The organism is Rhodanobacteraceae bacterium (assembly GCA_016713135.1).
In the GTDB taxonomy this organism is placed as follows: Bacteria; Pseudomonadota; Gammaproteobacteria; order Xanthomonadales; family SZUA-5; genus JADKFD01.
Genome location: JADJPR010000006.1, coordinates 1 through 57671, shown reverse-complemented (window position 1 = coordinate 57671; position 57671 = coordinate 1). Strand labels below are relative to the sequence as shown.

Sequence of the window (57671 nt, the reverse complement as noted above, 5' to 3'; positions counted from 1 at the left end):
CGGTGCATGTGCAGGATCATGTCCTTGCGCCGGCACCACTTCGCCAGACTCTGGATCGCCGGCCAACCGACGATCAGGTCCACCATCACGACCAGGCTGCCGAGCTCTTTCGCCAGTTCGGCGCGTTCGTAGATGTCTTCCATGGTTGCGCCGGTGACGTTGAGGTAGCTGCCCTTGACCTCGCCGGTTGCCGCGGACGCGCGGTTGACGCCTTCCATCACCCACAGGAAGCGGTCGCGCCAGTGCATGAAGGGCTGCGAGTTGATGTTCTCGTCGTCCTTCATGAAATCGAGGCCGCCTTTCAGCCCCTCGTAGATCACGCGGCCGTAGTTGCGCCCGGACAGGCCGAGCTTGGGCTTGGTGGTGGCGCCGAGCAGCGGGCGACCGAACTTGTCCAGGCGCTCGCGCTCGACCACCAGGCCGGTCGGCGGCCCCTGGAAAGTCTTCACATAGGCGACCGGGATGCGGATGTCCTCCAGCCGCGCCGCCTTCAGCGGCTTGAAGCTGAACACGTTGCCGATCAGGCTCGCGGTCATGTTCGCGATCGAACCCTCTTCGAACAGGATCAGGTCGTAGGCCACCCAGGCGAAGTACTGCCCGGGGTTGTTCGGCACCGGTTCGACGCGATAGGCCTTGGCGCGGTAGCTGTCGCAGGCGGTCAGTCGGTCGGTCCACACCACGGTCCAGGTCGCAGTCGAAGACTCGCCGGCGACCGCAGCCGCGGCCTCGACCGGATCGACGCCTTCCTGCGGCGTGATGCGGAACAGGCACAGCACGTCGCTCTCCTTCGGCTGATAGTCCGGCTCCCAGTAGCCCATCTGACGGTACTTGAGCACGCCGGCGCTGTAGCGCTGGCGGGCGTCGGTCATCCGCGTGTCCGCGGTGGCGAGCGGGGTCTCGGCGGGCTGGTCCACTGGCGTGCTCCCTGGCGACTAGGCGTGGAACACTGTATGAGCGATTTCTGATAAATTGATACTCATATTTTGTTGGCGTTCAATTCAGGATTTACTGAATGAAGAATCTGACCTTTCGTCAGCTTCGCGTGTTTGTCGAAGTGGCGCGAAACCTGTCCTTTGCGCGGGCGGCCGAGTCACTGCACCTGACGCCGCCCGCCGTGACCATGCAGGTCAAGGAACTTGAGGCGCACGTTGGGCTTTCGCTGTTCGCGCGCGAGGGACGCAAGATCACGTTGACCCCCGCTGGGGAATACTTCCTGGTGTACGCGCGACGGATGCTCGCCACCCTGAAGGACGCCGGCGACGCAATGGCCCGCTTCAAGCGGGTCGAGGGTGGCACCCTGTCGGTAGGCTTGGTGAGCACGGCCAAGTACTTCGTCCCGCAGCTCCTGGCGCGGTTCCGCGAGGAGCATCCCGGCGTGGAAGTGAAACTGGCGGTATGCCAGAACCGCGAGCAACTGGTGGCGCTGTTGCAGGCGGGCGAAGTGGATCTCGCGGTGATGGGCCGCCCTCCCAAGGAACTGGCTACCCGCGCGGAACCGTTCGCTGCGCACCCTCAGGTATTCGTCGCACCACCCGGCCACCCTCTGGCGGGCTCCGGCCACCTTCCGGTCACTGCACTCGCGCCATTCCCGCTGATCGTGCGCGAACGCGGCTCCGGAACGCGCGCAGTGCTCGACAGCTACCTGCGCGAGCAGCACTTCGAGCCGCGCACCGCCATGGAGATGCCAAGCAACGAGACCATCAAGCAGGCCGTGATCGCCGGCATGGGGCCGGCCTTCCTGTCCCTGCATACGGTCGGCCTGGAACTGCGCGCAGGCGCTCTGGTGTTACTCGATATCGAAGGCACGCCGGTAGTGCGAACGTGGAATCTGGTACACCTGCTCGCGAAGGTGCTGTCGCCGGCAGCAGAAGCGTTTCGTTACTTCATTCTTGAGCGCGGCGAAACTTTCCTGGCTGCCCATGACGCCCCCCTGCTGGCCATGCTCGGGCGCGCTCCGGGTTAGCGGCGCTGCCGGCTTGCCTCGACCCGGCAAATCCGGCGATAGCCGCGGCGGCGACGAAATGCTGATCCGTGACAAGCTGCCTGGACCTCGTCCCTCCACTGCCAGTAGCGATCACGAATGGCTGCGTGGCGCCCGCGGCGGCGACCACGCGGGCGTCCCGATGGCCAGGACGGCATCGAGGCCTTCATCGCCGGCCATTCCGCGCGCAGCTGTCGCGAGTGAATCGCCGGCGTTTGCGCTGGATCAGACTGCAGCCGCCGGCTGATCGCAGATACTCCCTGAAGGCGTGCATGGGTGACAGGGAGCAAGGATGGAAATCAAGCCGGTGTCATCGAGCGTAGTCGCTGAGGTGCCCGCATACCTCCAGCAGACGTACTGGTGGGCATATGTACACCCGAAGGCGGTGTACGTTTTCGAGCGCCAGTGGCTGGTCAACCTGATCCTGTGGGGCAATTTCGCGCGGCTGCGCGACGAAGCGCTGGATGCGCTGGGCCAGCAGCTCGATGGCCGCACGCTGCAGATCGCCTGCGTCTACGGCAACCTGAGTGCCCGCCTGCGCGAGCGCCTGGCACCGGAGGGCAAGCTGGATGTGGTCGACATCCTGCCGGTGCAACTTCAGAACCTGGCGCGCAAGCTGCCGGTCGATCCGCGCATCGCGCTGCACCAGGGCGACAGCTCGGCGCTGCCGATGGCCAGCGAGACCTATGACCGCGCGCTGCTGTTCTTCCTGCTGCACGAGCAACCCGAGGACGTCCGGCGCAAGACCCTGGCCGAAGCCCTGCGCGTGCTCAAGCCCGGCGGCAAGCTGGTGATCGTCGACTACCACCGGCCGAGCAGCCTGTCGCCGCTGTACTGGCCGATGCAGGGCATCCTGCGCACCCTCGAACCGTATGCAATGGACCTGTGGCGCCAGCCGATCGACGACTGGCTGCCCGCAGGATTCAAGCCCAGCCGGATCGAGCGTCGCACCTCGTTCGGCGGCCTCTACCAGCTGATCGAACTCACCATCTGAGTCTTGCGGGCGGCACGCGGCGTCCCGGCTGCGTGCGCTCCAATCCAGGCTGGCGTTTCTCCCGGTGCACTCCACAGTCACCGGGGAAACACCGTGAATCTCAGTCGAACGACCACGCTGGCGCTGATCGTCGGTGGTCTGGCATGCGCCGACGCCGCGCACGCGACGATGTATTGCATCAGCACCGTTTCGGGCCTGAATGCATCGATGAGCGCCGCCAATGCGGCCAACGAAGGCACCCAGCACGAACTGCGCCTGCGTCCTGGCACCTACAACGTGCCGGCTGGCCTGGAGTTCGATCCCGCCGGCGACAAGGACTCGAAGAACTTCTCGCTCACCGGCGGCTGGAACAGCGACTGCTCGGCACGCACGATCAATGCGTCGGCGACCGTGCTGAACGCCGAGAATGGCGCCGCCGACGGCGATTTCCGCTTCTTCGGCAACAACACGCACTATGTCATCGAGGGCATCCGTTTCACCAATTTCAACGACTTCGTGGTCGACGACGCGAACTGCAACCTGGATTGCCCGGATACCCAGCTGATCCGCATCCGCTACAACGAGCTGCGCAATGGCACCGACGTCTCCATCCGCGGCAAGGACGCCGCCACCCTGACGGTGAGCAACAACCTGTTCGCCAACCTCAACCCGGGCGCCGGCACCGGGGTGGGCATCTCCTACGTCAACAACGAAAGTGCCCCGACCATTGCCTTCAACACGGTCGCGCGGGTGTTCTGCAGCAGTAGCGCGGGCGAAGCGTTGTATGTCTTTACCCAGCGCAGCGGGGTCACCCTGCACCACAACATCGTGCAGAGCGTCGGCTGTGGCGGCGACATCACGGTCCCCACCGGCAGCGGCAGCCAGCAGATTGCCCTGCGCCACAACCTCTACAGCACGCTGTCGGGGCTGGCGCCGTCGCTGCTTTCCGGCAACGTCATCTCGTCGGACCCGGGCTTCATCGATTTTGCGGGCGGCAATTTCCGGCTGAAGGAAACCGCCCCGGTCTCGGCCGCGATCAACGCCGGCATGACGCCAACCCAGGCTCAGACCCTGGGACTCAACGCGAGCATTCCGTCGCAGGACCTGGACGGGCCCGCGGGTGCGCGCCTGATCGGCAACCAGTACGACCTCGGCGCCTATGAGTCCTCGATCAACAATGCCAGCGTGCTGACGGTGACCAACACCAATGACAGCGGCGCGGGCTCGCTGCGCGCGCAGATCACGGCCGCAAACGCATCGCCCGGCTTGCAGAAGATCGAGTTCAACATCCCCGGCAGTTGCACCAGCACGCCGCATCTGATCGTGCTGCAAAGCGTGCTGCCGGACATCACGGACAGCCTGGAGATTGACGGTTACAGCGAGCCGGAGACCGCCGCGAACACCCTGGACACCGGCAGCGATGCCGTGCTGTGCATCGTCCTCGCCTCGCAGTCCGCGGTGCTGCCGCAGGCGCTGCAGGTGCCGCAGGGTGCGGCGGCCGGCACCAGCCTGACGGTCAAGGGCATCGCCTTCGCCGGCAGCACCGGGTTCAACGGCAACTTCACCGTGGCGATCCGCCTGCGCGGGGGCAGCGACCACGTGATCCAGGGCAACGCCTTCGCCGGCACCGGCCCGGGAGCGATCGGCCCGCTCGGCACGCTGTTCTTCGGCGTGCAGATCCGCAACGAGGCGCAGAACGTGCTGGTCGGCGGCGCCGACCCCGAGCACCGCAACAGCTTCGGCGCGATGGACTCGAGCGCGATCGTGCTGAACGATGCCACCAGCGGCGGCCACCGCATCCAGAACAACTACATCGGGCTCACGGCCAGCGGCATCACCTCATCGCCGATCGGCCTCAACGGCATCTTCGCCAGCAACAGCCCCAACATCGAAATCCTCGACAACGTGATCGCATCGGTGTCCACCGCTGCCGCGATCGCAATTCAGGGCGAGACCGCGACCGGCTACCGCATCGCTGGCAACCGCATCGGCACCAGCGCGTTCGGAATCCCCAGTGCGGCACTGCGCAACCAGGTCGGCATCCAGTTCGCAGACGGCACCGGCAACCATGCTGTCGGCAGCCTGCTGGGTCTCACCGCGTCCAACATCATCAGCAATTCGGACGATGCCGGTGTGTGGATCACCCCGTCGGCCGGCAACGGCATCACCGTGCGCCCCAACCAGATCTTCGGCAACGGCATCAGCGGCCTCGGCCTGGGCGTGGACATCGGGCCGCTGGGTCCGTCGACCAACGACACCAACGATCCCGACGGCGGCGCCAATCGCGGCCAGAACCACCCTGCGGTAACCGCCTCCTTACCCAACGCCGATGGCTCGCGCCAGGTGGGATACGCACTCGACAGTACCCCGAACACGACCTTCCGCATCGACATCTACCGTGCGCCGAGCTGCCCGGGCGGCAACCGCGGCGGCGACATGTTCAACCGCGTCGGCACCGTCACCGGCAGCACCAACGCCCAGGGCGATTTCGTCGGCGACTTCGCAGTCAGCGGCGCCGGCGCGCCGGGAATTCTGGTCGCGCAGGCCACCAGCGTGGCCACCGGTGACAGCAGCGAGCCGGGACCGTGCTTCGTCGAGCCAGTCGCCACCACCACCACGATTACGAACGACACGCCCGATCCTTCGCAGCTCGGCCAGCCGTACACGGTCGTCGCGGTGGTGACTGCCGCGTCCGGCAGTCCCAGCGGTAGCGTGACCGTCGACGACGGCAACGGCAACCAGTGCAGCGACAACAGCATCATCAGCGGCATCGCCTCCTGCCAGCTGCTCTCCACCAGCCTCGGCAACAAGACCCTGACCGCGAGCTATTCCGGATCCGTCGTCCACGCGCCGAGCAGCGACACCGAAGCCCATAGCGTGGTCCAGGCGAGCACCATCACCACCATCGTCAGCGACAGCCCGGATCCCTCGCAGGTGGGCCAGCCCTACACCGTGTCGGTGCAGGTGCGCACCCCGGCGGGCAACCTGGCGATTCCGGGCGGCCAGGTCAGCGTCAGCGACGGCACCGGCCAGACCTGCCAGATCGCGTCGCTGAGCAATGGCGACGGCAGTTGCCAGCTGACCTCGGTGTCCGTGGGCAACAAGACCCTGAGCGCGAGCTACGCCGGCGCGGTGAACTTTGCCGCGAGCAGCGACACCGAGGCGCACACGGTGACAGCCGCGGTCACTACCACGACCATCACCAGCGATGCCCCGGATCCCTCGCTGCCGGGCCAGGCCTACACCGTCAATGTCAGCGTCAGCACGCTCCCGGGTGCCGGCACGCCCAGCGGCACGGTGGCGGTCAACGATGGCGCGGGCGCCAGCTGCAACATCACCCTGGCCGGCGGCAGCGGCAGTTGCCAGCTCGCCTCCGCCGCCGTGGGCAACAAGACCCTGACGGCCAGCTACACCCCTGCCAGCCAGGCCTTTGCGGCCAGCAGCGACACCGAGAGTCACACGGTGGCGCTGGGCGCGACCACCACCACGATCACCAGCGATGCGCCGGATCCGTCCAGCGTCGGCGAGCCCTACCTGGTGCAGGTCAGCGTGACCAGCAACGCGGGCACTCCGACTGGTGCCGTGACCATCGGCGATGGCAGCGGCGCCAGCTGCAACGCCAACCTCAGCAACGGCGTGGCCTTGTGCCAGCTGGTGTCCACCAGCGGCGGCGCGAAAACGCTCAGCGCCAACTACGCCGGCGATGCGAACTTCGCGCCGAGCAGCGATACCGAGGCGCACCAGGTGGCGCCGATCGCGACCGTCACCACGATCACCAGCGACCAGCCCGATCCGTCGCCCGCCGGCAGCGCCTACACCGTCGCCGTCACGGTGACCGCCACCTCGGGCATCGTCGGTGGCACCGTGACGGTTACCGATGGCACCGGCGGTGCCTGCCAGGTCACCCTGAGCCAGGGTGGCGGCAACTGCCAGCTCACCTCGGCCAGCGCCGGCCAGAAGACCCTGGTCGCCAACTACAACGGCAATGCCAGCTACAACCCGAGCAACGACACCGAGGCGCACACGGTCAGCCCGGTCCAGGCGGCGGCCACGCTGACCACGATCACCGCCGACACGCCCGAACCGACCGTTCCGGGCCAGCCGTACACCGTCAGCGTCACCGTCACCAGCCAGGGCGGCATCCCGGCAGGCACGGTCAACGTCAACGACGGCGCGGGTGCCGGCAGCGGCAACTGCCAGATCACTCTGGAGAACGGCAGCGGCTCGTGCCAGATGAGCAGCAACTTCGCCGGCGACCACCTGCTGACCGCCTGCTTCGTCGCCACCCCGGCCTTCAGCGGCAGCTGCGACAACGAAGTGCACCAGACGATCAAGGCCGACACCGAGCTCAGTTTCAATGGCTTCGCCCCGAACCCGCCGGTGGAGGACGCGCCCACCCAGGTGTCGATCGCCCTCGCCGTCAGCGCACCGGGCAGCGGCACGCCCACCGGCACCGTGATGGTCAGCGCCAGCGCCAGCGAAAGTTGTGTCATCAACCTGCCGGCCACCAGCTGCCCGCTGACCATGACCACCGCCGGCATGCGCACCATCACGCTGAGCTATAGCGGCGATGCCAACTTCAACCCGAGCAACCGCCAGACGCAGCAGAATGTGCTCGTCGACAGTCTGCTCGCCAATGGCTTCGAGTAGTCCTGGCGACAGCAGCGGCGACCGGCGCAGCGACGCGCCGGTCGCCTGGCCCCTGGCAGCGCGATGGGTGGAGCCATGTATTCGCCGGAAGACCAGGCCGAGGCACGCACGACGGCCGAGCTGCATGCGCGGATTGCGGTCATCGCCGCGCAACCCACCCGCACCCAACCCGGCCAGTGCCGGTTGCGGGCGGCGTTGATCGAGGTCTGGCGCGCTCCGCCCGGGCTTGCCGCCGGTGGCGTGATCGAGGTCTGGGTCGACAGCTGCTGGCGCGGCCAGCGCTCGCCGCCGGGCGAGGATGTCCGCCTGTGCATCGAGGACCTGGTCGCAGGACGCCAGATCGAGCTGCACGCGCGCGCCCTGCCCTCGGATCCCGCGGGCCAGGCGTGCTTTGCGGTGACACTTGGGCTGGCCGAACTGCGTTGAGCGCGTGCGCTCGCCCTGAGCGCCGCGTTTTCCTCGATCGACTCTCCGCCTGCGCCGCCGGCGGGGATGATTCCAGCCTGTCCACTCACAACCGGGGACACCGATGATCGCCGCCCGCTGGATCTGCGCCTGTCTGCTGCTGGGAGCCGCGCCCGCGATGGCGAGCGTGGGCTGCCCGGCGCTGCTGGTCGCGGTCCGCGCCGGACTCGAGGGCGCGGCCGCAGGGCTGGCGAAGGGCGACTGCGTCCACGCCTGGCGTCGCGGCGACGAGGTTTTCGAACTGCGCGATCCGCTGGACCTGGAGCAGATCGACCTCGACCAGTTGCCGCGCGGCGGCGTCGAGCTGGAGATTTCCAACCCGCGGGGAAGGCGCTGGGTGGCGGTCGGTACCGGCGCCCTCGGCGTCCAGACCCTGCCCGAGCTGCCCGAGGACCAACGCCAGGCGCTGCTAGCCTGGGGCGAAGCACCAGGCGTTCCGCCACCCAGGACCACCGGGACCGCGCGTGCCGCAGTTGCCGTCGCCAGCTAGCAATCATCGCAGTTGCTGGGATCGGCGCCGGCGGCGGCCGAAACGCTGCTGCAACAGACGCTGGCGGCCACGCCCGCCGGCACGGATCCGCAGGCGCACGCGCTGCTGCAGTACGCGCGTTGCAACCAGGGCATGCTCGGCTGGAAGGTCGAACTGACCTTGCCGGCCTGCGTCGCGGCGATGGATGCGATGGAACAGGCCGGATTGTCGGTCGCGCGCCTGCATGCCTGGCGACACTACGCCTCGATCCTGCGCATCGCCGGTCGCCTGGACGACAGCGGGCGCGAACTCGAGAAACTGCTCGCCGCATTGGCGCAGCAGGTTCCGGACAGCACCCTGCACGCCCAGGCGCTGCTGGAACGGGCCATGTACCTGCGAACCCGCGAACGCCTGGACGAGGCCCTCGCGGCCGCGGGACGGGCGCGCGCAGCCTTCGACAAGGCGCGCTCGCCAGAGCAGTACCGCATGCTGCTCGACAGCAGCAGCGGCCTGATCCAGCGCGCCCGCGGCGAGCACGACGAGGCCGAGCGCCTGCTGCGACAGGCGGTGGCCACCGCCGAACGCCTGGCGCCGGACACCCTGGTGCTGGCGCGCCTGCTGAACAACCTGGCCCTGGTGCAATGGGACCGCATGGACATGGCCCACGCACAGGCCTCGCTGGAACGCTCGCTCGCGATCAAGCGCATGCGTGATGCAACGCCGCTGGATCTCGCTGCAACTCTTGGCAATCTCGCGCTGATCGCGTTCCCGCTGGGCCAGTTGGACGCGGTCGAGCGCTATGCCGGCGAGTCGCTGGCGATCCATCGCGCCCTGCCACCGGGAACCCACCTGGCCGGCATTCTGGTGACGATGGCGCGCGTGCACGAGGAGCGTGGCGACTACGCCGCCGCCCATCGCGCCTACGACGAGGCGCTCGAGCTGTATCGCGAGCATGCCCCAGGCAGCAGCCTGGAAGGTTGGGCCCACCATTTCCGCGCCGGGCTGCTGATCACGCAAGGCCGCCACGCCGAGGCGCTGCCGTCGGCACGCATCGCCGAGCGCCTCCAGCGCAGCATCAGCCCCGGTGGACGCGACCTCAGTTTCGCCCTCGAACGCCTCGGCGACATCGAACTCGCGCTCGGCGAACATGCGGCTGCCCTGACCCACTTCGACGAGTCGATCGGGCTCAGGCGCCGGCAGTCGCCAGACAGCCAGTCGCTGGCCAATGTGCTGCACGGCGCCGGTCTCGCGTCCGCGGCCCTCGGCCAGCCCGACAGCGCGCGCGAGCGTCATTGCGAGGCGGTCTCGGTGCTCGAGCGCCAGCGCCTGCACTGGACCCAGGATCGCGACGATCTGCAGCGCCTGGGCGCACGCAATGTCGAGATCTACCGTGCCTGCGCGCTGGCCTGGCTGCAGCAGGGGGATGCCACGGCGGCCTTCGACACCCTGGAGCAGGCGCGTGCCCGACTGCTGCTGGACAGCATGGCGCGCCACCGCAGCGAGTTGCAGGCCACCCTGCCCGCGGACCTCGCAGCCGACTGGCGCGCGCTGCAGCGCGCCGAGCCGGCGGCGCTGGCGCCGGGGCTCGACGCGTTCGTGCGCCGCGCCGCCCGCGAGGCACCCGCGCAGTCGGCGCTGCTGCTGACCCGGCCGCGCACCTGGGCCGAGCTGCGCAAGCAGTTGGCAGGCGACAGCGCGATCCTCGCCCACCTGGTCGATCGCGAGCGGCTCTACATCGTGGTGGCCCGCCCGCGCGACGAAGTGCCGCACTTCGTCGCCGTCAACGTCGACCGCAGCGCGTTGCTGGACCATGTCCAGCGCCTTGCCGCGTTGGCGCGCAAGCCGGACAGCCGGCTCGAGACCCTGCGTCGCGAGGCCCGCTGGCTGCACGCGCGCCTGATCGAACCCGCCCTGTCGCTGCTCGCCGACAGTCCACGCCTGTTGTGGGTTCCGGATGCCGATCTCAGCCTGCTGCCGCTGGCCGTGCTCGTCGATGCGCAGGGGCGCTACCTGATCGAATCCCACGCGCTGCGGCAGTCCACCTCGCTGACGGCAGCGATGCTCGCGCGTCGCCACCCGGGTTCCCCGGTCGCCAGCGAGTTGCTCGCGGTGGCCGATCCATTGCTCGCCGCGCATCAGGATGCGCCGGCAGCGTCCTGGCGCGGCGCCAGCATCGAAGGGCTGGCGCCGTTGCCGGGTGCGGTGGCCGAGGCCCGCAGCATCGCCCGACTGTATCCCGGCACCTCCACCCTGCTGCGCGGCACCGAGGCCACCGAGAAGCGCGTCCGCACACTCGCGCCGGGCGCCAGGCGGCTGCATTTCGCGGTGCACGGCCTGGTCGATCCACTGCGCCCGCTGGACTCGGCACTGGTGCTGGCCGCAGGCGACGGCAGCGACCGGGACGATGGCTTGTTGCGCGCCGTCGATCTGCTGACCGGCCCGCCGCTGGTGGCAGACCTGGTCGCGGTGGCTGCCTGTGACCTCGGCAGCGGCCGGGTGGATGCGGCTGAGGGCCTGATCGGCCTGCGCCACGCGCTGCGCGCGGCTGGCGCACGCGAGGTGGTTTCCTCGTTGTGGCCGGTCGGCGACCGCTCGGGCGCGCGCCTGATGACCGACTTCCACGCGCAGCTGCGCCAGGACGCCGCCAGCGACCGCGCATTGCAGCAGGCTCAACTGTCCATGCTGCGCACCGGAACCGGCGGCGGCGATGCGGTCCGCGGTGTCGGCGGCGTGGCGCCACAGCGTGGGCGTGCCGGTCCTGTCCATCCTTTTCACTGGGCCGGATTCGTGCTCGACGGGACACTCGAATGATGCCGCCGCCGAAAGACCCAGCCGCCGATCTCCGCCTGCATCCGATTGCGTAATCGATGACCATGGACGACACCCTGCTGACCCGCCTGCGCCAGTGGCTGACCCCCGAACGGCCGATGCCGGTGCTGCAACTCGCCACGCCGGTACTGCGCAGCAGCTTCCGCCTGTACGTACTCGGCATCGATGGCCTCAGCCGCGCGCTGCTGGACGCCGCCACCCGTGCCGAGGCATGGCAGCGGCTGCGTGACCGCCTGTTCCCGCACCTGCTGCTGCGCCTGGATGCGGGCGATGTCGACGAGGCAATGCACGATGGCCAGGAGCTGTGGCTGTCCCAACCAGCCAGCGAGCGCTGGCTGCAGGCGGCCAGGCGCACGCCGCAGAACGTCGATTTCAGCTTCCTCTACTCGCCCTTCGCGCTGGCGCTCGACGGCGACTGCCTGAGCGCGGGCTGGGTAGTGCCACCGAACAGCAGCTCGCCGTTCCCCTATCCGCGCCTGCACGCCAGTTTCGGCGTGCGCCGGGTGGCGCTGCGCCTGCTGCCGGGCCCCGGCAATCCGGAAGACCCGGCGGACGCGGTGCGCCGCGCCCGCGTCTGAGCAGGGACCCCGCTGGTCGTGGTGCTGATCTCGTCCGCGCAATTCCGGAAGTCCCGGTGACCGCCCATCGCGGGCGGAATCGACGGAGCGGAAAGACGCGCATCGCAAGACGAATCCGCGCGCAGTGCTGCGCGGCTGACTGCGCGCGCGTGTCCGGACCGGGCCCGATTTGCCGTTGATCGCAGGTCGCGGCGGCTGCGCGTGCACAACTGCGGCAGCCGGCGTTTACCCCTGACGCATCCACCACCCGGAGTCCACCCACGTGCGCACCACCGCTGCCCTGCTGCTCGCCACCCTGACCCTCGCCGCCTGCTCCGAGCAGGCCGCCCCGCCGGCCGCGACCAACACGCCCGCCCCGGCTGCTGCGCCGGCCACGCCGCCCGCCGCCGCGCCGGCAGCACAACCCGCTGCCGCGCCCGCCGCCACGATCACCGGCATCGCCGAGTGCGACGAATTCCTCGCTGCCTACGAGCAGTGCCTGAGCGACAAGATGCCGGCCGAGGCGCGTGCCCAGATGCAGGTCGGCTTCGACCAGTGGAAGAAGTCCTGGGCGGAGATGGCCGCGAACGAGGCCACCAAGGCCTCGCTGCCGATGGTCTGCCAGCAATCCCGCGATGCCAGCAAGCCGGCGCTGCAGGCCTACGGCTGCAGCCTCTGAGATTGTCAGGGCAAGGGACGCGGAGCGATTTCGCGCCCGGATCCATCCGCGTCCCTTGCCGCCCGACCGCTTCCCCGCCCTGGCGCACCCTCCGCCCGTTGCCAGGCTTCGCGCCCTTGTGGGATGTTTGCGCACCGTTCGATCCGGCGCGCCGCCGAGCAGGCTCCCATGGGCACCCCGCTGCATGCCGGCAACGACCTCCGGCACCACCTGCACCAGCGCATCCAGGGCGTCCTGCGGGAGTGGCAGCAGGCACTGGACGAAGGTTGGAACGTGGACCGCTGGATGCGCCTGGTCAGTGCCCTGGGCGAACTCGGCGAGGCCGCGGGCCGTCAGCAGATGGAGGCGCCGGCGCTGGCCACGCGCGATGCCGCGGCCTACATCGGTTTCCTGCTGGACACCGCCGACTCGCCCAACATCGTCCAGCAGGGGCGAATCCGGCATTACCTGCAGCGGCTGCAGGAGACCGCCGCCGCGCTCGCCGAGCTGCTCCTGCGCGAGGAACTGGAGCACCCGGCGGTGCTGGTGCTGCATGGCCCGGACGGGCCCATCCTGGGGCTTGCCGATGCCTTCGCTGAGCTTGGCTGGAAGTGCTGCAGCTGCGCCGAGCCGGCGCCGGTGGCCGCCGCTGCCAAAGGGCGCCTGCTGGTCGGCGTGGTGATCGATTCGCACTGGCTCAGCCGCCTCGGCGAGGTGGTCGACGCGCTCGACCAGAACCGCCGTCCGGGCGCCACGCCGCCGCTGCTGGTGGTGACCCGCGGCGCGACCATCGCCGAACAACTGCTGGACATGACCGGCAGCGCGGATGCCTTCATCGCGGCCGCCGACGCCACCAGCGTGCTGCTCAAGCTGCGCCAGTTGCAGCACGATCTGTCCTCCGCCGAGCCCTTGCGCGTGCTGATCGTCGACGACGACCGCAGCCAGGTGGTGTTCTGCGACGCGGTGCTGCGCCGGCGCGGCCTGACCGTCCAGGTGGCCGCGTCGGCCGACGAGGCGCTGGCCCAGGTGGGCAGCTTCCGTCCGGACCTGATCCTGGTCGACCTGTACATGCCCGGTATCGATGGCATGGCGCTGACCGCGCGCATGCGCGAACTGCCCGCCACCCTGCTGGTCCCGATCGTGTTCATCAGCGGCGAGCAGGATGTCGGCAAGCGCGTGCGCGCGATCAACATCGGCGGCGATGATTTCCTGACCAAGCCGGTACGCCCGGCACACCTGATCGAGGTGGTCGTCGGCCGCGCCAAGCGCGCCCGCGCGCTGCGCCAGCAAGTGCTCGGCCTGCGCCCGGATGCAGCCGCGACGCCGCTCTCACGCGCCGCGCTCGGCCAGCGTCTGCGCAACCTGCGCGAGCGCCCGGCTGCGCTGATCTCGATCGGTATCGAGCAGGCCGAGCAGCTCAGCGGCAAACTGCCGGCGCTGCTGCGCTGCGAAGTGGAGCAGGCGATTGCCGGACGGATCGCCGCCCGCCTGCAGCCGGGCGATGCCTACGCGCCCTGGCACGACCTGCATTTCCTGCTGCTGGCGGCGCGCAGCGACAACGCCGGGTTGGCGCAGCTCTCCCAGAGCCTGCGCAATGCCATCGACGTACGCCCGGTGGCGATCTCGCGCGGCCAGCTCAAGGTCCGCGCGCGGGTCCAGCTGGTTCCCGCCGACGATGACCCGCAGCGCTGGCTGGACCGCGCACTGGCGGTGTGGAAGCGGGGGACAGTGGCGCCGGCACAGCCCGCAACGGCACGCACCGCGGGCGACGACGCGCCGCAGAACCATGGCGTGCTGCAGCCGGACGCTGCGTTGTGCACTGTCGAATACCAGCCACTGGTTCCCACCCGCGGCCTGCGCGCGGACCAGTGGCACCAGCGCCTGCGCGTGCGCACCTCGCTGAGCCAGGCGCAGGGCACGCTGCGCGAAGACGTGCTCGAACTCGCCCGCAGGGCCGGCACCCTGGCCCGGCTGGACCACATCGCGCTGCGGCTGGCCGCCGGTACCGCCACGGTGCAGGAGCAACTCGGCCGACCGAGCCGCCTGTTTGTCGAGGTCGACGCGGCGAGCCTGATCGATCCGGGTTTCATCGGATTCATCGAGCACGAGTGCCCGCGCCCGGCGCGCCCCGGAACGCTGGCGCTCGAGCTCGACACCGATACGGTCATCGAACGCCAGGCCCTGCTGCGCCCGGTGCTCGAGCGGTTGCGCCCGCTCGGGGTGCAGCTCTGCCTGCGCGATTTCGGCATGCAGAAGGAGGCTGCGCGGCTGTTGCAGCAGATCCAGGTGGACGCGATCAAGCTGGATACCGAGATCGCGCTGCAGCCGACCATGGCCTTCGCCACGATCCTGGCCCAGGTGCGCGAGGCGGGCGTGCCGCTGATGGTCGAAGCGGTCCCAGACCGCGAGGCCATCGCGCGCCTGTGGGAACTTGGCGTGGACTATATCCAGTGCGATTTGCTGGCCGGATATGCGGCCGGGCTGGAAAGCGTGGCCGAAAGCACCGCCTGAGCCGCCGTCGCCGGTGTGGCCGGCAGGGTGCGCCTACCAGTCCGTGCGCCCCGGCAGGAGCAGCTTCAGCTCCGCATCGCTGAGGTTGCGCCAGGTGCCGAGCTTGAGCGTGCCGAGCTTGATGTTGTCGATCCGCACGCGCCGCAACTGGGTGACGCGGTAGCCGAAGGCGGCGGCCATCAGGCGGATCTGGCGGTTCAATCCCTGCGTGAGCACGATGCGGAAGCCGAACTTGGCGATCCGCGCGGTGCGGCAAGGCAAGGTCATGCGCCCGTGGATGCGCACGCCCCCGGCCATGCCGGCGAGGAACTCGGGCGTCACCGGCTTGTTGACCGCCACCAGATATTCCTTCTCGTGGCGGTTTTCCGCGCGCAGGATGTCGTTGACGATGTCGCCATTGCTGGTCAGCAGGATCAGGCCCTCGGAATCCTTGTCCAACCGGCCGATCGGGAAGATGCGCTGCTCATGGCCGACGAACTCGACGATATTGCCGGACACCGAGTCCTCGGTGGTGCAGGTCACGCCGACCGGCTTGTTCAGCGCGATGTACACATGTCGCCGCCCGCGCTTCTTCGGGCGCGGCTTGAGCGTGGCGCCATCCACCCGCACCACATCACCGTCGGCGATTTCCTGGCCGAGTTCGGCGATCGCGTCGTTGACCGTCACCCGGCCCTGCTCGATCAGGTCATCCGCCTCGCGGCGCGAGCAGAATCCGGTTTCGCTGATGTGTTTGTTGAGGCGCATGCGGTCGCTGTCGGGCAAAGGGCGTCGGGATTGTAGGCTGCCTCGGGTTACTTGAGCTTTTCCCAGCCTTCCCAGCCGATCCGCCGCAGCGTCTCGATGTTGCGCTGGTAGATCGCGTCGGTGTCCTCCACCGCCTCCACTGCGCGCTCGATGCTCGCCTCGCGCAGCAGGTGCAGCGTGGGATAGGGCGAACGGTTGGTGCAGTTCTCGACCGCATCGGGCTCGGCGTCGCCGAACTGGTAATCGGGGTGGAAGCTCGCCACCTGCAGCTCGCCTTCCAGGCCCAGCGCCTGCACCGTGGCATCGGCGATGTCGAGGAGGTCCGCCACCAGTTCGTCCTCGTTGCGCGCCGGGCTGAGCACGAAGCGCACGCGGCCCTTGAGGTGCGGCGCCCGCGCGAACGGGCACAGGTTCAGTCCAATCACCACCTGCTCCAGCCAGCGGCGGGTGGCGGCGATTTCCGGTGCGTCCGGGGATGTTTCGAGAGCCACAGGGCAAGGTTCCTAGGAAGGTGCGCGATTGTGCCTGCGATCGGCCGGGTTGACAGCGCCAGCGCGCAGCCGTCGGCGAGGTGCAGGCGTAACATGGGGTCCCCTGCCCTGCTCCGCTCGCGCATGTCCACCACCGGCGGTTCGATTCAAGACGCCACCGAGCGCTTGACCGGCAAGCCCGATTCCAGCCCGGCGGGCGGATCGCCGGACAGCGACTTCGCTGGCTTCCGCATCCTCAGGCCGCTGGGCGCCGGCGGCATGGGCCAGGTGTTCCTCGCCGAGCAGAGCGTGCCGGTGGTGCGCCGCGTGGCCCTGAAGCTGATGCGCGCCGCGGTGGTCACGCCCGAGCTGGCGGCGCGCTTCGGCATCGAGCAGCAGGCGCTGGCGCGACTGGAGCATCCGAACATCGCGCGACTGTACGAGGCCGGCGCCACCCAGGGCGGCTTCCCGTGGTTCGCGATGGAGCTGGTCGAGGGCGTGCCGCTGACCGAGTACGCCGACAGCCATCGATTGACCATCGGGCAGCGGCTGACGCTGTTCCAGGCGGTCTGCGAGGGCGTGCGCCACGCACACCGGCGCGGCATCCTGCACCTGGACCTGAAGCCGGCCAACTTGCTGGTCACCGAGGTCGACGGCAAGCCGCACCCGAAGATCATCGACTTCGGCATCGCCAAGGCGCTCGATGCGCCGGTCGGCGGGGTCACGCTGACCGGCGCAGAAGTGATCGGCACGCCGGCCTACCTCGCGCCCGAGGCGCTGGAGGCCGCCGCCGGGGGCGCCGATCTCGACACGCGTGTCGATGTGTATGCGCTGGGCGTGATCCTCTACGAACTGCTGGTCGGCGCGCGGCCGCACACGCTGACCGGCAACTCGCTGCTGCAGATCATGCGCGAGGTGGCCGACCGCGACGCACCGCCGCCAGCGCTGCGCTTCCGCGCGCTGGAACCGGCCCAGCGTGCCGCAGCGGCCGCCGCCCGCGGGTTGCCCGAAGCGGCGCTGCAGCACCTGCTGGCCGGGGAGCTGGGCTGGATCGCCAGCCACGCCGTGGCACGCCAGCGCGAGGAGCGCTACGAGTCGGTCGAAGCACTGGTCGGGGACCTGGATCGGCATGCGCGCAACGAGCCGCTCAGCGTTGCCCCGCCGTCGGCCTGGTACCGGCTGAAAAAGCTGCTGCTGCGCCGGCGCGGGCCAGCTGCAGCCATCTTCGCCGTGTTCCTGAGCCTGGTCGGCGGGATCGTGGCCTTCAGCATCGCCGCCGACCGCGCCGACCGCGAGGCCCGGGCGGCGGTGCAGGCGCGCGCGCAGGCCGAGCGCGTCACCGCCTTCCTGATCGATCTGTTCGACCAGGCCGATCCCACCCGCAGCCGCGGGACCACGCTGACCGCACGCGAAATCCTGGACAGCGGTGCCGAGCGCATCCGCGGCGAATTGCGCGAAGACCCCGCATTGCGCGGCGAACTGCTGCTGACGCTCGGGCGGGTGTACATGTCGCTCGGACTGTACGCGCCGGCCGAGCCGTTGATCGGCGAAGCGCTGGCCCTCGCGGACACACCGCAACGACGTGCGCGCGCCCTGCTGCACCAAGGCCTGCTGCTGAACCTGCAGGGCCAGTACGATGCCTCCAGCAAGGTGCTCGGGCAGGCGCTGGCGCTGATCGACGCGGGCAGCGCCAGTCTGACACCCGGCGAACTGCGCGACCTGCTGAACCGTTACGGTGTCAGCGAGCGCCTGGCGCGACGCCTGGACCACTCGCGCGAACTGCATCTGCGCGAGCTGGTGGTCGCCATCGGCGAATCGGCGGCGGACAGCGTCAAGGCCAGTCCGGCCTACTACGCCCTGGGGTTCATCGCGCTGGTGCGCAGCGACTACCCTTCGGCCGAGTTGCTGTTCCGTCGCTGCATCGAGATCTACGAGCGGAATTTCGGTCCCGAGGACCGGCGCCTGGCCGGCCCGCTGCGGGCGCTCGCCGATGTGTATGACGAGCAAGGTCAGCACGAACTCGCCGAACCGCTGTACCTGCGCTCGCTCGCGATCACCGAACGGGTCTATGGCGCAGATCACCCGAATGTCGCGCTGCAGGCGAACAACCTCGGTGTGTCCTACTACCACCGCGATCGGCTCGACGACGCGCTGGCCCAGCTCACGCGCTCGCTTCAGATCAACCTGAAACGCCTGCCGGCCGACCACCCGGAGCTCGGCAACCAGTACCTCAACCTCGGGCTGGTGCATCTGAAGCGCAAGGAATACGCGCAGGCCGAATCCCGCTTCCGCCAGACCATGGACTTGTGGGAAGGCCGCTTCCCGAAGGAGGACCCCAACTGGGCCTGGGCCTGGTGGGGCCTGGGGCGCGTGCTGCTGGAGACCGGGCATCCCGCCGAAGCGCTCCCCTGGCTGCGCCGCGCCCACGAGCTGCGCGCGGCCAGCCTGCCGCCGGACCAGCGCGAAGCAGTCGAGGCACGCGAGTCGCTGGCGGAAGCCGAGCGGGCGGTCGCGGCGCAGACGCCCGAGTAGCCCTGATCCATTCGAGGAATCGCCCTTGCGCCACGTTCTGTCGCTGTTCGCCTGCCTGTGCCTGCTCGCCGCTGTCGCGGTCGATGCACGCCCCCTCGCCCGCGACGAGCAGGTCCTGGTCCTGCCCACGACCGCCCGCTGGCAGGGCGACCGCATCGAAGCGCGCATCGACATCTGGGTGTATGAGCTGGAAAGCCGACCGGCCTGTCCTCGCTGTTCGCGGGTTATCTCGACCTCGACCTGGACGCCCTGCCCTCCGCGGACCGCCAGCGTTTCCTCGAACGCACCCAGCTGTTCCGGGTGGATTCGGAGAGTTTCAAGGATGTCCACCTGCGCCTGGGCGGGCGCACGCACGCGCTGCCGGCAACCGGGTTCGACGGGCGCACGCGATCGAGTGTCGGCATTTCCAGTGCAGGCATTGCAGCCTCGCGTCGCTGGCTCGAGGCGAGCGTGTTGATGCCCCACGGGGACCCGCGCCAGTTCAAGGGCCGCGTGTTGCTGGTGCCGTCGCAGGGGCTGTCGGTGGTCTCGGATATCGACGACACGATCAAGGTCAGCCAGGTGCGCGAGCGCCGCGAGATGCTGCTCAACACCTTTGCGCGCGAGTTCGTCGCGGTGCCCGGCATGGCGGCGCGTTACCGCACGCTGGAAGCAGGCGAAGGAACGCGCTTCCACTACGTGTCCGGCAGTCCGGTCCAGCTGTATCCGCCGCTTGCCGTGTTCCTGCGCACCGAGGGCTTTCCCGCCGGCAGCGTGCATCTGCGCGAATCGACCTCGATCCGCAACGTCATCCCGGGCAGCGATGCGACGCGCACGCACAAGCTCGCGGCCATCGGTCAGCTGCTGGCCGACTTCCCTCAGCGCCGCTTCCTGCTGGTCGGCGATTCTGGCGAGGCGGACCCGGAGATCTACGCCGAGCTGGCGCGCGCGCACCCGGCGCAGGTCGCCGGCATCCGCATCCGCGATGTGACCGGCGAGGCCGCCGATGCGCCGCGTTATCGCGTCACCTTCGACGGCTTGCCCGCCGACCTGTGGCAGGTCTACAGCGACCCGCAAACCCTGCGCGAACCCTGACTCACCAAGGCAGGACTTCGCCCCGCGCATGCCAGAAGCTGCCGGAGCTGGCCAGGTCGAGCGCGGCAATCCGCTCGGCCAGCTGGCGCGCGGAGGTGGCGGCGTCGATATCGCCGGCGCCACCGGTCATTGGCGTGCGCACGAAACCCGGGTGCAACAGGGCCACGGCGATGCCACGTTCGCGCAGGTTGATCGCCAGCGACTTGCCGGTGGCGTTCAGCGCGGCCTTGCTCATGCGATAGCCGTAGTAGCCGCCGGAGCCGTTGTCGCCCATCGAGCCCATGCGGCTGGTGATCAGCGCCACCTTGCTGCCCGGATTCAGGTGCGGCAGCAGCGCGTCGGTCAGCAGCAGCGGCGCCAGCGCATTGACCTCGAACTGCGCGCGCAAGTCGTCCACCGCGGCGCGCAGGCCGCCGACGCTGTCGCGGCGCAGCAGGCCCGCGTTCTGAATGACCAGGTCCAGCGTACGCCCGCCGAGCGCGGCCACGACACCATCAATACCCTCGCCACGGGTCAGGTCGATGCCCGAAAGCACTTCGCAGCCGAGCTGCGGCAACTCCTCGCCAGGGTTCCGGCAGACGGCGATGACCTCGTGGCCAGCCGCAAGGTAATGCCGCACCAGTTCGCTGCCGATGCCGCCCGCGGCACCTGTGATCAGCACGCGCATGAATCGTTCTCCTTCTCGGACTTTTCGCGATGGTACCCTCGTGGCGGTGGCTGATGAGTGATCCGGACCGATGGGCATCGCACTGGCAAGCTGGTTGCTGGCAACCGCGCTGATGGCGCCGGGCGACATCTATCGCTGCAAGGACGCCAGCGGGGCGGTGAGCTTCCAGGACCAGCCGTGCACCGGCGGCGAGTCGGCACACCTGGCGCGCGCGGGAGACGATCCCGCGGACAGCGAACGTGCGCTGCGCCAGTGGCTGGATGCTTATCGCGGCCGCAACGGCGACCCCGCACCGGCGCCCGCTCCCGCCGCGGCGCGTCCCCCCGCGCTGGCAGGGCGGCGGCGCGATCAGCGAAGCCCAGCTGGCGATGTGCTCCGAGCGCTTCCTGCACTGCGCCAGTGGCGACGCCGCGGCGATGGATGCCTGCATTGCGCGGTTGCCGAACTGCGGCAGTGGCGCCGCCGGTGCCTGCTGCCCGCGTTCATGCGTGGCGCGTTACCAGGACCTGCGCGAGGCAGGACATGCCCTGGCGCCAGCCGTGCGCCTCGCGCTGCTCGATCCCGATGCCCCGGCCTGTGGTCAGGCGCCCGCACTGCGTTGAAAGTTCCGATTCCGCGCACGGACGTTCGTTTCCGACGCCAGATTGCGGCGCAATCCGCCAATCCACCGGTGATTTCGCGCACCAAGAGCTGGCACGGACATTGCGAGAGGGCGCTCCACTTCCCCCTGGTCGTCGGAGCATCACCATGTCCCCTGCCCTACCCCGCCTGACCCTGTCGTGCACGGCGCTGCTGTTCGCCGGCGCTGCGCTCGCCGCCGATGTCATCCCAGCCGCGGGCGAGAACATCGATACCAGCAGCAAGTCGGTACGCGTGCCGGCCGGCATCGCGGTGGGCGTGATCGACACCGCCAGTGGTGACGTCCTGCTTGAATCCGGGGCGATCTCGCGCAACATCGACACCGGCAGCGGCGGCGTGGAACTCGCCAGCGGCGCCAGCGCCGGGCGCATCGATACCGGCAGCGGTGGCGTGCGCCTGGGAGCGGATGCCCAGTGCGGCGTGATCGACACCGGCAGCGGCGGCGTCCACCTGGGCAATGGTGCGAAGACCGAAGCCATCGACACCGGCAGCGGTGGGGTGTACGGCGGCGAGCGTGTGGTCGTCGATGGCGACATTGACACCGGCAGCGGCTCGGTGCGCCTGGATGCGGGCTCGATCGTGCGCGGCAAGATCGACACCGGCAGCGGTGAGGTTGACCTGACGGGAGTCACTGTAGAGCGTGGCATCGATACCGGCAGCGGCCATGTCACGCTGGTCGACAGTCGCGTGGGCCGCGATGTGGTCAGCACCAACGGCGAGATCCGCCTGGAAGGCGTGAGCGCGGTGGCCGGCGACCTCGTGATCCGCAAGTCGCGCTGCTGGGGCTGGTGCTGGAGCGACGACAAGGCCACCCGGGTGGTGATCGGTGCCGGCGCCAGCGTCGGCGGTGAGATCCGCATCGAGCACGAAGCCGAGCTGTGGGTGCATGAGCAAGCCCGGATCGGCCGCGTGAGTGGCGCCGAGGTCAGGCGCTTCAGCGGCGAACGGCCTTGATCCTCAGCCGTGGCGCCAGCGGTCGCGGCCTTCGCGTTTGGCCGCGTACAGTGCCGCATCGGCGCGGTTGATCACTGACTCCAGGGTATCGCCGGCACCGAGCACGGCGATACCCACGCTCGCACTCAGCCGCAGCTCGGGCCTGACGCCGGGCACCGGTGCCTGACGCAAGGCCTGCAGCAGGCGCTCGGCGACTTCCGCCGCGTCGGTAGCGGCATGCGCGGGTAGCAACAACAGGAACTCCTCGCCGCCATAGCGTCCGAGCATTGCCCCCGCAGGCAACAACGCGCTCCACAGTCCCGCCAGATGGACCAGCGCCTGGTCGCCGACGCCATGCCCGTGGCCGTCGATGATCCGCTTGAAATGGTCGAGGTCGGCCACCGCCACTGCCACCGGTCCCGCGACGGATACCGCATCGACGGCGCGCTGGAGTTCGCCGAGCAGGGAGCGCCGGTTGGGCAGCCCGGTCAGCGGATCGCGCGTGCTCAACGCCGCCAGCTCGGCATTGACGCGTTCCAGTTCATCGCGTTGCGCCCGCAGCTCGCGGGTGCGCTCGCTCACCTGCGCCTGCAGCTCCCGGCGCTGCGCGCGCAGGTCGGCGATGCGCCAGCCGACCACGCTGCCGACGGTCAGCATGGCGCCGACCACCAGCAGTGTGCGGAACCAGAGGGTCTGCCACCAGGACGGGATCGACACCACCGTCAGGCTGCGGCTGCTCGCGCTGGGACGACCAAAACGACTGATCGCGGCGACCTCGAACTGGTACTCGCCCGGGGGCAGGTTGGTGTAGCTGGCGAAGCGGCGGTCGCGCGCATCCTGCCAGTCGCGATCGAACCCCGCCAGGCGGTAGCGGTAGCGGACTTCGCGCGGCTGGTCATAGGCGATCGCGCCGTAATGCAGCTCCAGCACGCTGTCGCCCGGCAGCACATCCACCCGATCCAGGACCGGCGCCGCCAATCCCAAGCGCCCCGCCCCGCCCGCCTGCTCCCGATTGTCGATGCGCACTCCGGCCAGCACGGGCACCGGGGAACCGTCGCCGAGTTCGACCCGCCGCGGGTCGATCCGGTTGAAGCCCGCGGGCCCGCCGAACAGGAGCCTCCCCTGCGCGTCCCGTGCGTGCGCGCCGAACAGGAACTCCATCTGCTGCAGATCGTCGTGGCGCCCGAAATTGACGACCTGCGCGGTGTCCGGATCGAAACGGATCAGGCCGCGGTTGCTGCTCAGCCAGAGGTGGCCGTGCAGGTCGGGTTCGATGCCGTAGATCACCCGGTTGGCGAATCCGTCGCGCTCGGTGTAGCGCCGCCAGCGACCATCCGGTGCCACGTGCACCAGGCCATCGCTGGTCCCGATCCACAGGCCGCCATCCTCGGCATCGGCGATGTCCCAGGTGACCCGCATGCCGGCATCCGGAGCCAGTTGCGCGCCGATCTGCAGGCGATCGGGGTCGAAGCGGTACACGCCCTGCCAGGTCCCGATGAAACAAGCGCCTGCTTGATCCTCATGGATGGCGAAGATGTTGGTATCAGCCAACACCGAGCTGCCCGCGCCGGCGACGCGGGTTGCGCCGCGCCGGTACTGCGCCGGGTCGACCCGGAACAGCCCCGGTTCGCCAGCCACCCACAGGCGCTGCGCGCGGTCGAGCAGCAGGGCGCGCACCGAGCGCACCGGTTCGCGACCCGTCCCGGCATCCTCGATGCGCTGCGCGCCATCCTGCGGCGTCCAACGCTGCAGGCCGCCGTCGCTGCCGATCCACAACGCGCCATCGGCATCGCGCGCCAGTGCCCAGATCAGGCTGTCGCCGACCGCCGTCGGCCGCAGCTCCGCCGGCTGCCAGTAGCGCAGCGTGCGCCCGTTGCCTGCATCAGCCGCAATCACCCCGGCGCCGTAGCTGCCAAGCCACAGTCGATCCGCGTCCGGCAGCAGCGCGCGCACCACCCGCGTGCTGGCGACGCTGCGCTCGGGCAGCCTGGGCGCGTAGCGCTCGATTGCCTGGCGCGTGGGATCGTACCGGTCCAGGCCATGGTTCCATGCCCCGAGCCACAGGCGGTCCCCGTCCGGGTGCAAGGCATAGACGATCTTGCGCGCCCCGGGATCCTCGTCTTCGTCGTCGATGCGCTCATCGCTGCAGCTGCAATCGCGCCGCAGGCGGTAGACGCCGACATCCGATCCTATCCACAGGTCACCGGCGGCCGCGGGCGCGAGTGCCGCCGAACGTGCCATCTCCGGCGGCAGGCGTGGATCGCCAAAAGCAATCGTGCGTCCGCGCGCGGTCGCCGGGTCGTACTCGTGCAGGCCCAGACGATCGACGCTCAGCCACAGGCGGCCGTCGGTGGTCACAGCCACCGCGGGGATGCTGGGTTCCGCAACGCCGAGGTCGATAAGCTGGCAGTGCTGCAGATCGGCATCCAGCAGGCAGGCCCCACCGTCGCCGGCCACCACGAAGCGCCCGTCCGCTAGCCGGTCCAGTGCGCGCACCGTGGTGCGCGGGCCGGCACTGGCGGCGGCGACCGCGGCAACGCGCGGCGCTCCGCCTGCGAGCGGCCAGTCGACCTGGAACAGCCCGGCACCGGTGCCGACCAGTGCCCGCGTGGCCGAAAGCGCGAGCAGCGCATGGGTGGTGTGCCGCGCCGGAACCGCGTCGGGCAGCCGTTCGCGCAGTCCCTCGATCACTTCGGTGGTCAGTTGCATGCGCGCCAGCCCACCACCGATGGTACCGATCCACAGGCTCTCGTCGATCCGGTCGAGGCGCTGGATGAACCCGTCCGGCAGGCCAACCTGACCGGACTCGCTGCGGAAGGGCCGGAATTCGTTTCCGTCGAAGCGATTGAGGCCGTCCTCGGTTGCGATCCAGAGGAAACCACGCGCGTCGCTTTCGATCGCCACCACCGAGTTCTGCGAGAGACCTTCGTCGACCCCGTAATGGTCGACGCCGGCCATCGCCCCACCCACCCAGCAAAGGGCCGCGAGGGCATGGGCCGCGGGAGCGGATGCGCGATTCATGGCCCAATGCTAGCCCGGTCTGCCCCTGCTTCCGCCGCGCCCGCCGGGTGATCGCACGCAAACCATATGGTTACATAAACACCGTTATGAATTACGATGATGCGATGAAGCCCACGTCGATCCTGCCGCTGCCCAACCCCTCCTTGATCCCCGCTGGCGGCGCCTGCCGGGCGGCCACGGAGGAGTTCTTGCTCGCACGACTCGCCAATCCGAACACGCGGCTCAGTTACGCCCGGGCATGTGCAGGATTCGCCGCGTGGTTGTCGCAACGCGGACTGAAGGTCGAGTCGGTACGTGCTCCGGATGTCGCGCTGTATGCGCGGGACCTGGAGCGCCGGCGGGCGCCGATGACGGTCGCGCAGCACCTGAGCGCGTTGCGCCGCTGGTACGACTGGCTGGTCGAACGCGGTGTCGTCGGCGTGAGCCCGGCGCGCAGCACGCGCACCCCGAGGCCGCGGGTCGAAGTCGGCTCGACGCCCGTGTTGACACCGGATGAGATCGCACGGCTGTACGCGGGATTCGGCGCTGGGGTGGTCGAAGCGCGCGACCGCGCGCTGGTCAGCCTGATGCTCTACGGGTTCCTTCGTGTGAGCGCGGCACTCGCCGTCCGTCGCGCCGACGTGGTCCTCGACCCTCCGCGCGCCGCGATCCGAGTGCGAGAAAAAGGTGGTACGCAGCGCTCGCTGCCACTGCACGCCCAGGCTGCTGCGGACCTGAGGGCTTACCTTGCGATCGCGCATTTCGAAGACGCGCAACCGCTGTTCATCGCCTGGCGTGACGGCGGCCAACAGCGCGGCGAGCGCCCGCTGCGACGCGAGCAGGTGTATGCGATGGTGCGCCGGCGCCTGGCGCGCGCAGGCATCGCGCGCGTGGCCGGTTGCCATGCCTTCCGCGCGACCGGCATCACGCGCTTCCTGTCACAGGGTGGACGGATCGAGACCGCTGCCCACCTCGCTGGCCACGCCTCGCTGCGCACCACCCAGCTGTATGACCACCGGGCGCGCGACAACGTCGGCGACGAGCTCGCCTGCCTGTCGTTCGCGCGAGAAATAGGTGGTGCCGGGACGGTTCCGGGAAAAGACGGGATTACTTCGCCAGATCAGTAACTTGGCGGACTATTTGGCAGCCAAACCCGGGCGCCTCGCGCTTGCGCGGACGCCGCGCCTCACCGATGGGTTCAGCGCGACTGGTCGTCGTCGCGTCCCGGTGGGCGTCCGGCCTGGGCCAGCAGTTCAGCGGGATCGAGGCCCAGCCTGCGCATATGCGCTTCCCATTCCTCGCGTTCGCGTGCCTGGCGCTCATCGGGCGCCGCAGTGGCGGGCTTCGGCACCGCCACCGACTTCGGCTTGGGTGCGCTCGGCGCACGGCCGATGACAAACTCGAAGTGACTGACCTGGCGGCCCACCTTGGACTTGTCGTAGCGCACGCGCAGCTCGGTGCGCTCGTTCAGCTGCGCCACCGCCGGGGCGACCACCCAACGCTCGAACTCGGAGAAGCGCGGGTAGCTGTCGACGCAATCGAGCCAGCGGCGCAGCTGCTCGACCGACACCTGGCGCCGGCCGAGGTTGGCGTACTGCGCCAGCACCTCGAACAGCCGGATCGCGAAGGTGCTCGACAAACGCGCGATCGATTCCAGCGGGTAGCTGGTAAAGCGATCCTTCAGCGCCGAGATGAAGGGCAGCATTTCCGGCGCGAAGTTCAGCACCACCCGGCCGCGCCGGTTCTGGTAGCGGATCATCGACACCCAGCGCAGCAGGGTTTCCTGGCCGTTCTGGGCATCGCTGATCGTGACCTTGCGCTCGAACAGGCGCACAGCGGCGTCCTTCAGTTCTTCGTAGACTTTCTCCGGCGACAGGTCAAAGGTCTCGCGAAACGGCGTCGCCTCGACCGTGAAGGTGCGCTGCTCCTCCAGCGGGCGGCGCGAGTCGACCTGGGCGACGCAGAACAGCACCAGCCGCTGCTCCTGCAGCGTCAGGCGATAGGAGGCCTCGACAATCGCGTTCGCCTTCGTCACCAGCAGTGCGCTGCCAGGTTTCATCCGACCACCTTTCTCTCGCTCGAAGGATGCAAACTTCCCGCATCCGGACTCATTTCTTCTTCTTGTTCAATGCTTTGGGCAATTCTTTGGCTGCCAAAGCATGGCTTCGCGTCCATTCGCCGAGGAACTCGTTGAGCGCGGAAACCAGTGCCTGGCGCTCGTCGCTGCCGAGTCCCTTGCTCCAACGAACCACCAGGTTCGACCGGTCCGGGCTGGAGACGGTCGCCAGCAGCTCACCATCTGCATCCAGCACCGCCTGCTCGACCTTGCGCTTGTGCGTGGCCCGCGCCGGGAAGATCTCCGCTTCCAGCTCGGCATACGCGACCTGGGTGCGCGCTGCAGTCCATTCACCGCGCCGGGAATCCTCGCCGATGCGCTCCAGCCGCGTGCGCATCTCGTCCATCCGCTGCAACGCGCGCGCGCGCCCTACGAAGCGCGCCAGGCGCCGTCCGAGTTCGCGCGACAGCCGTTCATGGCCACCCAGCGCGAGCACGAAGGCGTAGGGCAGCTCCGACAGCGACAGCTTGAACGACAGGTCACCGGCCGACACACCGAGCCACTGCGCCAGCCCTTCCTGGGTCTCGAACAGCTTGCGCTCCAGCCAGTTGCGCCACTTCACGCCGGTCTCGTAGGCGGAGTGCTTGCGACTGGCGTCCGCGGTCTCGGTCAGCAGCGCGGCGTCGCGATCGCCGAGGTCGGCGACGATCGCCTTCAACGCCACCCCGAGGTGGGCGCAGGCAAAGCGTCGGCGCGAACCGTCGATCACTTCGAAATCCGCCTCGGCGTCGCCACTCACCGGGCGCACGATGGCGGGCGTGGTCTGGCCGTGGCTGCCGATCGAGTCGATCAGGTCCGACACGCTGTTCGCATCGAGCGCCGCCTGCAGACGCCCCTGGAGGGCCCACACGCGCACCCGCGCGGGGTCGATCTCGCGCACGCTGAGCGGCGCCCCGGTCATCTGCTCCAGGCGCCCGAGGATGCCGCGCCCGGACTTCGCCAGGCCGACACTCGGAGCCACCACCGCGCCGACGCCTTCCAGCAGCCGGCGCGCACGATCCTGCGCACTGCGTCCTGTCGCCATCACTTGTTACCTCGCACGTTGTGCACCATTCCGAGCATCTCCTCGAACACCTCGTCCAGCGCCTCGCGCACCCGGCGATTGGCCTCGGCCTGGCTGCGGTCCGTCAGGTTGCTGCCCTCATAGCAGCTCGGGGCCCCGGCCGATCCGCGGCGCACCGCTTCCGACATCGGGAAGTGGTTGCTGAAGATCAGGCTGCCGAAGAAGCGGCTGGCCAGTAGCGCGTGGGTCTGGTCGCTGAGCGAGCCCTTCTGCAATTGGGTCAGCAACAACCGCAGCCAGCGCGGCCGGCTGTTGAAGCCCGGCAGGCGTTCGGTCCAGGCGTGGACCACCTTGGCGAACTTGACCGCTGCCTCCAGGTCCAGGTTGCGCGGCGGGACCGGGATCACCAGTCCGTCCGACGCCACCACCGCGTTGATCGCCGCCAGGTTCAGCGCCGGAGCGCTGTCCAGGAGCACGAAATCGTAGCCCTTCAACTGCCTCAGCGACTGGTCCAGGCGCTTCCAGAACGGGTTGTCCTGCACGCCGGTGCGCGCGGTCTCGACCGCCAGCAGCATCTCGGCGTCATAAACATCCACCGATGCCGGGATCAGGTCGATCGTCGGCCAGTGCGTCTGGTGCACCTGGCCATCGATGCCGTCGACCTCGCCGGTCAGTACCGGGCCGATCGTCTGTTCCCAATCGACACCGCGCACCGCCTCGCCGTTGCGGCTGAGCTCGAAGGAAGCGGTCAGCGAGCCCTGCGGATCGAGGTCCACCAGCAACACGCGATAGCCGCGCGAGGCGAGGAAGTGGCTTGCGAGATAGGTGCAGGTGGTCTTGGAACTGCCGCCCTTGAAATTGACGAAGCCGAGCACGTACGGCACCCGCGAGAGCGGCTTGGGCAGGGTCCCGGCATAGGCGCGGATCGCGTTGATCTCGCTCAGCGTGTACATCCGCCGTCCGCCCGCGCTACGATCGGCCGGCGCAGGGAAACCGGGTTCGCTCTCCTGCGCGCGCAACCAGGAAACCGAGCGGCCGATTTCACGCGCGGCCTCCTGGATGCGGTAGCGGCGGAGGGTCTTCACGCCGACGGGTGGGGCATGCAGTTCACGCAGCGTGGTGATGAAACTGTCGCCCAGGGTAGCGACGATCTCCAGCGACTGCTGGGCATCCAGCTTGTTGACCACTTCGGGCGTCAGCATCGGTGTGGTGTTGTCATGTACGACGTTCATCAACTTGGTAGCTCTGCGTCGCTTTGGTTGAATAACCTTACCATGCGCTCTTGATGTTGGTCAGCTGTTTTTGTTTTGTGTTTAAGCCTTTTAGTAGCTTGTTTAGCCCCACTTATTCCATTGCCTGATCAGCCACTTGGCATGTCCTGACGCGTGAAATAGGTGGTTGCGGGCGTGAAATAGGTTGCTCACAGGCGAGAAAAGGGTGGCTCAACGGCGTGAAAAAGGCGGCCCCGGGGCGAGAAAAAGGTGGCGCGCCCAGCGGGCTCCCGTGACGCCGGTCCGATCTGGCGGATAACATCGACAGGCGGCACCCGGGCGATGGCGCAGGAACCCGCGACAGCATCCATCCACACGAGGGCAGGGCGATGAGCAAGGGCTTGAACCAGAAGAAAGAGACCAAGAAGCAGCCGGCCAAGACCGCCAAGGAAAAGAAGGCGGAAAAGCGCGAGAAGAAGGCATCCAAGTAGGCGCACCCTGGCGGTGTTGCGCGCTTCAGCCTGATTCTGTGGCGCGCAGCGCCGGAGGTAAGCGATGGCCGATGACCGACCGTTCCGCATCCTGTCGCTGGCCGGCGGCGGCTATCTCGGCTTGTATACCGCCTGGGTGCTGGCGGGCCTCGAAGCGCGCGCAGGCGAACCGCTGGCCCGCCGCTTCGACCTGATCGCCGGCACTTCGGTGGGCGGCTTGCTGGCGCTGGCATTGGCCTTCGCGGTGCCGGTGGCAGTGGGCGTCAGCTTGTTCCGTGAGCGCGGCAGCGAGATCTTCTCGGCGCGCAGCCTGCCGACCAGTCGGGTAGGGCGCTTGATCGACCTGACGCGTGCGGTGCTCGGGCCGAAATACTCCGGCGACGCACTGCGCAAGGCGCTGACGGAGATCTTCGACGGCCGCCGCCTGGAAGACGCCACGCACAACCTGGTAGTGCCGGCGGTCAACGTGTCGCTGAGCCACACGAAGGTGTTCAAGACCCCGCATGTGGACGCGTCCGCTGGAGACGAGCGCGTGCTCGCGGTCGATGTCGCGATGGCCACTTCGGCGGCGCCGGCCTACTTTCCGTCGGTCAAGGTCGGGCGCCACCTGTACGCCGATGGTGGCATCTTCGCGGTCGCCCCGGACCAGGTCGCCCTGCATGAGGCAGAGCACTTCATGGGCGTGGCGCCAGAGCGTGTCGAAATGCTTTCGATCGGGACCGCGACGGCGGGCTACAAGCCGGCCGACGGCGTCGATGCCGACGATGGCGCAGTGGGCTGGCTCTCGGACGGACGCCTGATCCTGACCACGGTGGCCGTGCAGCAGCAGCATGTCGAGTCGATGCTGGAGGACCGCCTCGGGCCGCGCTACCAGCGGATCGACGCCGAATGGCCGGCCGAAGCGGGCCTGGGCATCGACATTGCCACGCCCGAGGCGGCCGACACGCTGGTCCGTCTCGCCGAGCGCACCTTGGCGCGGATGAGTGCGAGCGACTGGAAACGCGCGCTCGGGCGCTGAGCGCTCCCGCATCCTGTCGCAGATTCCGGCAGAAAGTTCCGACCCTGCCATGGCGCGCGGGAGCTTCATGATGGCGGACACGCCGTCGCCTAGGTGGTTGCTGTGACCTGTGGGCGATGACTCAGACTGCGGGATCGTGGAAGATTGGTCACACTTTCACCGTTTGTGAGGCCAGTCCATGCAACGAACACTTCTTGCCCTGACGCTCGGCGCAGCCGCCCTGTGCGCCCACGCCGAGCCTGGCAAAGCGCCACCCAAGGCCGCCGAGGTCAATGCCTACGCCGAGCAACTGCTGGCCGCGACCTATCCCGCCGATGGCCCTGGCGCCGCAGTGCTGGTTGCCCGGGGCGATGAGGTCCTCTACCGCGGCGCCCGCGGCATGGCGAGCATCGAACTGGGCGTGCGCTTGTCCCCAGACCAGGTCTTCCGCATCGGCTCGGTCACCAAGCAGTTCGCAGCCGCAGGCCTGCTGAAGCTGGTCGAGGCCGGCCAGGTGGCCCTGGACGATCCGCTGTCGAAGTTCCTTCCCGACTATCCGAACGCAGGGAAGATCAGTGTGCGCCAGTTGCTCGACCACACCTCCGGGGTGAAGAGCTACACCGACATCGCCGGCGTCATGGACGGGCCGATCCGCATGGATTTGGCGACCGCTGCCCTGGTCGACAGCTTCAAGGACCAGCCGGTGGATTTCGCACCGGGCGAGGGCTGGGCCTACAACAATTCCGGGTATGTGTTGGTGGGTGCCGTGATCGAAGCGGCCAGCGGCAAGCCCTGGAATGTGCACCTGAAGGACAGCGTACTCGCAGCGGCTGGTCTCAAGGCGACCACCTTCGGCGCCAACGATGTGCTGATCGCCGGCATGGCCAGTGGTTACACGGTCAAGGACGGCCACGTCGCCCCGGCGGCCTTCCTCAGCATGACCCAGCCGCATGCGGCGGGTGCGCTGGTCTCCACGGTGGACGATCTGCACCGCTGGAACCGCGCGCTGCACGGCGGCAAGCTGCTCAGCGAGGCTCTCTACACCGACATGGTGACGCCAGCCGGCAAGGCGGCCCCGGCCAACTACGGCTTCGGCATCGGCCGCGGCACGCTGCGTGGGCGCACCCAGCTTCAGCACGGCGGCGGCATCTTCGGGTTTGCCTCGCACCTGCTGTACGTGCCGCAGGGCGAGATCAGCGTGGCCGTGCTGCAGAACGCAGACGCGACGGTCAACGGCCGCACCGACCCCGCCGTGCTGGCGGTGCGCCTGGCCGCCTTTGCGCTGGGTGACCCGTACCCGGATCCGACGCCGATCGAGGTCGACGCCGACACCCTCAAGACCTACGAAGGCGTCTACCGCATCGACGAGGCCAATACGCGGGTGGTCCGTGTCATCGATGGACGCCTGACGTCGCAGCGCACCGGCAGCGAGCGCCTGGCGCTGACGCCGATCGCGAAGGACCGTTTCATGTTCGAGGACACCCTGACCTGGATGGCGTTCGAGCGCACCCCGGAGGGCGCCATCAGCGGCATGCGCCTCTACCAGAATGGCGAAGGGGAGGGGGTCGTCGCTCCGCGGACCACCGATCCCCTGCCGGCCGATCGCGCGTCCATCGAGGTGCCGGTCGAACAGTTGCAGCGCCTGGTTGGAAGCTACCTCGCCAACGGCATGCGCATGAGGGTTTTCCTTGAGGGCGCGCAGCTCAAGACCCAGCTCGATGGCCAACCGGCCTTCGACCTGTATGCCGAAACCCCGAGCAAGTTCTTCCTCACGGTGGTCGACGCCACCCTGAGCTTCGCGCCGCAAGAAGGTCCGGTCACCAGCGTCACCCTGAACCAGGGCCCGGCGGTGATCGAGTTCAAGCGCTCCGAGTGAGCCCTGCGCCGGGCGATCCGCATGGCCGGATCGCCCGGTTACATTTCGCAAGCCCGGCGCGGCTGGCTTCCGAGCATCATCGGCGGGATGAGGACTGAACCCGCATGACACCGGACGCCGTCACCCCGCTGCCGGCGATCGACCGCGCCGCCTTCGCCGCCGAACTGTCTGCCCTGCGCAAGGAACTGCTGGCTGACCTTGGGCCCGCGGACCTTGCCCACCTGCGGCGCATGGAACGCTGGGGCCGCTGGTGCACGCTGATCGGCTATGCGATCGCTTGGATTCCGTTCAACCCGCTGGCGGTGCTGCTGATCGGCCTGGGCAATGTGGCGCGCTGGACCATGGTCACCCACCATGTGATGCACCGCGGTTACGACAAGGTGCCGGGCGTCCCGGCGCGCCTGACCAGTGCCCGCTACGCCAAGGGCTGGCGCCGCTGGCTGGACTGGCCGGACTGGATGGACCCGGCCGCGTGGGCCTACGAGCACAACCACCTGCACCATTTCCACACCGGCGAGGTGGACGATCCGGACCTGGTCGAACACAACGCCTGGCTGCTGCGCCTGAAGGCACTGCCGCGCCCGCTGAAATGGCTGCTGGCGGCGCTGCTGATGCTCAGCTGGAAACTCAGTTACTACGCACCGAACACCCTGTGGGCGCTGCAGCAGCGCGAGTTGCAGAAGGGCAGGGCGGCGGATGCACCGCCGCTGCCCACACCCGGCAATGTCTGGCGCCTGCTGTACCCGGGCGAGCGCCTGCTGCTGCCGCTGACGCGCCGGGCGCTGGCCTTCTGGGCGCGCTGCGTGGCGCCGTATGCGCTGTTGCGCTTTGGCCTCGTTCCCGCGCTGTTCCTGCCGCTCGGCACCTGGGCCTGGGCCGCCGTGCTGGTCAACAGCCTGCTCGCCGAGCTGTACGCCAACGTGCACGCCTTCGTGATCATCGTGCCCAACCACGCGGGCGAGGACCTGTGGCGTTTCGAAGGTCATTCGCGCGACCGCGCCGAGTACTACCTGCGCCAGGTCACGGGATCGGTGAACTACCCCGGTGGGCGCGACCTGCCCGAATTCCTGATGGGCTACCTCAACTACCAGATCGAGCATCACCTCTGGCCGGACCTGCCGATGCTGAAGTACCGCCAGGCCGCGCCGCGGGTGAAGGCGATCTGCGCGCGCCACGGCGTGCCCTATGTCGAGGAAAGCGTGTGGAAGCGCTTCGCCCGGCTGTGGGCGATCCTGCTCGGCGATGCCTCGATGCGGCGCGCCCCGTCAGAGCCAGCGGCGCGCCATCCAGCCGATCAGCTCGGCAATCCAGTTCAGGCCGAAGCGGCGTGACCAGCGCTGCGCGGTGATCTCCTCGGCCAGGGTCGCATCCGCCTCGAAATCCGCCGTCAGCCCGTCGATCAGCGCCGGCAGATCGGACCACAGCACCAGCTCGTCGTTGATGAACAGGCTGCGGTAATCCAGGTTGGCGGTGCCGACCATGCTCCAGGCATCGTCGATCACGATGGTCTTGGCGTGCAGCATCCGCGGCAGGTACTCGAAGATGCGCACGCCACCGGCCAGCAGCGCCGAGTAGGCCGCGCGGCTGGCCCATTGCGCCAGCGGCACATCGCTGCGCCGCGGCACCAGCACGCGCACATCCACCCCGCGCCGCGCCGCGTGGATCAGCGCGCGCTGGATCGACGCCGGCGGCACGAAATAGGGCGTGGTCAGCCACAGCCGCTGGCGCGCCCGGCCGAAGCGCCGCTTCAGCCAGCGGTGCAGCAAGTAGCGCCGTTTCAGGCCGAGGTTGGGGACGAGGTAGCCCTGCGCCTCATGCAGCCGCCGCCACGGCCGGCGCCGCAGCGCGCGCGGGTATTCGTCGAAGGCCTCGATCGCCAGCGGCACCAGGCTCCCGGTCAGGCGCACATGGGTGTCGCGCCAGCGCTCGTCGCCGAAGGCGCGCAGCGAGGCTTCGAGGTGGATGTTGAAGCCACCCAGGTAGGCGCAACGTCCGTCGACAATCAGCAGTTTGCGATGGTTGCGCCGGTGGATCGTCAGCGGCCGGCGCCAGTTCCAGCGGTGGCACCACTCCAGCTTGACGCCACCCTCGACCAGCGCGCGCGCCAGGCTGTCGTCCAGGGTGTCGAAGGAACCGAGTGCGTCCACCCGCAGGCGCACCTCGCAGCCCGCGCGGGCGCGGGCGATCAACGCCGAGGCGAAGGCCAGGCCGATCTCGTCGCTGGCATAAATGTACGACTCCATGCGCACGCTCACGGACGCCGATTCGATATCGGCCAGCATCGCGGCGTACAGCGTGTCGCCCTCGGTAAAGCGCAGCACCGGATCGTCGCCGGTGGCGGGGGAGGGCAGGGGAGGCGGCGGCGGGCCGGCGTTGACCATGGGAGGATCGATCAGCCGGAGGGGCGGCGGTGGCATCGTGACGACAGCCAGCCCCGGACGTCAACCCCGCGCCTTCACATCCGTTGTAGCCTCGGAAAAGCTGTCCAATCCGACTGGAGCAAACCCCTGTGAAAGCAACTGCCGCCGCCCTGCTGATGTCCGTCCTGGTCCTTGGTGCCGCCGTGTCGCCGCCGGCGCACGCCGCCGAGCAGCTGCTCGGCAGCACCCATCTGACCAAGGTGGAGAACGACAGGGACGTCCTGGTGTTCGCCAAGTGTCGCCGTGGCATCCATGCAGTGCAGGTACGCGCCCGCAAAGGTCAGGTGGAAATCGAGCGCCTGTGGGTGCGCTTCAAGAACGGCGAGCGCCAGGACCTGGAAGTCCGCGACCGCATCGGGCAAGGCGGCGCCACGCGCTGGGTGGACCTCAACGGAGGCGATCGCTGCATCAAGGCCATCGGAATCGTGGGTGACACCGAACTGTCCTACGACCAGGCCCGCGTGGATATCTGGGGGCGCTGAGCCGGCGCAAGGTCGATGTCGGGTCCATGTGGAGCCGTCGCTGCAGGTGGTGCGGATCCCGGCGGGCTCCCCTGGCCGGGAACCTCAGCCTGCTGCCGACCGATATCGCCGGCGTTCCCCGCGCCACCCATTTGTTCCCGGAACCCGGCGCACTGGAGCGCCGTCGCCGACCGCCCGCGCGCTGCTACCAGCGCCGGACGCCCGCCGCGCCTGATCAGGCAGCTTCCGCGTCCAGCGGCAACGGCCCAAGCGCACGCAAGTCGTTCAGGCGCAAGCCCAGGCGGTTCAGTCGTTGCTTGATCGCCTTGTCGGTGCGCCCCATCAGCGCGCTGATCTCCGGGAGGCTGCTGCCCTTGCGCACCAGCAAGACCATGCAGGCATCCTCCGCCGGCGCCCAGGGCTTCTCCCCCTGCAAAATGCCGTGGTCGCTCGCATAGCTCTTCACACACGCATAACTGCGCCCCAGCAGGCGCGCGGTTTCGGCAAGCGGCAAACCCACCCTCTGCCGCTGGCGCAGCAACTCGATCTCTTCCGATTCCCAGACCCTGCCGTACACGTTCTACCCCTGCCATTTCGCTTCTCGGCACGTTCCCGATCGGGAAGGGCCTTGCGGGCAAGAGCCTAGCCATTGAATCGTTGCTCGGGTGTAAAGCTTGTGCGCGCAGCCTGCGTCAAGACGTACACGCAAGTTTGCAGACGTTTGCACATATGCATAAACGAGACTAATCTCCGCGTGGGGGAATTCCGGGACGTGTCGTGCGGGGAGCATGGGGGACTATCGGGGCCATTGGTCGCTGCTGCGCCCGACGATGGGCAGGCGGGCCGAGCGTGCTCATCCTGCTGGCATGGCTTGCGGGTGACGCAGCGTGGGCAAGCCTGCCGCGGATAGCCGCGGAAGCCACAGGATTTGCGCCGGAGACGCTGGGCAGCAAGATCATCCTGCACGATCAGTTCGATGCCGCATCCGGCAACGGAACCCCGGATCAGGATTTCGAATCCGGACTTGATCCATTTGATGCGTCCGCCGCGGATGACTTCGTGGTCCCGCCGGAAGTCGCCTGGTGGGTACACGAGGTTCAGACGATAGGCACGTCCGGCTTGGCGGGCGGTGCACAGGTGTCGGTTTTCATTCGCACCAACAGCGTCGGGATCGGCAATCCGGATCTCCCCGGATCGGTGCTGGCGGGGTGCAGCTACGAGCGGCTGGTCCCGACGACGGATGAGTCTGGCTCTTTCGTGCTCGCATTGCCTTCCCCTTGTCTGGTGCCGGCAGGGCGCTTCTGGTTGGAGGTGCAGACTCACCAGAATGCGAATACGCACGGCCAGCACTTCTGGTCCAATCGCAGCATCCGGACGGGATCGGAAGCGGCATGGCGAAACCCCGCCGATGGCTTCGGGACCGGGTGCACGGACTTCCGACCGCAGACGCATTGCGGAGTTGGCGGAGGCGTCAGCCCTGATTTGCTGTTTCGCATCGTCGGAGAGGTGGCGGGCGCGGATGTCTCCGTCTCCATGCTCGATACGCCTGACCCGGCCATAGCGGGGGAATCCATCACTTTTCACATCGAAGTGCGCAACAGCGGACCTGCGCCCGCCAGCGGACTCGAACTGACCTCGGATCTGCCGCCGGATGGCAGTCTGGCGAGTGCCCAAGCAGATGACGGGGGTGTCTGCACAGTGATCGCAGCCCGCGTGCGCTGCAGCTGGGCAAGTGCGCTGGCGGCGGCCGGAATGCGTGAAGTAGCGCTCGTCGTGCGGACTTCCCCGCAAAGCGCAGCGAATTCGGTCCTGTTGACCGCAACTCAGGCAGATGCGGACACCAGCGACCCGGACCCGACAAACAACACTGCAACTGCGCAAACGACAATCGCAACGATGGCAGATCTGCAGGTTCTGGCGGAGCCAGCGGTGCCTGCGATCGCCGGCGAGCCTTTCGGCATCGAGGCCTCAGCGCGCAATTCGGGGCCGTCAGACGCGAACGATCTCGAACTGAACTTCGTCATTCCTTCGGCCGCGCACGCAATCTCGGCGGTGGCGCCCGGGGGCGACTGCACGTTGGGCGCAACGGTGACCTGCCGCTGGACCGGCGGGACCGCACCAGGTGTCGTACGTCGGGCTTCGCTGATTGCAGAATTGGCGTCGTCCGCCGTTGCGTCGTTGACGGTGCCGATCTCAGCGGATGCGGATACCTCCGATCCGAATCCGGGCGACAACGAGTCGATCATATCCATGCCAGTGCAGACGCTGGCGGACATCGCGCTCGATATCGACTCCAGTCCAGACCCGGTCCAGGCGGGCGAGTTCTGGACGATCCACGCCGATCTCCGAAACCATGGCCCGAGCGATGCCCGGGATCCGCGGGTGCAACTCACGATCCCTGAAGGCGCGATCTTGGACGGCGCCGATCCAGGTGAAGGCGGAAGCTGCATTGGTTCTGCTCCACTGGAATGCGTCTGGATCGGAATGACGCCAGCAGCCGGCGTGCGCCGGCTGCTGGCGCGATTGCGTGTGCACCCCTCGATCGCTCCGCCGACCACGTTGATCGCACAGCTGTCCGCTGCCTCGGCGACCAGCGATGACAACCAAACGAACAACCTGGGCACGGCAATGGCGGCCGTCACCGCTACGGCCGACTTGCGCGCATCGCTTGCGCCGCTTGATTCCAGCGTGTCCGTAGGCGAGATCACAGAGGCACTGGCAAGACTGGAGAACCTCGGTCCGAGCGATGCACAGGATTCCGAGTTGCGCCTGACGCTGAATCCGGACCTGCGCTTCAGCGGAATCGACGCACCCGGTGCAGATTGTCAAACGCCCGAGACCGGGCGGGGCGGACTCGTGCGCTGTCGCTGGCCGGGGCCGATGGCGGCGCTCTCTGCCTACGAGCTACGACTGCGCTTCTATGGTGGAAGTCCCGGAATCAGCCAGCTCAGCGCTACGGCCACGTCGCGATCGCCCGATCACCAGCCCGCGAACAACGCGGCGAACGCCCGGTTCACAGTGGCTGATACGGCACACGAGGTCCCAGGACCCGGACCGCTGGCGATGCTGGTACTCGGCCTCGGAATGTTGCTCGCCGCTTCAAGAAGTCGATTGGCATAGGAGATACGCGATGAGCCCGCATGCGGAGCGTTACCGTTGCCTGGCTCTCTGGGGCGTGTTCCTGGTGGCGTCAACGGGGACGATGGCAGGCACCCCGGAAGCGCCGCGCTTGCTCGCCTGCGACGCGAATGAAGGCATCGCGGTGGTGAAGATCGACGGCGCAGAGCAGGCTCTGCTGCGTGGCGAGTCCGTGGCCTCGGGTGAATGGCGATTGACTCAGGTGAGTTCGGATTCCGCGGTGTTCATGGCCATCCACGAACCGGGCACGACCGTTCGCATCTTCCTCGATTCCCTGGGGCGGACTTCCTTGCGGATCACGGACAAGCCGCCACCCGCCCCTCCCGTGGTGGCGTTGGACATCCAGACGGTGAGGGTCAAGTCCAAGTCGGAGGCGCCGTGAATCGCGTCTTCCAGGGAGCCCTGGCTCTGGCCGCTCTCGGCTGGGGGTTGTGCGCAATCGCGGGTTCGGAAGATGTGGTCATTCCGGAAGCCGGAGAGCTGCAGGCGAGCAAGAGCGGCAGCACGGACTTCACGCTTGCCGGGCGCTCCGGAAACCTGCTGCGCGTCCAAGCCAACGCTTCCTACAACAGCAGGCTCCCGGACGGCGCACTCAATGCCCAGGCAAGGCAGCAAATTGCATCCCTGGTCCTGGAAGAACTCGGAGACCACTACGATTTCATCATTGTCGCGCCAACCATGCAGGTGGATCTGGGCAATCTGATCTACGGTCTCCATTGGCAGGTACACAACGATGTGCAGGGCATCGGCAGACCGATGCTGGACCTGCGTGCGCAGTTTGGCGGAGCACAGCGGCTGAAAGCAGTCATCGACCTGGATGACGCGATCCTGCCGGTGAGTTTCACGGCAGTCGAATACGACGGCCTGCTGGACACGCTGATGCACGAAGTCATGCACCAGTGGGCGTCTTACGTGCCCATGCAGATCGAAGGGTCGCCGTTGGCGACGCAGGCCAGCCATTGGTCGTCCCGATTCGACTCCGATGCGTCTGTGATGCTCGGCGCGCGTTGGCAGGCGGTTGAAGCGCAGCGCTGGCGTCAGGTCAAGGTCAGGGATGGCTTCGGGCCGCTGGACCTCTATCTGGCTGGTTTCATTCCGGCAACAGAAGTTCCGCCTGCACGCTATCTGCTGACCGATGACCTCCAGGGCACCGAGTTGCCGGAACTCGGCCGGACGGTCCAAGGCGAAGAACGCTGGGTGACCTCGCAGGACCTCCTTTCGGTGCTGGGTCCGCGTGTTCCCGCGCATGACCAGGCGCAGCGCGAATTCAATGCCGCCCTGGTTTCCCTGGAACCCGCGGGGTACCCGGCGGGGGCTGCGGAACTTGATCGACTTGAACTCCTGCGAGCCCAGGCGCAGAGCCGTTTCGCTGCACTGTCGGGTGGCCGGGCGCGTCTGGTCCTGGGTATCCAGGCCGCCTCGGTCCAGCCCATGGCGGGATCACCGCAGAGTATCGGCTCGGACGCGGCACCGAGGCCGAGTCTCGATCTGGCCGCTGCGACCCAGTTCCTGCTGGATCGTCGCGCTGAAGACCTCTGGCAGGACAAGGCGTCCTCGCGGATTCCCGACAGCCTGCGGGCGCTCTCGGCTCTCTCAGCCGACCCGTCGCAAAACGGTGTGGTTGCCGCCGCGCGTGCCCGGCTCGAGGGGTGGAATGCCCAGACGATGGAGCACTTGGCCGCGCTACTGCGCGTTCCGGATCTGCCGCCGGCGCGTCGGCGCCTGCTGTTGCAGGGGCTGGTCGCGATGCAACAGGCAGACGGAGGCTTTGGGCTGGCGGGAGATCACAAGTCTGCCATCCTGGACACCGCGTTGGCGGTGCAGGCACTGGCTCACGCACGCAGCGTGGAACCGGAGTCAGTCTTGCCGGCGGTGATTGATCACGCCGTCGCGAGCCTGATGGCGGGGCGGAACGCCACGTCCAACTGCTGGGGCGCCCAAGCCGGTACCTGCGAGTTTCTCTCCACCGTGACTGCGGTCGCTGCACTGGCCAGCGCTGGGGTGAATGGGCAGGGCGAGGCAGTCTTTCGCTGGCAGCAACTCGACGGGGGCTTCGGGGAAAGCGCAGGCGCCACGCCGTTCGAGACGGCGCTGGCCCTGAATGCCCTGAGTCTCGCCGGCATGCATGCGGACAGCCGGCTGCACCTGGGCCGTGCCTGGCTTGCCGGGCAACAGCTGGCCGACGGCAGCTGGGGCGGTAGTGTGGCTGCCACGGCGGAAGCGTTGTTGTTCTTTCGCCGGGACTCTCGCCCGGATCTGCGAGTGGACGGCAACGTGCGCCTTCAGCCCGAACTGCCGGTGCAGGGGCAGGCAGTCACAATTCGATTCGATGTGCACAATGCGGGCGTCCAGCCAGCTCCGGCCAGCAGCCTGATCGTAGAACTGCAGACAGTCTCTGGCGGCCCGTGGCAGATGCTGGCCGGAGTGGAACAATCACCGCCCCTCGCTGGCGGCGTGGCGGTCCCGCTGCAACTGACCTGGGAAACCTCGTCGTTCTCGCCAGGGGAATACCGTTTGCGCATCCGCGTCGATTCCACGGGTTTGATCGAGGAACTGGACGAGACCAACAACACCGCCGAACGCATGGTGAACCTCGCCAGTCCGCCTGTCACACCTGATCTCGCCGTCAAGGACGCCCAGGTGGACCTGGTGCCCAACGTGGTGACCTCCGTGCCGCAGGCCGTGTCGGTGCGCTTTACCGTGGAGAACCTGGGCCTGACTGCGGTGGACAACGCGGCCATCCGCATTCACGGATACCGCTTCGGCGAGCTGCTGCCTTTGCACACGGTCTCCCGAATGGTGGCGGCGCAATCCCGGGTCGCCATCGATGAATCGGTTCAACTGACCGACGCCGACGTCTCCCGCATCGTGGTCCTGATCGATCCCGACAACGGGATTGCCGAGGCGAGGGAGGACAACAATCGGGCCGAGGCGGTGATCCAGCGAACCGCGACCGTCGATTTGGCGGTGCTGCCCGCCGACATCGTGGCGCCCGCTGGCATGCGGACGGGGACTCCGGCGGAATTCGCCGTCACGCTGCGCAACCTCGGTACCAGCGATTCGCCGACGGCGAGACTGCAGGTCGACGTACGACGCTCCGACGGCAGCACCTCACGACTGGCGGATCAGGATGTCCAGGTACCGGCAGGCGGGTCGATCCAGAGGCTGGTCCAGTGGGTACCGGATCTTGCCGGTGCCAGCGCGCTGATGGCGCGGATCGATGCGCTGGACCAGGTCGTCGAGATCAACGAAGGCAACAATCAGGCCGAGACAGGCTTCGAAGTCCTGGCCTCCACTCTGCCCAATCTGAAGGCGGTGGCGGGCGGTTGGCAGATCGTCCCCGACCCGGCGCTGGAAGGCACGACGGCCCAACTCGGCCTGACCGTGGTCAATGACAGTGCGCACGCTGCGTCGGCCTTTTCCGTTGAATTCGCTGCGGCACCCGCTGGAAGCACGGACTTCCAGAGTCTCGGGTCGGTGCGTGTAGCAGCCGGATTGACGCCGGGCGCCAGTCAACTGCTGACGCTGCAGACACCTGCGCTCAGCGGCCCATACGCGCGACAACTGGTCGCCCGCATAGACGTCGGCACGGAGGTGACCGAGACCAACGAGGGCGACAATCTTGCGCTGCAGCTAATGCAGGTGCTGAGCCTGCCAAACCTGCAACTGGTCGCCATCGATACCCGCCTGACGCCCGCTCAGCCGGCCCCGGGCGCGAGCGTCCGGTTGACGGCGACCTTGCGCAATACCGGTCAGCAACCGGTGCCCAGTACCGCAATCGAACTTCACCGGCTAGCTGCCGACGGTGCGCCGTCGACGCCGCTGGCGCCTTCCCAGGCTGTAGTGGACCTCGAGCCCGGCGCAGAGCGCGCGGTCGAGTTCGAATTCATCCGGCCCGATGGCGCCCTGCGCATCGAATTGGCTGCCGACAGGGCGAACGCTATCGCCGAGGGGCGAGAGGACGACAACCGGGCGATCCTCGATCTGGACACGACCGATCCCGACTTCTACGTCACCGAACCCTATTTCTCGCCCAACGGGGACGGACGCGCTGACCAGACCGAGATCGTCGCGCGCCTGACGCCACCGGCGGCGGCCCGGGTGCGGGTGCTGACGTCCTGGGGCGAAGAAGTGCTGTCTTACGGGGATGGCTCCGTAGTGGCCCAGTTGGGCGGCGTCTGGGACGGCCGCCGGGGGGATGGGCGGCGCGCACTCGATGATCGTTATGAAGTGCGTCTGGAAAGCGCAACTGGCCAGTTGTTGAAGCGCCTCCCGTTGGTCCTCGACACCAATCGTCGCCCGCTGGTGCTTGCCGCACGCGATGGCAATGCCCTGGTGGAGTCACTGGACTGCGGGGTCAGCACCCATTTCGATCAAATCACCGGCATGCATGGATTGGACTTCGTGCTCCGCGCCGGTGGCCTGGGGGTACAGTCAGGCCTCTATCGATATGGTTTTGATGGCAGCGCGCGCCTGCTGCTGCCGACGTCGGCATTCCCGAATTCCTGGGGATTCACGTCGGTCGGATTGCTTGACGAACACACCGTCGCTGTCGCCGCCCTATCGGCAGAAGGACTGGAACTGGCCGCGGTCGATGTCGACAGCGGATCGATCTTGCAGCCACCGACAGTCATTGGCCATGGTGCAAAGAAATACGTTGGCCGTCTCCTGGATGGAAGCCTGATTTTCGAGGCGGAACCGAGCGGTGTGGTCGGATGGTCACCCAGCACGGGACAAGGGTCACGCTGGGACTCCGTTAGCCCGGATTTCCAGAAGGCGTACACATTCGGAACCGATCGTGTCCTCGTGTCCTCGCACAGTGGCGTCCATCTGGTGGGACCCGCAGGTGGCACCCTCATCGATCGCATTCCTCGATTGGATGATGAAATCTGGAAAGCCGCACGGTTCTCCTATAGCCGGGTCGACAGAGCATTCTACTGGTCGCCGGGTGCGCAGTCCCTTTGGCGCCCAACCGCTGTGCAGATATTGCGCATCGATGAGCGCACAGGCGCGGTGACGGCCATCGTCACGTCTGAGACGTCGCTGGCGAACCTCGCCGCTGACGTCAGCCCTTCCGGGCGATATCTGATCATGAGTTGGGGCGCCGAAGCCCGCGCAAGGATTCGCGATCTGAGCGCTGGCACCGAGCTTGACGTCGATCTTTCCGACGTGGTGCCAACTGACGTCCCACCGCGGATTCCAGACATGCCGATGGGGCGGGGTGTGTTCGAGTTTCACTGGTCGCCCGATGAGACCCATGTGGCTGCGCGCTTCGAGGCCTACCAGAACCCCGAACCGGTCTCCATCGAGAAGTTCGAAGGCAGCAACATCTACGTGTTGGGTAGCCGCGGTCTGCTGATCGAAGTCGCAAGCGGTCAGGTGCGCGATCTTGGTGACTTCAGTCCGCGTGGCTGGATCGAAGGTGAGTTGCAACTGCTCGGGGAGCAGGACGGGATCGCGCTGGAGCGCGGCGCCGAGCGCTGGCCCTTGTTGCCGTCGGAATCGACCATCGAGATCGCGGAGCATTTCCCCTATCGCAGTTCCGGGCTCAGCACGGTGTTCCGCCGAGATAGCTTTGGCGGATGTCCTCAGCAATACGTCCATGCACTCTCCAACCGCGGGAACGGCTTCGCGCGACTGGACCTGGAGTACGTCGAGGCCCTGCGCACCATGGTCGTGCGCATCAGCGCGGATGATCAGAACCTGGACTCCTATCTGCTCGAGTACCAGCTTGAGTCCGGCGGTGTGTGGACCGGGGTCCTGGACGGGACCGAGGCGGTGGACGATCAGGTGATCGGATCGTGGTCGCCGCCGGCACCTGGTCGTTATCGCCTGCGTCTGCGAGTGGTGGATCGCGCTGGAAACATCGCGCAGACGGTGAAGGAGTTGGTCTGGTTCGACGCCGAGGCGCTGGGAACGGTACAGGCTGACCTCAGGCACATTTCGCCGAACGGGGATGGCGTCAAGGATCGATTGACCCTGCGGTACGAGATCCGGTCGGCGATTGAACTGGATGTTCGGATTGAATCCGGGAACGGCACTCTGCTTCAGACCGAACGACTCCAGCATCCGCTATCCGGTCGCTTCGAGTGGCGGTGGGAGGGTAGAGCGCAGGATGGCTCGCCGTTGCCGGACGGAACCTACCGCATCAGTTTTGCCGGCCGCAGTTTCGTGGTCGAGATCGACAATTCGCTGCCTGATCTGGAGATCACGGAGAACCCGCCGGCGATCACTGATTGTTTGCCCAACCCAACCGTGACACGCAGATCATATGGCACGGTCAGATTGAATGCCGTTGATCAAGGTTTCGACCATGTTCGGTTGGAGTCCAGACCACGAGACGGATCATCGCCCTGGATTGAGCGTGTCAGATATGAGAGCGCATTTGTTCCCGAAATAGACTTCAATCTGAAGCCCCAGGAACTACGAAACGAGGAGCACCGAGTCGTCGCCGTCGATCAAGCGGGCAATATCCGGACGGAAGTATTCGAGGTGCTTGGCTTGGGTGTCCATAGTGCCCGACTTGTGGGATTGCCCGTGTCTGGCCCGTCGTGGCATGTGCCGGGACGGGGTCAGGTATTGACTCCCGTCATGACATGGCCGAGAGCGGCGCCGCCTTCCGCGATGTTGCTCGGTGTCATGGCGCGATCCACCGAAGGCTGGCAGTTGGAGTTCCGCGAACCGGCGGGCAATTGGCAGTCTTTACCGTACTCGCTGGTGACACCTGGAGATGTCCCTAGCCCGGAGCGGAGCTGCTTCCACGGGGACGAAACTTGGCTTCGGGTGGAATTGCCCCCGCTGCCCGGTCGTGCCGAATTCAGAATGCGCCGTCAGATTGGCGGAAACATGCTGCAATCGAATGAGTTCCGTGTTGAACGAGACCCGGAAGGCGGGCCCCCAATAAGCAGCGGAGGGTCAGCGAACGGGGATGGGGGCGATCTCTGCACGCGCGTCGGGACCTCCGTGGTCTCCACGCATCTGGGTGTTCCGCCTCTCCCATTCGCACAGCCTGCATCGGTGCATTGGTTTGACTCGCGCAATGGCAGCACGGTGCAATTGCCGTTGATCCCGCGGCCTGCGGGCCAATTGATCGCTGTCGACATTTCTGGACTCCCGATTGGCGAGCATGTCCTGCAGGTCAACTACACGGATGGCTCCAGTCAAACCACGACCGTGGGCCGCAGTACCGAATCGCCGCCGGCGCCCACCGTCGAACGACCGCAACCGAACAACCGGCTCTGCATTGGCGATCCGGCGTCAGTAACCGGGCGAATCGACCACCCGTTTGTGGAAGGAATCTCGGCACAGATCGGTAGCGATCACGGCTTCTGGGTCGGTCGGGAGCCCGGTAGGGAGAGCGATTTCCAGATCCTGCCGCGGCCGGACCAATTGCCTGGGCTGAGGAACGCGGCCCCGATCGACTGGCAGATTGAAACCTGGGAACAAGTGGGTTTGCCTGAGGGTCCGGCGACCTTGCGTGTCCGCAGTCTCTTCTGTGAACGCTATTCGCCTGCAGTCGAGCGTCCTGTGGTGGTCGATGCGCGAGTCCTGATGCAATCGCCCGTGGTTGGCCGCAGCCTCGACCACCTGCGTCCGCCGACGACCATGGCCAACGGGATTGCGCAAAGTTCCTACCGCTTCTCGCCTTCGCTTGGGCAAACCGTCTGGGTCGCGGCGCAAGCCTATGAAGAGATCTCTGCGCAGGCCACCCTGCACGCGGTGGGCTCCCGACCCGTCCTGACGGATCTGGGCTGGGCCGGGGAATGGACGGAGGCAGGCCCGGCCCTCGTGGATCTGGGAAGTCGCGGACCGCTGACCGGCGCATTGCAGTGGCAATGGGATGGCCGCAACACCCAGGGGCAGGTGCTCGAGGGCGAGTACATCGTGGTCCTGGTCAGCCACGACGATTGCGGCCACGAGCGCAAGGATCTGGTCCCGGTCAGGGTGGACGACACCCCGCCCCAGGTCCAATGGCTGGAACCGGCGCCAGGCAGCGCGCTGACGCTTTTCCAGCCCTTGCGTGCCCGGGCCCAGGATCAGGTCATGGCACAGGTCGAGTTCTCCTATTCGGCCCTGGTGGGCAACGGTCAATGGCTGAACATCGCGACGCAACCGACATCCGCTCGGGGCCCACGCGATTACGCCCATGACTGGTACAACCATGTCGCTGCCGGTACCTATCGATTGCGCTTCAGGGCGCGTGACGAGGTCGGGCTGGAGAGCCAAGCAGATATCGAGGTCCAGGTTCCGGAGCGCTCGCCGCTGACCCTGGCGGCGGAGTTGAACAACGAGCTGATCTCGCCCAACAACGACGGCATCCTCGAATCCACGATCCTGTCCCTCAGCCTTGGTCGCCCGGCTCTGGTGAGCGTGCGGGTGCTGGATGCCACAGGGGTGACTCGCAAGACGCTCGCCGACTCGGTGACCCTGAACGGCACGCAGTCCCTGACCTGGAACGGACGCGATCAGACGGAAACGCCGGTTCCGGATGGCGCCTACCGGGTCGCGCTCAGGGTGGTCGATCCCGTGCAGCCAGCGCACTTCGAAGAAGCCGAGTTCCAGGTTGCAGTGGACACCACACCGCCACAGCTGGTGATGCGTGCGCCGGCCGGCGCATTCAGCAACGGGCGTGGGGCGCTGACACTGGAAGTGGAGGAAGCCCATCCCCTGGGCGCCGAGGTCTCTTCCAATCCGCCGATGCCGGGATTACTGGCACAGCACGAAGGCGGCGGTGTCCTTGAATTGGCCCTGCTTGATGATGACGTGGCGGAGGGCAGCTACACGCTGAGCATCCAGGCGCAGGATCGCGCCGGCAATCGCAGCCAGCTGAGTCATGCGTTCACACTGGACCGCACCCCGCCAGGCGTGTCGATCGATACGCCGGGCCCGGACGCGGTGCTGTCCCGAACAAGCGGGCCGATCGCCGTGCGAGTACGAATCGATGACAGCCATCCCGACGGGCGGATGCTCGAGCTGCGCCAGGGAGATTCACGGGTTGCGCTGATCGCGAGCGAAACCGGCGTCGGCAGTGGACCTTGGACCGCCGCCTGGGCAGGCGTGGAGCCCGACGGTGCCTACACCTTGCGGGTGACGGCATCTGATCGAGCGGGCAATCAGGGCCTGGTGGACGTCTCGGTGGTACTCGACAACACGCCACCGGTTGCGCGCATTGACTCACCATCGGCAGGCGCGTCGGTAGGCGCGAGCTTTGCGGTGACCGGTAGCGCGACCGATGCGAACTTCGACCGTTTCGAGCTGGATCTCGCGGAACCCGCGCAGCCGCCCGTCTTTCAGCGGGTAGCTGAGGGTAGCGAGCCAGCGGATGGACTGCTGGCGACGGTGCTGTCGCCAGCGACTGACGGCGTCTACCTGCTGCGCCTGCGGGTACATGACCGCGCTGGTCACGTCAGCGAGGTGTTCCGCGAGGTTCGAGTCGACACCTTGCCTCCCCCCGCGCCGACACAACTGCGCGTGGCGCGCACGGGCCCGCGTGACGCACGCCTGTCCTGGACCGCGCCATCTCCAGCCGGCGATGTGGCCGGCTACCGGCTTCTGCGTAACGCACAAGTTGTCGCCGAGCCATCTGGCCTGGAGCACGTCGACACCGAACTCAGCGAGGGGATGCACCGCTGGCAGGTGCGCGCCATCGATGCCGCGGGCAACGAATCCTCGCCGAGCAATCAGGTCAGCCTGGCGATCGACACGACACCGCCCGAGGTCGCCTTGTACGCGCCGTTCAATGGCTCGCGCATCGGTGGCACGGTGGCCATCACCGGTCGCGCCTTCAGTCGCGACGACTTTGAGCGCTGGGAGCTGCGCGTGGTTCGGAACGGGCAACCGGCGGTGGTGTTGGCCAGCGGCACCGCTGCCGTCCTGAATGCCGAATTGGTGCGCTGGAACACCCAGGGATTCGACGGCCCCGCCAGCCTGCAAATCGAGGCCTGGGACATCTCGAACAACGCCGCTGTCCGGGAAGTCGGACTGACGATCGACAACCAGCCGCCGGCTGCGCCCGTCGGCCTGGTGGCCAGCGAAGCCGGGACCAGCGATGTGCAGCTCACATGGACGCCCAACACCGAAGCCGACCTGCATGGTTATCTCGTCTATCGCGGCGCGCGTCTGCTGCAGGGTGACCCGGGCGGGAACCCCTTGCTGCTGGCCATAGCGACGCCTGACTGGCTGGATGAGGACGTCGGCGACGGCGGCTTCCAGTGGCGGGTCCAGGCAATCGACACCACTGGCAACCTCAGTGCCTTCTCGGATCCAGTCAGCTTGACGCGGACGGGCAGGCCGCCGCGGGTCCGTCTGGTCAGGCCGCTGGATGGTGAGCGATTCGACACGCGCGTTCCGGTCCGCGGAACCAGCGCCGACCTTGACCTTGCCGAGGTCCAGTTCGAGTTCCGGGCGGATGGCGCGTCCGTCTGGACGCCGTTCGGCCCGATGTTCGCGGTGCCTCCCTTCGATTCGATTTTCGAACCGGCGCCCCAGGCTTATGGCTTTTTCGACCTGCGCGCGCGTTCGCTGGATCAGGAAGGTCTGAGCGATCCCGCGCCACCCAGCGTACGGATCGAGCATCGAGACCTGCAGGCGCCGCCAACCCCTGCAAACCTGCGTGTCCTGGTCGACGGCGAGCAGGCGATGCTCGATTGGGACCCGGTGAACGCCCAGGATCTGGCCAGCTACGAGGTGCAGCGCGCTGCCCCAGGCGGCGAGTTCGTCACGGTTGGCGTGGTTCCCTCGCCGACAGTTGCGCATGTCGACGGCTCATTGACCGATGGCGAATATCGTTACCGCATTCGGGCAGTGGATACGTCGGGCAACCAGTCGCCCGCTGGCGCAGCGGTCAATGCGCGGGTGTTCAGTGTGGAGGTGGAGCAGCCGTATACGCCGACGCTGGAGACGGCCACCGAATGGCGCGTGCGCTCGGTGGTATCCGGACAGGTTGTGGCAGATCTGCAGAGTGCCTCCGGAAGCGCAGCGCTCCCGGAGCAGGCGGTCGCCGCGGGACAATGGCTGCCCCTGCAGACCTTGCTCGAACCGGGCCTCAGCACCCTGACCGTGCGCGTCCGGGACGGCGTCGGAAACCGCAGCAAGCCATTCGAATCCCAGGTGCTGCGCAGCGAGCGTCCGCCAGCTCCGTCAAACGTGGCGGCGACGGTGAATGCGCATCAGGTGAACCTGAGCTGGCAGATGCCGGCCTATCCGCGGCCGGTCTCGTTCCGGGTATTCCGTGATGGTTCGGCGCGAGAGCCCGATGCCGCGCAAACGCCCCAGTCCGCCGCTGAACTGCGTGCGCAGGGCACACCCAGGGCGCTGCCCAGGCTCATCGACGGTGCGTCCTCAACTGGTGAGTCGATCGACCTGTCGGGCGGCGGCGTCAGTGTTCTGGTGCAATTGGCCGAGCCCGTCATCGTCACCGCGTTCGAGATTCAGCTGGATGCACCGCAAGCGCCGATAGCCCTGGCGGTCGAGGGCGAGTGGCTCGGGAACTGGGTGCGACTGCCAGCGACGCTGACCGACGAGCCAGGAACGCTGTCGGCGAGCCTTGGTCAGCCCTATCGCAGCCAGCAGTTCCGTCTGCGTTTGAGTGCTGCGGACCCATCCGTCTACCTGCGCGAAATCGTCGTACGGGTGCGTCCGACGCAGAGCGCGACCAGCCTGCAGGAGACCCTGACCGATGGTCGCTATCGATATCGCATCGCGGCGGTCAACCAGGACGCATTCGAAAGCGCGCAGTCCGATCCGGCCGACGTGGTCGTGGGTGACATCGTGCCACCACCGGCGGTGGTCCTGAGTGGACAAGTCCAGGGCGCGGACGCCCAACTGCAGTGGACGGAGAGCAACGCTCCCGACCTGGCCGCCTACCAGGTTCTGCGTGGCAGCACGCCGATCGCCTCGATCACGAATCTCGCGAACCGCAGTTACACGGATTCGGGCCTGCCCAATGGCGCCTATGGATATCGCATTCTCGCGGTCGATCAGGCGGGGAACGCGGCACCGTCGAACCAGGTCGTGCTGTCCGTCGATGTGGGCACGATGCCGGCGCCGATCGGGTTGGTCGTGGATGCGCTACCCGGCGGGGGTGCGTTGCGTCTGACATGGCAGCCTGGAACCGGCAGCAACCCGGTGTACTACGGCGTGTTGCGTTCGCCTGCCGAGGCCGGTCCCTTCGAGCAGATCGGGGACAGTGAAGTGACCACCTACGATGACGAGGGGCTGGTCAATGGCACGCGCTATTACTACCGGGTTCGCGCGTTCGATGTGATTGGCAATGGCAGCCCGGAATCGAACACGGCCTCAGGGGTTCCGGTTTACGCCGACGCGCCCGTGGTCACCCCGGCTTTTCACTTTCCAACTCGCTACGGCAGGTCGGTCGTGATTCCGCGACCAACGAGTGTGATTGCCGGACGCGGTCAACCGGGATCGATCGTGCATGTCGGGACCGGTACGACCTCCTCCCGCCAGGCCGTGATTCCCACCAAGCCCTGATGCGCAGCTACCTGACTGGCGGAAGCGACGTACTGGTTTCGCCGGATGCCGGTCAGGTCTACAGCGACGCCTGGGTGCGGCCTGTCGACGGTGAGGATCCTGGCGTCCAGCTTGGCAGCGATTGCGCGTTGGCCCAATGGCTGGACGCGGACCAGTTGATGCGTTGCTCTCCCATGGGCTCCTCGGTTCATCTGGAAATTTACCGGTTGGCATCGGCCACACGGACGGAGGTCCTTGAGGTTCCCCAGTTGCGCCTGTTCCGGCTCAGTGAGGACGGTCGGCGCCTGCTGGTCGTGGCAGACCTCCCCGGTGGCGCGGCGGGCCTTGAGCTGGCCTGGCGCGAGCAACAGCCGGTCGGGGACTGGAACCGGATCGCGATTCCCGCGTCAGACATCGATCCGCGCAGCGTGCGCATACACGGCGACAACCGCTGGGCGATCTGGTACCTGAGCGACGGGCGGATTCAGGTGCTCGACCTGCAATCGGGATTGGTACAGCAGGCCGCGATCAATGCCATCGGCGTACCGACGCTGGCCAGGCGGTCACCGGAGGCCCTGGTCCTTGGTGATTCGAATGCTCCGGGCATTCACCGGCTGAATCTGAGCACTGGTGCGCTGGTGCCAGTGGATTTTGGCAGCCCGGACGCGGTCGCGATCGAGTTCAACCAAGACGACACGCGCTTGGCGGTGCTCGGGTCCGGACAATGGACCTTGCACCGTTGGCCTGACGGCTTGCAGCTCGCCAGTCGCGACATCAGCGGGGGGACGTTGATGGCCGCGCTGGCCACCGAGGAATGGGCGATCCAGGCCGACATCGACCTGCATATCGTGCAGCCGCCAGGCGTGTTCCGGCTTCCTGCCTTCGAGTTGGCCTTTGGCGACAACATCCTTGCCGCAATTGCATCGGCACCGGGGCAGCTGGACAGCGGGCCGGCCCTGCCGATCACCATCACGGTACCTGGCGACGGACTACCGGATCTGCAGGTCCGCAACCAGGACCTCAGTGCGCAGCCCAATGTAGGCTTGCCAGGAGCCGCCGCGCGTTTCCGGCGCGCATCCTGCAGCATTGGCAGCGCATCGAGCGCGGCAGCCACCGCGACACTGCAGATGTCCACGCCCGCAGGTCAATCGATGCCACCGCTTTCGGTGGCTGTGCCGCCGCTGCTGGCGGGTACCGAGACGGTCGTTGCCTGGCAAGCACCAGCGCTGGCGGAAACGGGCATCTACGGCGTTTCGGTGGCGGTGAACCCTGCTCGCGTCTTCCAGGAATCGAGTTTTTCCAACAATCGCGCCTCGCACGTTCTACGGTGAATGCCGATGGGCTGCCTGGAGCTGCGCGCTCACGGTTGATCGCGCTCTACGCTGGGACCGACGGAGACCCTGCATGGCACAGTGACAGTCGTGAACGGGACGTCGTTCACTGGACGCCTAACACTACGAATGCTCGATGACCAGCAGCATCTGGTCGCCCTCCTGCACCAACAGGCGGTACAGCTGAACGGCCCGACAGCGAGCTTGACCGTGCCGTTCGGCTGGACCCTGGCACGGTTGCAGCGGGCGCTACCGCGTGATCGCGGAACTGCATGATGCAGCCGGTACGCTGCTTCGTTCGCGCGATGCGCTCGTCGACGTGCGCGCCGAGTCGCTGTTGTGGTTGTCCCTGGAACCGGGTCAGCAAACGGTGACACTGGGCGCCCCATCCAGCTGCAGGCCAGGTTGCGCTACGTGCAGGGCAACGTGGTTGTCGAGAATGCCGAGTTGCGCTCGCGACTGATCGGACCCAACGGCCTGGCGATGTCCGGAGAACACCCGGGCACTCGGTGTTTGACGGTTGGATACGATGGCGCGCATCCCGTTTCGTTCGCGTCCGGGACACTGCCTGCCGGCGCGTACAGCCTGATTTCCGAGGTGTGGTCAGGCGGCCTGCTGGCGGAGGCCGGCGCGGCGTGCAATCGCGGTGCGGGTGGTGGTGCAACCGCAGTGGGTGGCGCCTGGCAGTTGCCGGAAAGCGTGCTGCCCGCCGGCTCTGCGGCGACGATTCATTTCGAGGTGCAACACCGGCGCAGTGGCACTGTCCGACCGGTCCGGGCGCGTGCGCGCCGGCGACGACTGAAATGAACTGGCCCAGCAGCGCCTACACATGGTCGCTCGCGGCCGGTGAATCGCGCATCGGTACGCTTGAAGTCTCTGCCTCCGGGATGTCGATCGGCGCCATTCTGCTGACGCTGGAAGTGCCCGGCGGATCGCTGGCGCGGATGCTGGATGTGCGGACCGCGCTGGTTTCGGATGTTGCGCCCCCCGACGATCACCCGATCCGTCCCGTGAATGGCGCTTTCGTTCCTGGATCATTTGATGCAGCGGTGCGTGTCCTGGATGCGCAGCATCTCCCCAGGTGGAACCGCGCATCGGTGGCGGTGCGTTCCAGGCGATGAGTCCCGGAACCGGTTTCCCTGGGGAGTTCCGGTTCCCGGTCGATGCCTTGAAAGGCCCGCTGACCTTGCAGGCCCGGGCACGCGACGCCTTCGGCAATCTCGGCGTGTCGGTCCGTGGTCGGTCACCGTGGACCGCACGCCGCCGCAGATCGACATCCGGGTGTCGCCGAGGGCGGTCTGTACGCGGTGCCCGTGGTCCCCGTCATCCAGGTCAGCGATACGAACCTCGATGCGACCATCCTGTTGCTGGATGGACAGCCATACCATCCGGCACGCCGATGACCTCGGAGGGCAGTCGCCAGTTGTTCGTCAGTGCGACAGATCAGGCCGGCAACCGGAGCCAACGCGGTCTCGGTTCGTCATCGATACCACGCCTCCGGCACTCCAATTCACGTTCCCGGCTGCCGGGGCCGTGATTTCCCGCGACCACGACGGCCGTTGTCCTGGCGACGGAACCCGCAGCAACGGTCACCCTGACACTCGGTGGCTTAGCGCCCAAGCTACCGCCGATACCGCGGGCGTCGTCAGCTTCGCGGCCGTTCCACTGGCGGAGGGAGCAATCTGGTCTGGCATCTGCGGTGGATCCGGCGGGCAACGCATCGCCTCCGACGACCCGCACGGTCCACCGCGGTTTCGGCGACGGTGGGCCTGTTCGACGGCGACCTTCAGCCGGCAACCACCGCGAGCCAGCCCCGGACCGGATCTAGACCGGCACCGCCGTGATCAACTATCTGGGCGCCACACCGGTCGATGACATTCCGGCCCGGTTGTCTCTGGTCGACCAAGCCAGCGGCCAGACCGTGGCGCAGGTCCAATGGACGCGAACTTCGCACTCCCTCCGTCTTCACCGCAGACTTACCGGTTCGCCAGTGGCTCCCTCTCGTTGGGCAACTACGTGCTGGTCCTGGCCACACCTGACGGATGCGGTGGGCGGCGAGTCTGGACCGTGCCGGCCGGAAGTGATCGCGCTGGCCGACCTGACTCCCCTGAGGTCGCCTGTTGCAGCCCGAGGCCGGGGCATTGTTGCCGGCGAGCTTCCCTGTGGCAGCGCAAGTCTCGACCTGTACAGCAGCATCGACGTCGTCGATTTGCTGTTCGATCAGCAGATGCCTGTCGCAGTGGCATCGGATCCGCGCCAAGGTACGCCGCGCAACTCGATGGGATTGCGGATGGTGCGCGGCATTCAGTGCGGGCGCGCGATGCCACCGGTCACGAGCCGACCGGGTTACCAATCCTGGCGCGGACCGTCACCGTCGACGACGCCTCCGGACATCGAGATCACCGGCATTGTCGATGGCCAATTGAGCAACTGTACGCTGGTCGTAACGGTGACCGTGACCGATGCGCATCCTGCCGGGCACGGAAGTGCTGCTCGATGGTGTCCCGCATGCATCGGCACCGGATCAGCGTTACAGGGGCGCAAGTGCTGGAGTGCGAATGCCACTGACGGAGCCGGGAAATCCAGGCAACCGCGAACTGCACACCATCACCATCGACCTGACACCGCCGGATCCAGCGGATCACGGTGCCGCCGCGAACTCGGCGACGCCTCTGAGCTACCTGCCGGTGGTGGCGCAGACGAGGCGGGCATCGAAGTCGAACTTGGGAATCAGCCGGCGCCATTGGTGATCGTGAGCGACGCCTAGCAGCCAGAAAAAGCGCCGGCGCCGTCTGGCTGGCACCGGGCGAGAACTCGCTTGAACTGCGTGCCCGCGATCGCGCTGGAAACCTGAGCGTGATCCGTTCTGGTGCGGGTGATGCGCCCGACCAACAATACGGCGCCGGTCGGGGCTGCCCTGCAGCATCCTGGCAGCGGTCCTCACGGGCAACCGGTCGCGGGGATGCGGGCAGGGATCTCGACGATTCCGGATTCCTTGCATGGCGACAGTCCTGCGTCCTGACGCCTCGGTCGGTCCCAGGCGCCGTTAGCCTGACCGAGGTGGAGTCGCGACCCTTGCTCCAGGCGCGCGGGGTGAGCTCGCTGTTCCTATACCCTACATCCGAGGCCAGCGGCGCGCGTGCGGTTGCAGCTGGTTTGGCAGTCAGTCTGACCAGCCGGATGCTGCATCAGCCGATCGCGGCGACGGAGGCCGACATCCGCGATGAGATCCTGCCTAGACACTACTCGTGCTGGAGCCGGTTGCCGGGGCCACCGTTCCTGATCCCATTCCCCGTTCGCGCTCAGGCGGAGCGACGCCGCAACGATGGCATCGAATCGGTCAGCGCGAGGTGCTGATGATGGATCCTGGATCGCGCTGGCGCCGGGTCCAGCGCAAGGTGAAAGGCACGGCCTGCCCCGGCGCCTGCGCCTGGGCTCAGGTAACTCTGGTTCCGTGCCACCGATGGCGCCGGGAATGCGCGGAACCTGGGGCCGTTCGCAGCCCGTCGCGATGGGACCGCCGCCGGGCCAGGATTTGCCGATGGGTTCGAGATTCAGGCGGGGGTTCAGGCACCAGCGGCTTTGAGTCGGAGTCCCGGCGCTACCGCGCGCAAGGGTCTCGCAGCGAGTGATTGAGTCACGGCAGCGAGATACCGGTGGAAAGCCCACAAGCTGCCGGCGGAGCGTGCACCATGAACGCACCGCACGGCGAAGCCCGCGCCAGGCGATCCTGTTCCTGCTGGTGGGCGCTTCGGCGTGGGGCCCCGTTTGCCGGTCTCTGGTCCGGTCGCCACCCGATCAAAGCATGTTCTGGCAATCCAGCCCTGCCGCGATGGCCTGCTGGCGTGAGTACCGGCTGAGCGATCTGCAGCGCGGCGTGGACGCGGGGCATCGGGGATCGCCTCGAGGCGACAACGCAGAGCCGCTTGCCAGCCGGCGGGGTCGGTCGTTCCGCGCAGGGAGCTTCCGGTGCAGTGGAACCGCGCGCTGCTGGAAAGCTCGGAAGCGCTTCGACCTTCCGGCAGCAAAGCACCGGCAGGTCAGCTGCCGGCAACGATCCAGGGCGCGACTGGGTCCACGCTGGGGCCATGCGTACTCAACGCCCCGGCTGCACCAGCGGGGTTGGCGCCGCAGGATGCAGACGCGCCCTGCTTCCTTAGATCCTGGGCACTGCATTATTCTCCAGTGCGCTTACCGGGCGGCCGCGCCACCGTTGAGGCTGGTGAGCGCACGTCTCGAGCTGAGCAAAGGAGGCGCCAGCTTCACCACCGGTCGCCAGCGCGATCTGGCGGTGACAGTCCGGATGCGCCCCTGCACCCGGAAATCGTCGCCAAGGCTGCTGAGCTGGGTAACGAGTACGCGCAACCTGGACTGCGGGCGCGGCAGCATTCGGACCGAGTGGTATCCGGGTTCCCAACGGGGCGCGTTATCGTGTCTGAGGCGCACGCGGGGGCAATGATGTCGATCAGGCCAGCCTGCCAGATCGCCTTTGTTGGTAAAGCGCCGCGAACGTGCCGGCACGCTACGTTCAGGGCGTGGGCTGCGGGCCGCTGCCGGAGCTGGAGGCAACCCCCAATCTCCAGGCGACGCGGTCAGGATTCTTAGCAGCTTAATCGCGCCCCGACTGAGCACGGCGGTCAGGTCGAGGGCGGTGTCGTGCCACGGGTAAGTCGAGCGACCAGCCAGACTGGATATTCGCGGACGTTCCTCAGTGCATTTCGTGAGGAGCGCAGCAGACCCAGATTGGCCGGGTATGGCTATTGTGCGAGCCAGCCGTGGGGTTGCAACAGGTGACGGTGGCGGTTATCTGCACGGTCGCCGCCCCAAGCGATCGAGGCGCTGGTCACGGAGTTCCTGACGACCGATCCCGGCATGTCTCCGCGCGATGGACTGCGCGCCCTGGTCTGGGCCCTACCTGACCTCGCCAGAATCCAGCCGCAGGAACGTACGCAGACCAGTTGGCGCTGGTCCGGCCGTGAGCGCTCTGACCTCGAACTGTTGCTGGCG

General features: G+C 67.6%; 35 protein-coding genes (1 of these 35 running past the window's edge). 25 read left to right on the top strand and 10 right to left on the bottom strand.

Going from position 1 to position 57671, the window contains the following annotated elements; all coding sequences use genetic code 11:
* Window positions 1–869, bottom strand: partial view of a form I ribulose bisphosphate carboxylase large subunit gene (locus IPK27_08020; protein MBK8067568.1) — the 5' portion only. Its footprint begins 571 nt before the window's first position; the window shows 869 of its 1440 coding nt (coding positions 1–869); it begins with the start codon at window positions 867–869; the stop codon falls past the left edge of the window.
* 143 nt (window positions 870–1012) lie between these two features.
* Between IPK27_08020 and IPK27_08015 the strand changes: the two genes are divergently transcribed.
* From IPK27_08015 to IPK27_07975, 9 genes are all read left to right on the top strand, one after another.
* Window positions 1013–1963 (top strand): LysR family transcriptional regulator, encoded by a 951-nt coding sequence (locus tag IPK27_08015; protein ID MBK8067567.1) that lies wholly within the window; start codon window positions 1013–1015, stop codon window positions 1961–1963.
* Window positions 1964–2273: 310 nt separating this feature from the next.
* Window positions 2274–2975: a methyltransferase domain-containing protein gene (locus tag IPK27_08010; GenBank protein ID MBK8067566.1), complete on the top strand. Its 702-nt coding sequence runs from the start codon at window positions 2274–2276 to the stop codon at window positions 2973–2975.
* Between the two features lie 93 nt (window positions 2976–3068).
* The gene (locus tag IPK27_08005; GenBank protein ID MBK8067565.1) at window positions 3069–7604 is read left to right on the top strand and encodes an Ig-like domain repeat protein; all 4536 of its coding nucleotides are present in this window, start codon (window positions 3069–3071) and stop codon (window positions 7602–7604) included.
* Window positions 7605–7679: 75 nt separating this feature from the next.
* On the top strand, window positions 7680–8030 hold the full coding sequence (locus IPK27_08000; GenBank protein MBK8067564.1) for a hypothetical protein: 351 nt from the start codon (window positions 7680–7682) through the stop codon (window positions 8028–8030).
* 103 nt (window positions 8031–8133) lie between these two features.
* Window positions 8134–8559 carry a hypothetical protein gene (locus IPK27_07995; protein MBK8067563.1) on the top strand — a complete coding sequence of 142 codons (426 nt, stop codon included), beginning with the start codon at window positions 8134–8136 and terminating at the stop codon, window positions 8557–8559.
* Between the two features lie 12 nt (window positions 8560–8571).
* Window positions 8572–11349 (top strand): CHAT domain-containing protein, encoded by a 2778-nt coding sequence (locus tag IPK27_07990; GenBank protein ID MBK8067562.1) that lies wholly within the window; start codon window positions 8572–8574, stop codon window positions 11347–11349.
* Window positions 11350–11411: 62 nt separating this feature from the next.
* Window positions 11412–11945: a hypothetical protein gene (locus tag IPK27_07985; GenBank protein ID MBK8067561.1), complete on the top strand. Its 534-nt coding sequence runs from the start codon at window positions 11412–11414 to the stop codon at window positions 11943–11945.
* 262 nt (window positions 11946–12207) lie between these two features.
* Window positions 12208–12603, top strand: a complete 396-nt coding sequence (locus IPK27_07980; protein ID MBK8067560.1) for a hypothetical protein — start codon at window positions 12208–12210, stop codon at window positions 12601–12603.
* Window positions 12604–12726: 123 nt separating this feature from the next.
* Window positions 12727–15093: an EAL domain-containing protein gene (locus IPK27_07975; protein MBK8067559.1), complete on the top strand. Its 2367-nt coding sequence runs from the start codon at window positions 12727–12729 to the stop codon at window positions 15091–15093.
* A gap of 33 nt (window positions 15094–15126) precedes the next feature.
* Here IPK27_07975 and IPK27_07970 read toward each other — a convergent pair whose 3' ends face one another.
* Entirely contained in the window at window positions 15127–15837 is a 711-nt protein-coding gene (locus tag IPK27_07970) for a pseudouridine synthase (GenBank protein MBK8067558.1), read from the bottom strand.
* A gap of 47 nt (window positions 15838–15884) precedes the next feature.
* Window positions 15885–16328, bottom strand: coding sequence for a DUF1415 domain-containing protein (locus IPK27_07965; protein MBK8067557.1), 444 nt, complete (start codon window positions 16326–16328; stop codon window positions 15885–15887).
* Between the two features lie 123 nt (window positions 16329–16451).
* Here IPK27_07965 and IPK27_07960 point away from each other — a divergent pair, with 123 nt between their 5' ends.
* Together IPK27_07960 and IPK27_07955 are read left to right on the top strand one after the other, a co-directional pair.
* Entirely contained in the window at window positions 16452–18839 is a 2388-nt protein-coding gene (locus IPK27_07960) for a serine/threonine protein kinase (protein ID MBK8067556.1), read from the top strand.
* Window positions 18840–19139: 300 nt separating this feature from the next.
* Window positions 19140–19913 carry an App1 family protein gene (locus tag IPK27_07955; protein MBK8067555.1) on the top strand — a complete coding sequence of 258 codons (774 nt, stop codon included), beginning with the start codon at window positions 19140–19142 and terminating at the stop codon, window positions 19911–19913.
* Between the two features lies 1 nt (window position 19914).
* Here IPK27_07955 and IPK27_07950 read toward each other — a convergent pair whose 3' ends face one another.
* Window positions 19915–20580 carry an SDR family oxidoreductase gene (locus IPK27_07950; protein ID MBK8067554.1) on the bottom strand — a complete coding sequence of 222 codons (666 nt, stop codon included), beginning with the start codon at window positions 20578–20580 and terminating at the stop codon, window positions 19915–19917.
* 70 nt (window positions 20581–20650) lie between these two features.
* Between IPK27_07950 and IPK27_07945 the strand changes: the two genes are divergently transcribed.
* Window positions 20651–21352 carry a DUF4124 domain-containing protein gene (locus tag IPK27_07945; GenBank protein ID MBK8067553.1) on the top strand — a complete coding sequence of 234 codons (702 nt, stop codon included), beginning with the start codon at window positions 20651–20653 and terminating at the stop codon, window positions 21350–21352.
* Window positions 21328–22173: a hypothetical protein gene (locus IPK27_07940; protein ID MBK8067552.1), complete on the top strand. Its 846-nt coding sequence runs from the start codon at window positions 21328–21330 to the stop codon at window positions 22171–22173. The genes IPK27_07945 and IPK27_07940 overlap by 25 nt, the downstream gene beginning before the upstream one ends.
* A gap of 3 nt (window positions 22174–22176) precedes the next feature.
* Here IPK27_07940 and IPK27_07935 read toward each other — a convergent pair whose 3' ends face one another.
* Entirely contained in the window at window positions 22177–25173 is a 2997-nt protein-coding gene (locus tag IPK27_07935) for a diguanylate cyclase (GenBank protein ID MBK8067551.1), read from the bottom strand.
* Window positions 25174–25259: 86 nt separating this feature from the next.
* Between IPK27_07935 and IPK27_07930 the strand changes: the two genes are divergently transcribed.
* A complete protein-coding gene (locus IPK27_07930) occupies window positions 25260–26279 on the top strand; it encodes a tyrosine-type recombinase/integrase (GenBank protein MBK8067550.1) in 1020 nt (339 codons plus the stop codon).
* A gap of 71 nt (window positions 26280–26350) precedes the next feature.
* On the opposite strand, the gene IPK27_07925 is transcribed toward IPK27_07930, so the two are convergent.
* The 3 genes from IPK27_07925 to IPK27_07915 are packed head-to-tail and all read right to left on the bottom strand — an operon-like array spanning window position 26351 to window position 29503.
* Window positions 26351–27211, bottom strand: coding sequence for a replication initiation protein (locus IPK27_07925; protein ID MBK8067549.1), 861 nt, complete (start codon window positions 27209–27211; stop codon window positions 26351–26353).
* 49 nt (window positions 27212–27260) lie between these two features.
* Window positions 27261–28292, bottom strand: a complete 1032-nt coding sequence (locus IPK27_07920) for a ParB/RepB/Spo0J family partition protein (GenBank protein ID MBK8067548.1) — start codon at window positions 28290–28292, stop codon at window positions 27261–27263.
* A complete protein-coding gene (locus IPK27_07915) occupies window positions 28292–29503 on the bottom strand; it encodes an AAA family ATPase (GenBank protein ID MBK8067547.1) in 1212 nt (403 codons plus the stop codon). Before IPK27_07915 ends, IPK27_07920 begins: the two co-directional genes overlap by 1 nt.
* 534 nt (window positions 29504–30037) lie before the next feature.
* Here IPK27_07915 and IPK27_07910 point away from each other — a divergent pair.
* The 3 genes from IPK27_07910 to IPK27_07900 all read left to right on the top strand — a co-directional run bounded on the left by IPK27_07910 (window position 30038) and on the right by IPK27_07900 (window position 34177).
* On the top strand, window positions 30038–30991 hold the full coding sequence (locus IPK27_07910) for a patatin-like phospholipase family protein (protein ID MBK8067546.1): 954 nt from the start codon (window positions 30038–30040) through the stop codon (window positions 30989–30991).
* Between the two features lie 178 nt (window positions 30992–31169).
* The gene (locus tag IPK27_07905) at window positions 31170–32846 is read left to right on the top strand and encodes a serine hydrolase (GenBank protein ID MBK8067545.1); all 1677 of its coding nucleotides are present in this window, start codon (window positions 31170–31172) and stop codon (window positions 32844–32846) included.
* Window positions 32847–32950: 104 nt separating this feature from the next.
* A complete protein-coding gene (locus tag IPK27_07900; GenBank protein ID MBK8067544.1) occupies window positions 32951–34177 on the top strand; it encodes a fatty acid desaturase in 1227 nt (408 codons plus the stop codon).
* Here IPK27_07900 and IPK27_07895 read toward each other — a convergent pair.
* Window positions 34112–35128 (bottom strand): cardiolipin synthase B, encoded by a 1017-nt coding sequence (locus IPK27_07895; protein ID MBK8067543.1) that lies wholly within the window; start codon window positions 35126–35128, stop codon window positions 34112–34114. The genes IPK27_07900 and IPK27_07895 overlap by 66 nt on opposite strands.
* Window positions 35129–35355: 227 nt before the next feature.
* Between IPK27_07895 and IPK27_07890 the strand changes: the two genes are divergently transcribed.
* A complete protein-coding gene (locus IPK27_07890) occupies window positions 35356–35748 on the top strand; it encodes a DUF2541 family protein (protein MBK8067542.1) in 393 nt (130 codons plus the stop codon).
* Window positions 35749–35962: 214 nt separating this feature from the next.
* Here the strand turns inward: IPK27_07890 and IPK27_07885 are convergent, their stop codons facing one another.
* Window positions 35963–36304 carry a hypothetical protein gene (locus tag IPK27_07885; protein MBK8067541.1) on the bottom strand — a complete coding sequence of 114 codons (342 nt, stop codon included), beginning with the start codon at window positions 36302–36304 and terminating at the stop codon, window positions 35963–35965.
* Window positions 36305–36576: 272 nt separating this feature from the next.
* On the opposite strand from IPK27_07885, the gene IPK27_07880 reads away from it, so the two are divergent.
* From IPK27_07880 to IPK27_07850, 7 genes are all read left to right on the top strand, one after another.
* Window positions 36577–38847: a hypothetical protein gene (locus tag IPK27_07880; protein ID MBK8067540.1), complete on the top strand. Its 2271-nt coding sequence runs from the start codon at window positions 36577–36579 to the stop codon at window positions 38845–38847.
* Between the two features lie 10 nt (window positions 38848–38857).
* A complete protein-coding gene (locus tag IPK27_07875; GenBank protein MBK8067539.1) occupies window positions 38858–39247 on the top strand; it encodes a hypothetical protein in 390 nt (129 codons plus the stop codon).
* Window positions 39244–51354 carry an Ig-like domain repeat protein gene (locus tag IPK27_07870; protein ID MBK8067538.1) on the top strand — a complete coding sequence of 4037 codons (12111 nt, stop codon included), beginning with the start codon at window positions 39244–39246 and terminating at the stop codon, window positions 51352–51354. The genes IPK27_07875 and IPK27_07870 overlap by 4 nt, the downstream gene beginning before the upstream one ends.
* The gene (locus IPK27_07865; GenBank protein ID MBK8067537.1) at window positions 51354–52664 is read left to right on the top strand and encodes a hypothetical protein; all 1311 of its coding nucleotides are present in this window, start codon (window positions 51354–51356) and stop codon (window positions 52662–52664) included. Before IPK27_07870 ends, IPK27_07865 begins: the two co-directional genes overlap by 1 nt.
* A 405-nt stretch (window positions 52665–53069) precedes the next feature.
* Window positions 53070–53471, top strand: coding sequence for a hypothetical protein (locus IPK27_07860; protein ID MBK8067536.1), 402 nt, complete (start codon window positions 53070–53072; stop codon window positions 53469–53471).
* Window positions 53468–53785, top strand: coding sequence for a hypothetical protein (locus IPK27_07855; GenBank protein ID MBK8067535.1), 318 nt, complete (start codon window positions 53468–53470; stop codon window positions 53783–53785). The genes IPK27_07860 and IPK27_07855 overlap by 4 nt, the downstream gene beginning before the upstream one ends.
* Window positions 53786–55222: 1437 nt before the next feature.
* On the top strand, window positions 55223–55414 hold the full coding sequence (locus tag IPK27_07850) for a hypothetical protein (GenBank protein ID MBK8067534.1): 192 nt from the start codon (window positions 55223–55225) through the stop codon (window positions 55412–55414).
* Window positions 55415–57671 lie beyond the last annotated feature (2257 nt).

Bases quoted from the DNA above. Each gene is read 5' to 3' on its own strand.
- IPK27_08000 (MBK8067564.1), top strand. From the start codon at position 7,680: ATGTATTCGCCGGAAGACCAGGCCGAGGCACGCACGACGGCCGAGCTG.
- IPK27_07940 (MBK8067552.1), top strand. From the start codon at position 21,328: ATGTCCCCTGCCCTACCCCGCCTGACCCTGTCGTGCACGGCGCTGCTG.
- IPK27_07985 (MBK8067561.1), top strand. From the start codon at position 11,412: ATGGACGACACCCTGCTGACCCGCCTGCGCCAGTGGCTGACCCCCGAA.
- IPK27_07935 (MBK8067551.1), bottom strand. From the start codon at position 25,173: ATGAATCGCGCATCCGCTCCCGCGGCCCATGCCCTCGCGGCCCTTTGC.
- IPK27_07920 (MBK8067548.1), bottom strand. From the start codon at position 28,292: ATGGCGACAGGACGCAGTGCGCAGGATCGTGCGCGCCGGCTGCTGGAA.
- IPK27_07960 (MBK8067556.1), top strand. From the start codon at position 16,452: ATGTCCACCACCGGCGGTTCGATTCAAGACGCCACCGAGCGCTTGACC.
- IPK27_07850 (MBK8067534.1), top strand. From the start codon at position 55,223: ATGCCACTGACGGAGCCGGGAAATCCAGGCAACCGCGAACTGCACACC.
- IPK27_07910 (MBK8067546.1), top strand. From the start codon at position 30,038: ATGGCCGATGACCGACCGTTCCGCATCCTGTCGCTGGCCGGCGGCGGC.
- IPK27_07855 (MBK8067535.1), top strand. From the start codon at position 53,468: ATGAACTGGCCCAGCAGCGCCTACACATGGTCGCTCGCGGCCGGTGAA.
- IPK27_07925 (MBK8067549.1), bottom strand. From the start codon at position 27,211: ATGAAACCTGGCAGCGCACTGCTGGTGACGAAGGCGAACGCGATTGTC.
- IPK27_07975 (MBK8067559.1), top strand. From the start codon at position 12,727: ATGTTTGCGCACCGTTCGATCCGGCGCGCCGCCGAGCAGGCTCCCATG.
- IPK27_07945 (MBK8067553.1), top strand. From the start codon at position 20,651: ATGGGCATCGCACTGGCAAGCTGGTTGCTGGCAACCGCGCTGATGGCG.
- IPK27_07895 (MBK8067543.1), bottom strand. From the start codon at position 35,128: ATGCTGGCCGATATCGAATCGGCGTCCGTGAGCGTGCGCATGGAGTCG.
- IPK27_07875 (MBK8067539.1), top strand. From the start codon at position 38,858: ATGAGCCCGCATGCGGAGCGTTACCGTTGCCTGGCTCTCTGGGGCGTG.
- IPK27_07995 (MBK8067563.1), top strand. From the start codon at position 8,134: ATGATCGCCGCCCGCTGGATCTGCGCCTGTCTGCTGCTGGGAGCCGCG.
- IPK27_07915 (MBK8067547.1), bottom strand. From the start codon at position 29,503: ATGAACGTCGTACATGACAACACCACACCGATGCTGACGCCCGAAGTG.
- IPK27_07930 (MBK8067550.1), top strand. From the start codon at position 25,260: ATGAATTACGATGATGCGATGAAGCCCACGTCGATCCTGCCGCTGCCC.
- IPK27_08015 (MBK8067567.1), top strand. From the start codon at position 1,013: ATGAAGAATCTGACCTTTCGTCAGCTTCGCGTGTTTGTCGAAGTGGCG.
- IPK27_07970 (MBK8067558.1), bottom strand. From the start codon at position 15,837: ATGCGCCTCAACAAACACATCAGCGAAACCGGATTCTGCTCGCGCCGC.
- IPK27_07865 (MBK8067537.1), top strand. From the start codon at position 51,354: ATGCGCAGCTACCTGACTGGCGGAAGCGACGTACTGGTTTCGCCGGAT.
- IPK27_08010 (MBK8067566.1), top strand. From the start codon at position 2,274: ATGGAAATCAAGCCGGTGTCATCGAGCGTAGTCGCTGAGGTGCCCGCA.
- IPK27_07950 (MBK8067554.1), bottom strand. From the start codon at position 20,580: ATGCGCGTGCTGATCACAGGTGCCGCGGGCGGCATCGGCAGCGAACTG.
- IPK27_07900 (MBK8067544.1), top strand. From the start codon at position 32,951: ATGACACCGGACGCCGTCACCCCGCTGCCGGCGATCGACCGCGCCGCC.
- IPK27_07905 (MBK8067545.1), top strand. From the start codon at position 31,170: ATGCAACGAACACTTCTTGCCCTGACGCTCGGCGCAGCCGCCCTGTGC.